The organism is Pseudomonas oryzagri, from assembly GCF_020831405.1.
In the GTDB taxonomy this organism is placed as follows: Bacteria; Pseudomonadota; Gammaproteobacteria; order Pseudomonadales; family Pseudomonadaceae; genus Geopseudomonas; species Geopseudomonas oryzagri.
Genome location: NZ_JAJHPU010000018.1, coordinates 108,739 through 164,867, shown reverse-complemented (window position 1 = coordinate 164,867; position 56,129 = coordinate 108,739). Strand labels below are relative to the sequence as shown.

51 protein-coding genes, 1 tRNA gene and 1 other RNA gene (2 of these 53 only partly in view) are annotated in these 56,129 nt (G+C 68.6%); 26 read left to right on the top strand and 27 right to left on the bottom strand.

What is annotated here, in order from left to right; genetic code table 11:
• From LMJ29_RS07715 to LMJ29_RS07665, 11 genes are all read left to right on the top strand, one after another.
• A protein-coding gene (locus tag LMJ29_RS07715) for an LPS-assembly protein LptD (protein ID WP_229604933.1) crosses the window boundary here: on the top strand, positions 1-603 show its 3' end. Its footprint begins 2,148 nt before the window's first position; the window shows 603 of its 2,751 coding nt (coding positions 2,149-2,751); the start codon falls outside the window, past its left edge; it ends in the stop codon at positions 601-603.
• Positions 581-1,876, top strand: coding sequence for a peptidylprolyl isomerase (locus LMJ29_RS07710; protein ID WP_229604932.1), 1,296 nt, complete (start codon positions 581-583; stop codon positions 1,874-1,876). Before LMJ29_RS07715 ends, LMJ29_RS07710 begins: the two co-directional genes overlap by 23 nt.
• On the top strand, positions 1,873-2,865 hold the full coding sequence (gene pdxA, locus LMJ29_RS07705; RefSeq protein WP_229604931.1) for a 4-hydroxythreonine-4-phosphate dehydrogenase PdxA: 993 nt from the start codon (positions 1,873-1,875) through the stop codon (positions 2,863-2,865). The genes LMJ29_RS07710 and pdxA overlap by 4 nt, the downstream gene beginning before the upstream one ends.
• A 153-nt stretch (positions 2,866-3,018) precedes the next feature.
• On the top strand, positions 3,019-3,825 hold the full coding sequence (gene rsmA, locus LMJ29_RS07700) for a 16S rRNA (adenine(1518)-N(6)/adenine(1519)-N(6))-dimethyltransferase RsmA (protein ID WP_229604930.1): 807 nt from the start codon (positions 3,019-3,021) through the stop codon (positions 3,823-3,825).
• A 40-nt stretch (positions 3,826-3,865) separates the two neighbouring features.
• Complete coding sequence (gene apaG / locus LMJ29_RS07695; RefSeq protein WP_229604929.1) at positions 3,866-4,252, top strand: Co2+/Mg2+ efflux protein ApaG; 387 nt, start codon at positions 3,866-3,868, stop codon at positions 4,250-4,252.
• On the top strand, positions 4,252-5,076 hold the full coding sequence (locus tag LMJ29_RS07690; protein WP_229604928.1) for a symmetrical bis(5'-nucleosyl)-tetraphosphatase: 825 nt from the start codon (positions 4,252-4,254) through the stop codon (positions 5,074-5,076). Before apaG ends, LMJ29_RS07690 begins: the two co-directional genes overlap by 1 nt.
• Positions 5,073-5,402, top strand: coding sequence for a thiosulfate sulfurtransferase GlpE (gene glpE / locus LMJ29_RS07685; RefSeq protein ID WP_229604927.1), 330 nt, complete (start codon positions 5,073-5,075; stop codon positions 5,400-5,402). Before LMJ29_RS07690 ends, glpE begins: the two co-directional genes overlap by 4 nt.
• A 237-nt stretch (positions 5,403-5,639) precedes the next feature.
• Complete coding sequence (locus LMJ29_RS07680; RefSeq protein ID WP_229604926.1) at positions 5,640-7,562, top strand: PrkA family serine protein kinase; 1,923 nt, start codon at positions 5,640-5,642, stop codon at positions 7,560-7,562.
• Positions 7,563-7,651: 89 nt separating this feature from the next.
• A complete protein-coding gene (locus LMJ29_RS07675; protein WP_229604925.1) occupies positions 7,652-8,926 on the top strand; it encodes a YeaH/YhbH family protein in 1,275 nt (424 codons plus the stop codon).
• On the top strand, positions 8,923-10,482 hold the full coding sequence (locus tag LMJ29_RS07670) for a SpoVR family protein (RefSeq protein WP_229604924.1): 1,560 nt from the start codon (positions 8,923-8,925) through the stop codon (positions 10,480-10,482). The genes LMJ29_RS07675 and LMJ29_RS07670 overlap by 4 nt, the downstream gene beginning before the upstream one ends.
• Before the next feature lie 95 nt (positions 10,483-10,577).
• Entirely contained in the window at positions 10,578-11,825 is a 1,248-nt protein-coding gene (locus LMJ29_RS07665; protein ID WP_229604923.1) for a multifunctional CCA addition/repair protein, read from the top strand.
• Positions 11,826-11,952: 127 nt separating this feature from the next.
• Here the strand turns inward: LMJ29_RS07665 and folK are convergent, their stop codons facing one another.
• Together folK and folB are read right to left on the bottom strand one after the other, a co-directional pair.
• Positions 11,953-12,498 carry a 2-amino-4-hydroxy-6-hydroxymethyldihydropteridine diphosphokinase gene (gene folK, locus LMJ29_RS07660; RefSeq protein ID WP_229604922.1) on the bottom strand — a complete coding sequence of 182 codons (546 nt, stop codon included), beginning with the start codon at positions 12,496-12,498 and terminating at the stop codon, positions 11,953-11,955.
• Complete coding sequence (folB, locus tag LMJ29_RS07655; RefSeq protein WP_229604921.1) at positions 12,489-12,845, bottom strand: dihydroneopterin aldolase; 357 nt, start codon at positions 12,843-12,845, stop codon at positions 12,489-12,491. Before folB ends, folK begins: the two co-directional genes overlap by 10 nt.
• Before the next feature lie 74 nt (positions 12,846-12,919).
• Here folB and plsY point away from each other — a divergent pair, with 74 nt between their 5' ends.
• Positions 12,920-13,489, top strand: a complete 570-nt coding sequence (gene plsY, locus LMJ29_RS07650; RefSeq protein WP_229604920.1) for a glycerol-3-phosphate 1-O-acyltransferase PlsY — start codon at positions 12,920-12,922, stop codon at positions 13,487-13,489.
• A 42-nt stretch (positions 13,490-13,531) separates the two neighbouring features.
• Here the strand turns inward: plsY and tsaD are convergent, their stop codons facing one another.
• Complete coding sequence (gene tsaD / locus LMJ29_RS07645) at positions 13,532-14,569, bottom strand: tRNA (adenosine(37)-N6)-threonylcarbamoyltransferase complex transferase subunit TsaD (RefSeq protein WP_229604919.1); 1,038 nt, start codon at positions 14,567-14,569, stop codon at positions 13,532-13,534.
• 240 nt (positions 14,570-14,809) lie between these two features.
• Here tsaD and rpsU point away from each other — a divergent pair, with 240 nt between their 5' ends.
• The 7 genes from rpsU to LMJ29_RS07610 all read left to right on the top strand — a co-directional run bounded on the left by rpsU (position 14,810) and on the right by LMJ29_RS07610 (position 23,330).
• The gene (gene rpsU / locus LMJ29_RS07640; RefSeq protein WP_003085057.1) at positions 14,810-15,025 is read left to right on the top strand and encodes a 30S ribosomal protein S21; all 216 of its coding nucleotides are present in this window, start codon (positions 14,810-14,812) and stop codon (positions 15,023-15,025) included.
• A gap of 175 nt (positions 15,026-15,200) precedes the next feature.
• A complete protein-coding gene (gene dnaG, locus LMJ29_RS07635) occupies positions 15,201-17,135 on the top strand; it encodes a DNA primase (RefSeq protein ID WP_229604918.1) in 1,935 nt (644 codons plus the stop codon).
• A 68-nt stretch (positions 17,136-17,203) separates the two neighbouring features.
• Complete coding sequence (gene rpoD / locus LMJ29_RS07630) at positions 17,204-19,057, top strand: RNA polymerase sigma factor RpoD (protein WP_229604917.1); 1,854 nt, start codon at positions 17,204-17,206, stop codon at positions 19,055-19,057.
• Between the two features lie 113 nt (positions 19,058-19,170).
• Positions 19,171-22,188, top strand: coding sequence for a bifunctional diguanylate cyclase/phosphodiesterase (locus LMJ29_RS07625; protein WP_229604916.1), 3,018 nt, complete (start codon positions 19,171-19,173; stop codon positions 22,186-22,188).
• Between the two features lie 127 nt (positions 22,189-22,315).
• A tRNA-Ile gene (locus LMJ29_RS07620) sits at positions 22,316-22,392 on the top strand.
• 53 nt (positions 22,393-22,445) lie between these two features.
• A complete protein-coding gene (locus LMJ29_RS07615) occupies positions 22,446-22,892 on the top strand; it encodes an NfeD family protein (RefSeq protein WP_229604915.1) in 447 nt (148 codons plus the stop codon).
• Between the two features lie 99 nt (positions 22,893-22,991).
• On the top strand, positions 22,992-23,330 hold the full coding sequence (locus LMJ29_RS07610) for a DUF2388 domain-containing protein (RefSeq protein ID WP_229604914.1): 339 nt from the start codon (positions 22,992-22,994) through the stop codon (positions 23,328-23,330).
• Positions 23,331-23,400: 70 nt separating this feature from the next.
• Here LMJ29_RS07610 and gcvP read toward each other — a convergent pair whose 3' ends face one another.
• The 9 genes from gcvP to LMJ29_RS07565 all read right to left on the bottom strand — a co-directional run bounded on the left by gcvP (position 23,401) and on the right by LMJ29_RS07565 (position 35,280).
• A complete protein-coding gene (gcvP, locus tag LMJ29_RS07605) occupies positions 23,401-26,271 on the bottom strand; it encodes an aminomethyl-transferring glycine dehydrogenase (protein ID WP_229604913.1) in 2,871 nt (956 codons plus the stop codon).
• Between the two features lie 106 nt (positions 26,272-26,377).
• On the bottom strand, positions 26,378-26,761 hold the full coding sequence (gene gcvH, locus LMJ29_RS07600; protein WP_229604912.1) for a glycine cleavage system protein GcvH: 384 nt from the start codon (positions 26,759-26,761) through the stop codon (positions 26,378-26,380).
• Positions 26,762-26,836: 75 nt separating this feature from the next.
• Positions 26,837-27,922: a glycine cleavage system aminomethyltransferase GcvT gene (gene gcvT / locus LMJ29_RS07595; RefSeq protein WP_229604911.1), complete on the bottom strand. Its 1,086-nt coding sequence runs from the start codon at positions 27,920-27,922 to the stop codon at positions 26,837-26,839.
• Between the two features lie 91 nt (positions 27,923-28,013).
• A complete protein-coding gene (locus LMJ29_RS07590) occupies positions 28,014-29,630 on the bottom strand; it encodes an ABC transporter permease (RefSeq protein ID WP_229604910.1) in 1,617 nt (538 codons plus the stop codon).
• A 127-nt stretch (positions 29,631-29,757) separates the two neighbouring features.
• Positions 29,758-30,759, bottom strand: coding sequence for an extracellular solute-binding protein (locus LMJ29_RS07585; protein WP_229604909.1), 1,002 nt, complete (start codon positions 30,757-30,759; stop codon positions 29,758-29,760).
• A gap of 73 nt (positions 30,760-30,832) precedes the next feature.
• Positions 30,833-32,083, bottom strand: coding sequence for a 2-octaprenyl-3-methyl-6-methoxy-1,4-benzoquinol hydroxylase (locus tag LMJ29_RS07580; protein ID WP_229604908.1), 1,251 nt, complete (start codon positions 32,081-32,083; stop codon positions 30,833-30,835).
• A 63-nt stretch (positions 32,084-32,146) separates the two neighbouring features.
• Positions 32,147-33,346, bottom strand: coding sequence for a 2-octaprenyl-6-methoxyphenyl hydroxylase (gene ubiH / locus LMJ29_RS07575; RefSeq protein ID WP_229604907.1), 1,200 nt, complete (start codon positions 33,344-33,346; stop codon positions 32,147-32,149).
• Between the two features lie 3 nt (positions 33,347-33,349).
• Positions 33,350-34,684: a Xaa-Pro aminopeptidase gene (gene pepP / locus LMJ29_RS07570; protein WP_229604906.1), complete on the bottom strand. Its 1,335-nt coding sequence runs from the start codon at positions 34,682-34,684 to the stop codon at positions 33,350-33,352.
• A 32-nt stretch (positions 34,685-34,716) separates the two neighbouring features.
• Positions 34,717-35,280: a UPF0149 family protein gene (locus tag LMJ29_RS07565; protein ID WP_229604905.1), complete on the bottom strand. Its 564-nt coding sequence runs from the start codon at positions 35,278-35,280 to the stop codon at positions 34,717-34,719.
• Between the two features lie 154 nt (positions 35,281-35,434).
• Between LMJ29_RS07565 and LMJ29_RS07560 the strand changes: the two genes are divergently transcribed.
• From LMJ29_RS07560 to LMJ29_RS07545, 4 genes are all read left to right on the top strand, one after another.
• Entirely contained in the window at positions 35,435-35,623 is a 189-nt protein-coding gene (locus LMJ29_RS07560) for a TIGR02449 family protein (RefSeq protein WP_229604971.1), read from the top strand.
• Positions 35,620-35,937: a cell division protein ZapA gene (locus tag LMJ29_RS07555; protein ID WP_229604904.1), complete on the top strand. Its 318-nt coding sequence runs from the start codon at positions 35,620-35,622 to the stop codon at positions 35,935-35,937. The genes LMJ29_RS07560 and LMJ29_RS07555 overlap by 4 nt, the downstream gene beginning before the upstream one ends.
• Before the next feature lie 31 nt (positions 35,938-35,968).
• Positions 35,969-36,146: non-coding RNA, 6S RNA (ssrS, locus tag LMJ29_RS07550), on the top strand.
• A 118-nt stretch (positions 36,147-36,264) separates the two neighbouring features.
• A complete protein-coding gene (locus LMJ29_RS07545; protein ID WP_229604903.1) occupies positions 36,265-36,924 on the top strand; it encodes a 5-formyltetrahydrofolate cyclo-ligase in 660 nt (219 codons plus the stop codon).
• Positions 36,925-36,974: 50 nt separating this feature from the next.
• On the opposite strand, the gene LMJ29_RS20940 is transcribed toward LMJ29_RS07545, so the two are convergent.
• From LMJ29_RS20940 to trxA, 5 genes are all read right to left on the bottom strand, one after another.
• On the bottom strand, positions 36,975-37,109 hold the full coding sequence (locus tag LMJ29_RS20940; RefSeq protein WP_264758799.1) for a hypothetical protein: 135 nt from the start codon (positions 37,107-37,109) through the stop codon (positions 36,975-36,977).
• A 208-nt stretch (positions 37,110-37,317) separates the two neighbouring features.
• On the bottom strand, positions 37,318-38,298 hold the full coding sequence (locus tag LMJ29_RS07540) for a CDP-6-deoxy-delta-3,4-glucoseen reductase (RefSeq protein WP_229604902.1): 981 nt from the start codon (positions 38,296-38,298) through the stop codon (positions 37,318-37,320).
• 129 nt (positions 38,299-38,427) lie between these two features.
• Positions 38,428-39,894: a 4-hydroxy-3-polyprenylbenzoate decarboxylase gene (gene ubiD, locus LMJ29_RS07535; RefSeq protein WP_229604901.1), complete on the bottom strand. Its 1,467-nt coding sequence runs from the start codon at positions 39,892-39,894 to the stop codon at positions 38,428-38,430.
• 111 nt (positions 39,895-40,005) lie between these two features.
• Entirely contained in the window at positions 40,006-41,265 is a 1,260-nt protein-coding gene (rho, locus tag LMJ29_RS07530; RefSeq protein ID WP_229604900.1) for a transcription termination factor Rho, read from the bottom strand.
• 229 nt (positions 41,266-41,494) lie between these two features.
• Complete coding sequence (gene trxA, locus LMJ29_RS07525) at positions 41,495-41,821, bottom strand: thioredoxin TrxA (RefSeq protein WP_229604899.1); 327 nt, start codon at positions 41,819-41,821, stop codon at positions 41,495-41,497.
• 211 nt (positions 41,822-42,032) lie between these two features.
• Here trxA and ppx point away from each other — a divergent pair, with 211 nt between their 5' ends.
• Positions 42,033-43,535 carry an exopolyphosphatase gene (gene ppx, locus LMJ29_RS07520; RefSeq protein ID WP_229604898.1) on the top strand — a complete coding sequence of 501 codons (1,503 nt, stop codon included), beginning with the start codon at positions 42,033-42,035 and terminating at the stop codon, positions 43,533-43,535.
• 64 nt (positions 43,536-43,599) lie between these two features.
• Here ppx and ppk1 read toward each other — a convergent pair whose 3' ends face one another.
• Together ppk1 and hemB are read right to left on the bottom strand one after the other, a co-directional pair.
• Complete coding sequence (gene ppk1 / locus LMJ29_RS07515) at positions 43,600-45,825, bottom strand: polyphosphate kinase 1 (RefSeq protein WP_229604897.1); 2,226 nt, start codon at positions 45,823-45,825, stop codon at positions 43,600-43,602.
• A gap of 30 nt (positions 45,826-45,855) precedes the next feature.
• Positions 45,856-46,869, bottom strand: coding sequence for a porphobilinogen synthase (gene hemB, locus LMJ29_RS07510; protein WP_229604896.1), 1,014 nt, complete (start codon positions 46,867-46,869; stop codon positions 45,856-45,858).
• Between the two features lie 251 nt (positions 46,870-47,120).
• Here hemB and elbB point away from each other — a divergent pair, with 251 nt between their 5' ends.
• The gene (gene elbB / locus LMJ29_RS07505) at positions 47,121-47,774 is read left to right on the top strand and encodes an isoprenoid biosynthesis glyoxalase ElbB (protein WP_229604895.1); all 654 of its coding nucleotides are present in this window, start codon (positions 47,121-47,123) and stop codon (positions 47,772-47,774) included.
• A gap of 58 nt (positions 47,775-47,832) precedes the next feature.
• On the opposite strand, the gene LMJ29_RS07500 is transcribed toward elbB, so the two are convergent.
• The 6 genes from LMJ29_RS07500 to LMJ29_RS07475 all read right to left on the bottom strand — a co-directional run bounded on the left by LMJ29_RS07500 (position 47,833) and on the right by LMJ29_RS07475 (position 54,501).
• Positions 47,833-48,285, bottom strand: a complete 453-nt coding sequence (locus tag LMJ29_RS07500; RefSeq protein WP_229604894.1) for a YaiI/YqxD family protein — start codon at positions 48,283-48,285, stop codon at positions 47,833-47,835.
• 61 nt (positions 48,286-48,346) lie between these two features.
• Positions 48,347-50,236: a cytochrome c/FTR1 family iron permease gene (locus tag LMJ29_RS07495; RefSeq protein WP_229604893.1), complete on the bottom strand. Its 1,890-nt coding sequence runs from the start codon at positions 50,234-50,236 to the stop codon at positions 48,347-48,349.
• Between the two features lie 277 nt (positions 50,237-50,513).
• Positions 50,514-51,146: a LysE family transporter gene (locus LMJ29_RS07490; protein ID WP_229604892.1), complete on the bottom strand. Its 633-nt coding sequence runs from the start codon at positions 51,144-51,146 to the stop codon at positions 50,514-50,516.
• A 99-nt stretch (positions 51,147-51,245) separates the two neighbouring features.
• Positions 51,246-52,004, bottom strand: a complete 759-nt coding sequence (locus LMJ29_RS07485) for a TerC family protein (RefSeq protein ID WP_229604891.1) — start codon at positions 52,002-52,004, stop codon at positions 51,246-51,248.
• A gap of 32 nt (positions 52,005-52,036) precedes the next feature.
• Entirely contained in the window at positions 52,037-52,594 is a 558-nt protein-coding gene (locus LMJ29_RS07480; protein ID WP_229604890.1) for a mechanosensitive ion channel domain-containing protein, read from the bottom strand.
• Positions 52,591-54,501, bottom strand: coding sequence for an ATP-binding cassette domain-containing protein (locus LMJ29_RS07475; protein WP_229604889.1), 1,911 nt, complete (start codon positions 54,499-54,501; stop codon positions 52,591-52,593). Before LMJ29_RS07475 ends, LMJ29_RS07480 begins: the two co-directional genes overlap by 4 nt.
• Positions 54,502-54,567: 66 nt before the next feature.
• Here LMJ29_RS07475 and LMJ29_RS07470 point away from each other — a divergent pair, with 66 nt between their 5' ends.
• A complete protein-coding gene (locus LMJ29_RS07470; RefSeq protein ID WP_229604888.1) occupies positions 54,568-55,053 on the top strand; it encodes a TIGR02444 family protein in 486 nt (161 codons plus the stop codon).
• Here LMJ29_RS07470 and LMJ29_RS07465 read toward each other — a convergent pair.
• Positions 55,044-55,943 carry an AlgP family protein gene (locus LMJ29_RS07465; protein ID WP_229604887.1) on the bottom strand — a complete coding sequence of 300 codons (900 nt, stop codon included), beginning with the start codon at positions 55,941-55,943 and terminating at the stop codon, positions 55,044-55,046. The two genes, LMJ29_RS07470 and LMJ29_RS07465, sit on opposite strands and share 10 nt — an antisense overlap.
• A gap of 88 nt (positions 55,944-56,031) precedes the next feature.
• Positions 56,032-56,129: the 3' portion of a sigma D regulator gene (gene rsd, locus LMJ29_RS07460; protein ID WP_229604886.1), read on the bottom strand. 367 nt of this gene lie beyond the right edge of the window; only the last 98 of its 465 coding nucleotides appear in the window; its start codon lies off the right edge, out of view; its stop codon occupies positions 56,032-56,034.

Here is a 56,129-nt window from a genome sequence, read left to right as displayed (position 1 = left end):
TCGCCCTACGCGCTCGAATATCTCTATCGCTTCAACCGCGACTGGCACCTGACTTCCGACTTCAACTGGGATCCGGACAGCCACCACACCCGCTCCGGCAGCGCCATGTTCCACTACCAGCCGGAGGCCAACCCGAACAAGGTGGTCAACCTCGGCTACCGCTACCGCAACGACTCGGTGCGCTACGACCAGTCCACCGGCACCTGGAACTTCAACAACGACTTCGGCACGCCGGGCAGCGCCAACTTCATCAAGGACTACTACAAGATCAGCCAGCACGACATTTCGACCATCTGGCCGATCGCCCAGCAGTGGAGCGTGATCGCCCGCTGGCAGCACGACTACAGCCGCAACCGCACCCTCGAGGCCTTCGGCGGCTTCGAGTACGACAGCTGCTGCTGGAAGCTGCGTCTGATCAACCGCTACTGGGTCGACTACAACGAGACCGACCTCAACCCGGACGCCAACGACGAGGGCGACCGCGGCATCTTCCTGCAGATCGTCCTCAAGGGCCTCGGCGGAGTGGTTGGCAACCGCGTGGAGTCCTTCCTCGACCAAGGCATTCAAGGCTACCGTGAACGTGAAGACCAAGCTTATCAATAACCTGCGCCCGCTGGCCGCCGGTCTCCTGCTGCTCTGCGGCGCCGCCCACGCCGAGGTGAAACCGCTCGACCGGGTGGTCGCCATCGTCGACAACGACGTGATCATGCAGAGCCAGCTCGACCGTCGCCTCCAGGAGGTGCAGCAGAACCTGGCCAAGCGCGGCGGCGAGCAACCGCCGCGCGAAGCGCTGGCGCCGCAGGTGCTGGAACGCCTGATCGTCGAGAACCTGCAACTGCAGATCGGCGAGCGCTCCGGCATCCGCATCGGCGACGAGGAGCTCAACCAGGCGATGGCCACCATCGCCCAGCGCAACAAGCTGACCCTCGAGCAGTTCCGTGCCGCCCTGGCCCGCGACGGCCTGTCCTACGACGAGGCCCGCGAGCAGGTGCGCCGCGAGATGATCATCAGCCGCGTGCGCCAGCGCCGGGTCGCCGAGCGCATCCAGGTCAGCGACCAGGAGGTGGAGAACTTCCTCGCCTCCGATCTCGGCAAGCTGCAGCTGTCGGAGGAGTTCCACCTGGCCAACATCCTCGTCCCACTCAGCGAGGGCGCCTCGGCGCAGGAGATCCAGGAAGCCGGCCGCAAGGCGGTGGAGATCTACAACCAGCTGGGCCGTGGCGCCGACTTCGCCCGTCTGGCCGCCGCCCACTCGGCCGGCGAGAACGCCCTGGAAGGCGGCGAGATCGGCTGGCGCAAGGCCGCCCAGCTGCCGCCGCCGTTCGACGCGATGATCGGCGCGCTGAGCCCCGGCCAGGTCACCGAACCGGTGCGCACCCCGGCCGGCTTCATTCTGATCAAGCTGATCGACAAGCGCGGCGGCGACAGCGGCCTGCTGCGCGAGGAGTTCCACGTCCGCCACATCCTGCTCAAGCCCAGCGAGATCCGCAGCGACGAGCAGACCCGCGTGCTCGCCGAACGCCTGTACGAACGCCTGCAGGCCGGCGAAGACTTCGCCGCGCTGGCCAAGAGCTTCTCCGAAGACCCGGGCTCGGCGCTCAACGGCGGCGACCTCAACTGGGTCGACCCGGGCGCCCTGGTGGCGGAGTTCCGTGAAGTGATGAGCGAGACGCCGCCGGGCCAGCTGTCGCAGCCGTTCCGCAGCCCGTTCGGCTGGCACGTGCTGCAGGTGCTGGAGCGCCGCACCAGCGACGCCAGCGGCAAGGCCCGCGAGCAGCAGGCGCTGAATCTGCTGCGCAACCGCAAGTACGACGAGGAACTGCAGAACTGGCTGCGCCAGATCCGCAGCGAAGCCTACGTGGAAACCCGTCTGTGACCGCCGCCCGGCGCTTCGCGCTGACCCCCGGCGAGCCGGCCGGCATCGGCCCCGACCTGTGCCTGCTGCTCGCCCGCGAAGCGCAGCCGCACGCGCTGATCGCGGTGGCCAGCCGCGACCTGCTGGCCGCGCGCGCCGCGCAGCTGGGCCTGGACATCGCCCTGCTCGCGGTCGGCCCCGGTGCCTGGCCGAGCGCCCCGGCGCCGGCCGGCAGCCTGTACGTGTGGGACACCCCGCTGGCCGCCCCGGCGCTCGCCGGCCAACTCGATGCGCGCAACGCGTCCTACGTGCTGGAAACCCTGCTGCGCGCCGGCAACGGCTGCCTCGACGGCAGCTTCGCCGGGATGATCACCGCACCGGTGCACAAGGGCGTGATCAACGAGGCCGGCATTCCCTTCTCCGGGCACACCGAATTCCTCGCCGAACTGACCCATACCGAGCAGGTGGTGATGATGCTCGCCACCCGCGGCCTGCGCGTCGCCCTGGTGACCACCCACCTGCCCTTGCGCGCGGTGGCCGACGCCATCACCACCGAACGCCTGGCCCGCGTCGCGCGCATTCTCGACGCCGACCTGCGCGACAAGTTTGGCATCGCCAAACCGCGCATCCTGGTCTGCGGCCTCAACCCGCATGCCGGCGAGGGCGGCCACCTGGGCCGCGAGGAACTCGAGATCATCGAACCGACGCTGACGCAGCTGCGCGCCGAGGGCCTCGACCTGGTCGGCCCGCTGCCGGCCGATACCCTGTTCACCCCCAAGCACCTCGAGCACTGCGACGCGGTGCTGGCCATGTACCACGACCAGGGCCTGCCGGTGCTCAAGTACAAGGGCTTCGGCGCGGCGGTCAACGTCACCCTGGGCCTGCCGATCGTGCGCACCTCGGTCGACCACGGCACCGCCCTGGACCTCGCCGGCAGCGGCAAGGTCGACACCGGCAGCCTGCAGGTGGCCCTGGAAACCGCCTACCAGATGAGCGCCGGTCAAGCATAGGCCGGCAGCGGCCGGCGCCCTCGCGCGGCCCATCCTCTGCGCGCCAGCCCGCGCCGACCATCCCGGCGTGAGGCTGGCGCCCCCTTTCACTGCTAGACTGCGGCTCTTTTGCATTCGCTTCGAGCCCGCGGCCCGGAGCCTGGAGCTGCCCTCATGTCCGAGCTGTACCAACATCGCGCCCGCAAGCGCTTCGGCCAGAACTTCCTGCACGATGCCGGAGTGATTCACCGCATCCTGCGCGCCATCCACGCGCGCCCGGGCGAGCACCTGCTGGAGATCGGCCCCGGCCAGGGCGCGCTCACCGAGGGTCTGCTCGGCAGCGGCGCGCGGCTCGACGTGATCGAGCTGGACCAGGATCTGGTGCCGCTGCTCAAGATGCGCTTCGGCCTCGATCCGAACTTCAACCTGCACCAGGGCGACGCGCTGAAGTTCGACTTCTCCAGCCTGGCCGGCGGCGAAGACAAGCTGCGGGTGGTCGGCAACCTGCCGTACAACATCTCCACGCCGCTGATCTTCCACCTGCTGGAGCACGCCGGGGTGATCGCCGACATGCACTTCATGCTGCAGAAGGAAGTGGTCGAGCGCCTGGCCGCGGAGCCGGGGGGCGGCGATTGGGGACGGCTGTCGATCATGGTCCAGTACCACTGCCGGGTCGAGCACCTGTTCAATGTCGGTCCGGGCGCCTTCAACCCGCCGCCCAAGGTCGACTCGGCGATCGTCCGTCTGGTGCCGCACGCGGTGCTGCCGCACCCGGCCAAGGACCATCGCCTGCTCGAGCGGGTGGTGCGCGAGGCGTTCAACCAGCGCCGCAAGACCCTGCGCAACACCCTCAAGCAGCTGCTGCCGGCCGCCGCCATCGAGGCCGCCGGTGTCGACGGCGGGCTGCGCCCCGAGCAGCTCGATCTCGCCGCCTTCGTGCGCCTGGCCGACCAGCTGGCGTTGCAGACAAGCCCCGAGTGAATCGCTAAGCTTTTATGTCAGGCCAGTCGAAAACCTTGCCATGAGCACCTCCGATCCGCGCTATCTGATCGACGTCAGTGTCATCACCCGCCACCTGCCCGAACAATCGGTTCCCGAGCAGGAGCGCTACGCCTTCGTCTACACGGTGACCATCCGCAACCAGGGCCTGCTGCCCGCCAAATTGCTGACCCGCCACTGGATCATCACCGACGGCAACGCCAAGGTGCAGGAAGTCCGCGGCGCCGGCGTGGTCGGCGAGCAGCCGCTGCTCGCCCCCGGGCAGAGCCACACCTACACCAGCGGCTGCGTGCTGGCCACGCCGGTGGGCAGCATGTACGGCAGCTTCGGCATGCAGGCCGGCGACGGCCACGACTTCGCCGCGCCGATCCGCCCGTTCAGCCTCGCCGTCCCGGGGGTGCTGCACTGATGGCGCTGTACGCGGTCGGTGACGTGCAGGGCTGCCTGACGCCGCTGCAATGTCTGCTCAGGCAGGTCGCCTTCGATCCCAGCCGCGATCATCTGTGGCTGGTCGGTGACCTGGTCAATCGCGGCCCGCAATCGCTGGAAACCCTGCGCTTCCTGTATGCCATGCGCAACTCGGTGACCACCGTGCTCGGCAACCACGACCTGCACCTGCTGGCCGTGGCGCACAACGTCGAGCGTCTGAAGAAGGGCGATACCCTGCGCGAGATCCTCGACGCGCCGGACCGCGACGATCTGCTCGAGTGGCTGCGTCGCCAGCCGCTGCTGCATCACGACGAGCAGCGGCAGGTCACCCTGGTGCACGCCGGCATCCCGCCGCAGTGGTCGCTGAAGAAGGCGCGCAAGCGCGCCGCCGAGGTCGAGGAGGCGCTGCGCGACGATGCCCGCCTGCCCCTGTTCCTCGATGGAATGTACGGCAACGAGCCGGACAAGTGGAACGGCAAGCTGCGCGGCATCGTCCGTCTGCGCACCATCACCAACTACCTCACCCGCATGCGTTTCTGCACCGCCGAAGGCCGCCTCGACCTGAAGAGCAAGGAGGGCCTGGGCAGCGCGCCGAACGGCTACGCGCCCTGGTTCAGCCACCCCAATCGCAAGACCCGCGGCGAGAAGATCATCTTCGGCCACTGGGCCGCCCTGCAGGGACGCTGCAGCGAGCCCGGCGTCGAGGCGCTGGACTCCGGCTGCGTGTGGGGCGCCGAACTGACCCTGCTCAACGTCGACAGCGGCGAGCGCCACACCTGCAACTGCCACAAGGAGCAACCATGAGCGAATTCAAGCGCATCGATCCCGCCAGCGCCCACCAGCTGCGCCTAGACGGCGCGGTGGTAGTCGACATCCGCGACCCGCAAAGCTTCAGCAACGGCCACATCCGCGGCGCCCGTCACCTGGACAATCACTCGCTGGCCGACTTCATCGCCGGCGCCGATTTCGCCGCGCCGCTGCTGGTGGTCTGCTACCACGGCAACTCCAGCCAGAGCGCCGCCGCCTACCTGGCCCACCAGGGTTTCGAGGAGGTCTACAGCCTCGACGGGGGCTTCGAACTGTGGCACGCCCGCTATCCCGAGGAGGTCGCCCGCGGCGGCGAAGAGTGATTCCCGCACATTTGTAAAAGCTCACCGTCAGTCGATTTTTCCTGCTGCGCTCGGCAACGAGCAGGTCTATGCTAGGGCCGAGGGCTCCCAAAAAAAGGAAAGCCGGCGCACCGGCTTCCAGAGAGGCAGTACGACCATTAGGGGTCGACAGTGGGGGCAGCAGGTTGGCGCCGGAGGCGCTACCGGTGCAGCCCGCCGAGGCCCGCTTCCGCTTCAGGCATCGAGCGAGGTGACGTGATGAGCATCTTCAGCCATTTCCAGCAACGCTACGAAATCACCCGCCAGGAAGAATACTCCCTGCAGGAGTACCTCGACCTGTGCAAGCAGGATCCCATGGCCTACGCCACCGCCTCCGAGCGCATGCTCAAGGCCATCGGCGAGCCGCAGCTGCTCGACACTTCCACCGACCCGCGGCTGTCGAGGATCTTCTCCAACAAGGTGATCCGCCGCTATCCGGCCTTTGCCGACTTCCACGGCATGGAAGACTGCATCGACCAGATCGTTTCCTACTTCCGTCACGCCGCCCAAGGCCTGGAAGAGAAGAAGCAGATCCTCTATCTGCTCGGCCCGGTCGGCGGCGGCAAGTCGTCGCTGGCGGAGAAGCTCAAGCACCTGATGGAGCACATCCCCTTCTACGCCATCAAGGGTTCGCCGGTGTTCGAGTCGCCGCTCGGCCTGTTCAACCCGGACGAGGACGGCGCCATCCTCGAGGAGGACTACGGCATCCCGCGCCGTTTCCTCACCTCGATCATGTCGCCCTGGGCGACCAAGCGCCTCAACGAGTTCGGCGGCGACATCAGCCAGTTCCGCGTGGTCAAGCTGTACCCGTCGATCCTCAACCAGATCGCCATCGCCAAGACCGAACCGGGCGACGAGAACAACCAGGACATCTCCGCGCTGGTGGGCAAGGTCGACATCCGCAAGCTGGAGGAATTCCCGCAGAACGACCCTGACGCCTACAGCTACTCCGGCGCCCTGTGCCGTGCCAACCAGGGCATCATGGAGTTCGTCGAGATGTTCAAGGCGCCGATCAAGGTGCTGCACCCGCTGCTGACCGCCACCCAGGAAGGCAACTACAACAGCACCGAGGGCCTGGGCGCGATTCCCTACAGCGGCATCCTGCTGGCCCACTCCAACGAGGCTGAGTGGCACAGCTTCCGCAACAACAAGAACAACGAGGCGTTCATCGACCGCATCTACATCGTCAAGGTGCCCTACTGCCTGCGCGTCGCCGACGAGATCCGCATCTACGACAAACTGCTGGTCAACAGCTCGCTGTCCCAGGCGCACTGCGCGCCGGACACCCTGAAGATGCTGGCGCAGTTCTCGGTGCTGAGCCGCCTGAAGGAGCCGGACAACTCCAACATCTACTCGAAGATGCGCGTCTACGACGGCGAGAACCTCAAGGACACCGATCCCAAGGCCAAGTCGATCCAGGAGTACCGCGACAATGCCGGCGTGGACGAGGGCATGACCGGTCTGTCCACCCGCTTCGCCTTCAAGATCCTCTCCAAGGTGTTCAACTTCGACCCGCACGAGGTGGCGGCCAACCCGGTGCACCTGCTCTACGTGCTGGAGCAGCAGATCGAGCAGGAACAATTCCCGGCGGAGACCCGCGAGCGCTATCTGCGCTACATCAAGGAGTACCTGGCGCCGCGCTACGTGGAGTTCATCGGCAAGGAGATCCAGACCGCCTATCTGGAGTCCTACAGCGAGTACGGCCAGAACATCTTCGACCGCTACGTGCTGTACGCCGACTTCTGGATCCAGGATCAGGAGTACCGCGACCCGGAAACCGGCGAGATCCTCAACCGTGGCGCCCTCAACGAGGAGCTGGAGAAGATCGAGAAGCCGGCGGGCATCAGCAACCCGAAGGACTTCCGCAACGAGATCGTCAACTTCGTACTGCGCGCCCGGGCCAACAACAACGGCAAGAACCCGTCGTGGCTGTCCTACGAGAAACTGCGCGCGGTGATCGAGAAGAAGATGTTCTCCAACACCGAGGACCTGTTGCCGGTCATCAGCTTCAATGCCAAGGGCAGCAAGGACGAGCAGCAGAAGCACAACGACTTCGTACGGCGCATGGTCGAGCGCGGCTACACCGAGAAACAGGTGCGCCTGCTCGCCGAATGGTATCTGCGCGTTCGCAAGTCGCAGTAGTAAGCTAGAGCAAGCCCTGGTCCGCAGCGGCGCCTTCGGGCGCCGCTGCGGTCTGCGCCAAGGCCTCCAGCCCCGCATGGGAGCACGCCATGAGTTACGTCATTGACCGGCGACTGAATGGAAAGAACAAGAGCACGGTAAACCGCCAGCGCTTCCTGCGGCGTTACCGCGACCACATCAAGAAGGCGGTGGAGGAAGCCGTCAGCCGGCGCTCCATCACCGACATGGAACACGGCGAGCAGATCAGCATCCCCTCGCGCGACATCGACGAACCGGTACTGCACCACGGCCGCGGCGGCCGGCAGACCATCATCCACCCGGGCAACAGGGAGTTCACCGCGGGCGAGCGCATTCCGCGCCCCTCCGGCGGCGGCGGTGGCGGCGCGGGCAGCGGCAAGGCCAGCAACTCCGGCGAAGGCATGGACGACTTCGTGTTCCAGATCACCCAGGAGGAGTTCCTCGACTTCATGTTCGAGGATCTGGCCCTGCCCAACCTGGTGAAGAAGCATCTCACCGGACTGGACAGCTTCAAGACGGTGCGCGCCGGCATCAGCAGCGAAGGCACCCCGGCCCGCCTGAACATCGTGCGCACCCTGCGCTCGGCGCACGCCCGGCGCATCGCCCTGTCCGGCTCCAGCCGCAGTCACCTGCGCGAGCTGAAGCTCGAGCTGGAACGCCTCAAGCGCGAGGAGCCGGACAACATCGGCGACATCCGCGCCGTGGAGGAAGAGATCGCCAAGGTGCGCGCGCGCATCGAGCGTCTACCATTCCTCGACACCTTCGACCTCAAGTACAACCTGCTGGTCAAGCAGCCCAACCCGACCTCCAAGGCGGTGATGTTCTGCCTGATGGACGTGTCCGGCTCGATGACCCAGGCCACCAAGGACATCGCCAAGCGGTTTTTCATCCTCCTCTACCTGTTCCTCAAGCGCAGCTACGAGAAGATCGAGGTGGTATTCATCCGCCACCATACCAGCGCCAAGGAGGTCGACGAGCAGGAGTTCTTCTACTCGCGGGAGACCGGCGGCACCATCGTCTCCAGCGCCCTGAAGATGATGCAGGAAGTGATGGCCGCGCGTTATCCGGCCCACGAATGGAACATCTACGCCGCCCAGGCCTCCGACGGCGACAACTGGAACGACGATTCGCCGGTGTGCCGCGACATCCTGATCCGCCAGATCATGCCGTTCGTGCAGTACTTCAGCTACGTGGAGATCACCCCGCGCGAGCACCAGGCGCTGTGGCACGAGTACGAGCAGGTCAGTGAAGCCTTCCCGGAAAGCTTCGCCCAACAGCAGATCGTTTCCGCCGCGGACATCTACCCGGTGTTCCGCGCCCTGTTCCAGAGGAGGATAGCCGCATGACTCCTCGCGCCAAGAAAGGTCAACCGCTGTCCACCACCTCGGAATGGAGTTTCGAGCTGATCCGCACCTACGACCGCGAGATCGCCCGCCTCGCCGAGCGCTACGCGCTGGACACCTATCCCAACCAGATCGAGGTGATCACCGCCGAGCAGATGATGGACGCCTATGCCTCGGTCGGCATGCCCATCGGCTATCACCACTGGTCCTACGGCAAGCACTTCCTCAGCACCGAGAAAGGCTACAAGCGCGGCCAGATGGGCCTGGCCTACGAGATCGTGATCAACTCCGATCCCTGCATCGCCTATCTCATGGAAGAGAACACCATGTGCATGCAGGCGCTGGTGGTGGCGCACGCCTGCTACGGGCACAACAGCTTCTTCAAGGGCAACTACCTGTTCCGCAGCTGGACCGACGCCAGCTCGATCGTCGACTACCTGGTGTTCGCCCGCCAGTACATCGACAAATGCGAGGAGCGCTACGGCATCGACGCGGTGGAGGACCTGCTCGACTCCTGCCACGCGCTGATGAACTACGGGGTCGACCGCTACAAGCGTCCCTACCCGATCTCCGCGGAAGAGGAGCGCCGCCGCCAGAAGGACCGCGAGGAGCAGCTGCAACGCCAGGTCAACGACCTGTGGCGGACCATCCCCAAGGGCGCAGGCAAGGAGCGCGCCGACGACGGCAAGCGCTTCCCGGCCGAGCCGCAGGAGAACATCCTCTACTTCATCGAGAAGCACGCGCCGCTGCTGGAGCCCTGGCAGCGCGAGGTGGTGCGCATCGTGCGCAAGATCGCCCAGTACTTCTATCCGCAGCGGCAGACCCAGGTGATGAACGAGGGCTGGGCCACCTTCTGGCACTACACCCTGCTCAACGACCTGTACGACGAAGGGCTGGTTACCGAGGGCTTCATGATGGAGTTCCTCCAGTACCACACCAGCGTGGTCTACCAGCCGCCGTTCGACAGCCCCTATTACAGCGGTATCAACCCCTACGCGCTGGGGTTTGCCATGTACCGCGACATCCGCCGTATCTGCGAGGAGCCGACCGATGAGGATCGCCGCTGGTTCCCAGACATCGCCGGCAGCGACTGGCTGGCCACCCTCAAGTTCGCCATGCAGAACTTCAAGGACGAGAGCTTCATCCAGCAATTCCTGTCGCCGCGGCTGATCCGCGAATTCCGCCTGTTCAGCATCCTCGACGACGACCAGCAGGACGAGCTGCTGGTCGACGCCATCCACGACGACAGCGGCTATCGCACCATCCGCGACCACCTGGCGGCGCAGTACAACCTCGGCAACCGCGAACCCAACGTGCAGATCTGGAATGTCGACCGCCGCGGCGACCGCTCGCTGACCCTGCGCCACTACCAGCATGAGCGCAAGCCACTGGGCAGCTCCACCGAGGACGTGCTGCGCCACCTGCACCGCCTGTGGGGCTTCGACGTGCATCTCGACAGCATGCAGGGCGAGCAACGGGTGGCCGCCCAGCACATGCCGCCACGCCGCGAGCGCGAAAGCGAGGGCAGCCACTTCGAGCTGATCGTCCGCCCGGTCTGAGACCGGGCGCGCACCGCGACGTGCCGCCGCCATCGCCCCGCACGTGGCGGCGCGCTATGCTCTGCGCCACCCGAGTTGCTGGCAGGACATCTCCCATGCAGATCTACAAGGTGGGCGGCGCCGTGCGCGACCGCCTGCTCGGCCGTACCGTCACGGAAACCGACTGGGTGGTGGTCGGCGCCCACCCCGAGGAACTGCTCGCCCAGGGCTTCCGGCCGGTCGGCGCCGACTTCCCGGTGTTCCTCCACCCCGAGAGCGGCGAGGAATACGCCCTGGCGCGCACCGAGCGCAAGAGCGGACGCGGCTATGGCGGCTTCACCTGCTACGCCAGCCCGGAGGTCACCCTCGAGGAGGACCTGATCCGCCGCGATCTGACCATCAATGCCATGGCCGAGGACGCCGACGGCCGGGTCATCGACCCCTACGGAGGCCAGGACGACCTCGCCCTGCGCCTGCTGCGCCACGTCTCGCCAGCCTTCGCCGAGGATCCGCTGCGCGTCCTGCGGGTCGCCCGCTTCGCCGCCCGCTACGCACCGCTGGGCTTCCGGGTCGCCGAGGAAACCCTGGCGCTGATGGCCGAGATCGCCGCTTCCGGCGAACTCGCCGCACTCACCGCCGAGCGGGTCTGGAAGGAAGTCGCCCGTGCACTGATGGAGCCGCGCCCGGAGGCGTTCGTGCAGGTGCTGCGCGACTGCGGGGCGCTGCGTCAGTTGCTGCCGGAGGTCGACGCGCTGTTCGGCGTGCCGCAGCCGGCCGTCCACCACCCGGAGATCGATACCGGCGAGCACGTGCTGCTGGTCCTGCGCCAGTGTGCCGAGCACGACCAGCCGCTCGCCGTACGCTGGGCCTGCCTGCTGCACGATCTGGGCAAGGGCGCCACCGCGCCCGAGGAGTGGCCACGGCATATCGCCCACGAGCATCGCGGCCTGCGCCTGATCGAGGCGGTCAACGCGCGCTGCAAGGCGCCGCGCGATTGCGCCGAACTCGCCCTGCTGGTCGGCGAATACCATACCCACTGCCACCGCGCTCGCGAGCTGCGCGCGCAGACGCTCGCCGAACTGTTCCAGCATTTCGACCTGTATCGCCGCCCGGAACGCTTCGAGCTTTTCCTCGCCGCCTGCGAGATGGACGCGCGCGGCCGCCTCGGCCTCGACCGCCAGCCCTATCCGCAGGGCGACTACCTCCGCGCCGCCGCCGCGGTGGCCCGCGCCGTGACGGTGCAGCCGCTGCTGGAGCAGGGCATCAAGGGGGCTGAGCTGGGTGAGGCGCTCAAGCGCGAGCGGCTGAACGCGCTCAAGGCCTTTCGCACCGAGCAGCGCGCCGACGCCGAGCAGCCTGAGTAGGCTGGCTGGCCCCCGCGGGCCCCTGCGTCGGTCATCTCGGGAGGAAACGACTGCCCCCCGGAGCGCAGCGCACGGAGCGGCAAAATCGCGGCGCGCAGTGCCTCGGCGGTGGTCGTCCCCTACCGCCTCAAGAAGACGGGGGCGGCGGGAAGGCGGCACGCAGCTCCGCCGGGGTCAGCTCCGCGCCGCGCCAGACGAAGGACACCGGCCACAGCTTCTGGCCGATGTTCGCCGCCTGCCAGAGGGCGGCGAAACTGCGTCCCTCGGCGGGATGGCGCAGCTCCGGGGCGAGCAGCGCCAGCGGCCAGAGCACGAAGGCGTTGCGCAGGATTTCCGCGCGCGGCAGCTGCAGGCCGTCGAACTCGCCGACCAGGTCGTCGTAGAGCAGCACGTCGATGTCCAGCGGCAGCCCCTTGCGGTCGGGGGCGTAACGGCCGTTGTCGGCTTCGATGGCCTTGAGGCGGCGATCCAGCTCGGCCAGCGGCAGGTCGGTCCGCGCCATCACCGTGAGGTTGTAGAACGGCCCGCTGCGGATACCCACCGGCTCGCTCTCGAACACCGGCGAACAGTGCAGTTCGCCGAGGAACTGCGCCAGCGCGTCGAGGCCGGCGGTCAGGTGCTGATGGCGGCGGACATTGCTGCCCAGGCCGAGAAACACGGTGGTCAGCGGCATCCGCGCTCGATCTCCACGCCGACGCCGCCGCGCGCCGCCGGCACCGCGCCGGGCTTGGTCAGGCGCAGGCGCAGCCAGGCAATGCCGAACTCGGCCATCAGCAGGGCGGCCAGGCGTTCGGCGAAGGTTTCCACCAGTTGGAAGGCGCTGGCGGCGGCGAAGGCCTGTACCCGCGCGCTGACCGCAGCGTAGTCGAGCGCCGCGCCCAGATCGTCGCCGGCCGCCGCGGCACGAATATCCCAGCCCAACTGCAGGTCCAGGGTCAGGCACTGGCGAATGCCGCGCTCCCAGTCGTACACACCGATCACGGTGTCGACCTCCAGGCCGTCGATGAAGACTATGTCCACGCTATCCTCTTTCGCGTCACGACAAGGTCGCGCCGCCTCGTTAGAATCGGGGCTTTCACGCCCCGGAATCGATCATGCCCTGGCTGCTGGCAATTCTTGCCTACCTGCTCGGCTCGCTGTCGTTCGCCGTGCTGCTCGGTCGCTGCTTCGGCACCGGCGACCCGCGTCTGGCCGGCTCGGGCAACCCCGGTGCCACCAACATGCTGCGCCTGGCCGGGCGCCGGGCCGCGGCCCTGACCCTGCTCGGCGACCTGCTCAAGGGCCTGCTGCCGGTACTGCTGGCCCGCCACCTCGAGCTGCCGCCGCAGCAGCAGGCCTGGGTCGGCCTGGCGGCCGTGATCGGCCACCTCTATCCGTTGTACTTCCGCTTCCGGGGCGGCAAGGGCGTGGCCACCGCCGCCGGACTGCTGCTCGGCCTGTACTGGCCGGCCGCCCTGCTCGCCCTGGGCGCCTGGCTGCTGACCTTCGCCCTGACCCGTATAAGCTCGCTCGCCGCGCTGATCGCCACCCCGCTGGTCCTGCCGCTGCTGGCCTGGCAGCAACCGGCCATCCTGCTGCCGATCACCCTACTCACCATCCTCATCGTCTGGCGCCATCGCCGCAACCTGCGCGATCTGTACGCCGGCCGCGAGCGGCAATTCTAATCCGTCCGGCCGCCAGCCAGGGCGCCGAAAGCGGCATCCGACCTACGCCATCCGACCCAGCGCCGGCAGGCTTTCCATCGACCAGCGCGGCTGCACGCCGATCGCCGGACCGTCGTGCTGGCCGGCCAGCAGGCGCTGGCAGCCGGCATAGGCGATCATCGCGCCGTTGTCGGTGCAGAAACGCGGCCGGGCATAGAACACCTGCCCCTTGAGCTCGCCGAGCATCTTCTCCAGCGCCGCGCGCAGGGCCTGGTTGGCGCTCACCCCGCCGGCGATCACCAGGCGCTTGAGGCCGGTCTGCTTGAGGGCGCGGCGGCACTTGATGGTCAGCGTCTCGACCACTGCCTGCTGGAAGGCCAGGGCGATGTCGGCACGCGCCTGCGCAAGATCGCCGCCCTCGCGCTCGCACTGCTTCCAGGTGTTGAGGGCGAAGGTCTTCAGACCGCTGAAGCTGAACTCCAGGCCCGGCCGGTCGGTCATCGGCCGCGGGAAGACGAAGTGCCCCGGCGTGCCGTGTTCGGCCAGGCGGGCGATTTCCGGACCGCCCGGATAGCCCAGGCCGATCAGCTTGGCGGTCTTGTCGAAGGCCTCGCCGGCGGCGTCGTCCAGCGACTCGCCGAGCAGCTGGTACTGGCCGATGCCGTCGACGCGCACCAGCTGGGTATGCCCGCCGGACACCAGGAGAGCGACGAACGGGAACTGCGGCGGCGTCTCCTCGAGCATCGGCGCCAGCAGGTGGCCTTCCATGTGGTGCACGCCGACCGCCGGCACATCCCAGGCCAGGGCCAGCGCCTGGGCGCAGGAGGCTCCGACCAGCAGGGCGCCGACCAGGCCGGGACCGGCGGTATAGGCGACGGCGTCGATATCGGCGAAACTGCACCCCGCCTCGTCCAGTACCTGGCGGATCAGCGGCAGCATGCGTTTCACGTGGTCACGCGAGGCCAGTTCCGGCACCACGCCGCCATAGACCCGGTGCAGGTCGATCTGGCTGAACAGTGCATCGCCCAGCAGGCCGCGATCGCTGTCGTACAGCGCCACGCCGGTTTCGTCGCAGGATGTTTCCAGGCCCAGCACTCGCATTGGGAAGTCGCCCCGTCTTGCCGTGTCATTCGATAAACCGCGCATGATAAGCGGCCGCAGGGCCGGACACCAAGCCTTGGCCGTCCGCGACAGACTGCCGGCGGGCAGCTTTTGCCGCCCGGGGGCTTGGCATCCCGCCTGTCAAGAGTTAATATCCGCAACCCTTGAAAACCGGTGCCTCCCGAGCCTTTTGCAGGATTGCACCATTCATACTCGGTAATCAGTGAAGGTACGACCTGGATGCCCGCCGTCAAAGTTAAAGAGAACGAACCCTTCGACGTAGCCCTGCGTCGTTTCAAGCGCTCCTGCGAAAAAGCCGGTGTTCTGGCTGAAGTGCGTAGCCGCGAGTTCTACGAAAAGCCCACCGCCGAGCGCAAGCGCAAGGCCGCGGCTGCCGTGAAGCGCCACGCCAAGAAAGTGCAGCGCGAACAGCGTCGCCGCGAGCGCCTGTACTGAGTTAACCCTCAGACAGTAGCGTCTTGCATGAACACCCGGCTCCGGCCGGGTGTTTGCTTTGCAGCACCCCACTCCGCCTTGCCCGCGCAAGCGCCGGAGTTTTTGCATTTTCCGTCGCCGCCTGGCGCTTCGCGCACACGGTGGCCATGCTGAACAGCATGCACGCGAGCAGCCCATGGCCGGCCTGATTCCCCAGCGCTTCATCGACGACCTGCTGAACCGCACCGACATCGTCGAGGTGGTCGGTGCGCGCGTGCAGCTGAAGAAGACCGGCAAGAACTACAGCGCCTGCTGCCCGTTCCACCAGGAAAAGACCCCCTCGTTCACCGTCAGCCCGGACAAGCAGTTCTACTACTGCTTCGGCTGCGGCGCCGGCGGCAATGCGCTCGGCTTCGTCATGGACCACGACCACCTGGACTTCCCCCAGGCGGTCGAGGAGCTGGCCAAGCGCGCCGGCCTCGAGGTACCGCGCGAGGACAGCCGCCCCGGCCAGCGCCCGCGCCAGCCGGTGGACTCACCGCTCTACCCGCTGCTCACCGCCGCCGCCGACTACTACCGGCAGGCGCTGAAAGGCCACCCGGCGCGCCAGGCCGCGGTCGACTACCTCAAGGGACGCGGCCTGTCCGGAGTGATCGCCCGCGACTTCGGCCTCGGCTTCGCCCCGCCCGGCTGGGACAACCTGATGAAGCACCTGGGCGGCGACAGCCTGCAGCAGAAGGCGCTGATCGACGCAGGGCTCCTGATCGAGAACGCCGAGACCGGCAAGCGCTACGACCGCTTCCGCGACCGGGTGATGTTCCCGATCCGCGACAGCCGCGGCCGGGTGATCGCCTTCGGCGGCCGGGTACTCGGCGACGACAAGCCCAAGTACCTCAACTCGCCGGAAACCCCGGTATTCCACAAGGGCCAGGAGCTCTATGGCCTCTACGAGGCCCGGCAGAACAACCGCGACCTCGACGAGGTCATGGTGGTCGAGGGCTACATGGACGTCATCGCCCTCGCCCAGCAGGGTCTGCGCAACGCCGTGGCCACCCTCGGCACGGCGACCAGCGAGGAGCACATCAAGCGCCTGTTCCGCCTGGTGCCGAACATCCTGTTCTGCTTCGACGGTGATCAGGCCGGCCGCAATGCCGCCTGGCGGGCGCTGGAGTCCTGCCTGCCGAGCCTGCAGGATGGCCGTCGCGTGCGCTTCCTGTTCCTTCCCGAAGGCGAGGACCCGGACAGCCTGGTGCGCCGGGAGGGCGCCGATGCCTTCCGCGCACGCCTCGCCCAGCAGGCCGAGCCGCTGGCCGAGTACTTCTTCCGTCACCTGATGGAGGAGGCCGACCCGAGCACCCTGGAGGGCAAGGCGCACCTGGCCACCCTGGCCGCGCCGCTGCTGGACAAGGTGCCCGGCGCCAACCTGCGCGCACTGATGCGCCAGCGCCTGGGCGAGATCACCGGCCTGAGCGGCGAGGCCCTCAGCCAGCCGTCGGCCGGCCCCGCCGGCGACGTGCCGCCGGCAGACTTCGCAGCGTCTTATTCGGACAGTCTCGACTATGCGCCGCCGGGCGGCTACGACGAGCGCCCGGCCGGCAAGAGCCGCAAACCCTGGCAGGACGGCGAGTCCTGGAAAGGCCGCAAGAGCGGCCAGCGCCGCGAGCTGCCGGCCGTCATGCCACCGCGTGGAGGCGCCGGCGTCGAGTCGCCGACCCTCAGCGCCCTGCGTGCCCTGCTGCACCATCCGCAGCTGGCGCAGAAGGTCGAGGACGCCGGCCATTTCGCCGCCGAGGACGACACCTGGACCCAGCTGCTGGTGGCACTGCTGGAATCGCTGCAGAAGCAGCCGCAGCAGAACTCGCTGCAACTGATCGCCCGCTGGCATGGCACGGAACAAGGACGCCTCCTCCGCGGTCTAGCGGAGAAGGAATGGTTGATCAGTCAGGACAACCTTGAACAACAGTTTTTCGACACTATAACTACCTTGGCAGACCGCCAGCGTGAGCGCAGCCTCGAAGGCCTGCTGCGCAAAGCGCGGCACAGCGAACTCAGCGCGGAGGAAAAGCTCCGCCTGCGAGAGCTCCTGAGCCGGAACGAAGCCAGCGCTTCCCCCGGCCCATCTGGTGCGTGAAGCACCGGCTCGGCTATAATGGCCAGCTTCTCTTCAGCCCGCCAAGACCTTCAGTGGATAGGGTGAACATGTCCGTCAAAGCGCAACAGCAGTCCCGTCTCAAAGAGTTGATCGCCCGTGGCCGTGAGCAGGGTTACCTGACTTACGCGGAGGTCAACGACCACCTGCCGGAGGATATTTCCGATCCGGAACAGGTGGAAGACATCATCCGCATGATCAACGACATGGGGATCAACGTATTCGAGACAGCCCCGGATGCGGACGCCCTGCTGCTCGCCGAAGCGGACACCGACGAAGCCGCCGCCGAAGAGGCCGCCGCTGCCCTGGCCGCGGTGGAAAGCGACATCGGCCGCACCACCGACCCGGTGCGCATGTACATGCGCGAGATGGGCACCGTGGAGCTGCTCACCCGCGAAGGCGAGATCGAGATCGCCAAGCGCATCGAGGAAGGCATCCGCGAGGTGATGGGCGCCATCTCCCTGTTCCCGGGCTCGGTGGACAGCATCCTCGGCGAATACCAGCGCGTGGTCAGCGAAGGCGGCCGCCTGTCCGACATCCTCAGCGGCTACATCGACCCCGACGACGGCACCCTGCCGGCGGAAAGCGACGTCGAACTGCCGACCGCCAGCGCCAAGGCGGCCCCCGCCGACGACGACGAGGAAGAGGACGAGGAAGGCAAGTCCGACAGCAGCGACGAGGAAGGCGACGGCGGTCCGGATCCGGAAGAAGCCGCCCGCCGCTTCGGCGCCGTGGCCGAGCAGCTGGAAAAGACCAAGCAGGCTCTGCAACAGTTCGGCCGCGACAGCGCACAGGCCAATGCCGCGCTGGACACCCTGGCCGAGCTGTTCATGCCGATCAAGCTGGTGCCCAAGCAGTTCGACGCCCTGGTCGGCATGGTCCGCGACTCCCTCGACCGCGTGCGCGGCCAGGAACGCGCCATCATGCAGCTGTGCGTGCGCGATGCGCGCATGCCGCGCGCCGACTTCCTCAAGCTATTCCCCGGCAGCGAGATCGACCTCGCCTGGGCCGAGGCCCTGGCCGCCGGCAAGGCCAAGTACGCCGAAGCCATCGCCCGCCTGCAGGACGACATCAAGCGCAACCAGCAGGTGCTGATCGACCTGGAGCAGGCAGTCGGCCTGAACATCGCCGAGATCAAGGAGATCAACCGGCGCATGTCGATCGGCGAGGCCAAGGCCCGCCGCGCCAAGAAGGAGATGGTCGAGGCCAACCTGCGCCTGGTGATCTCCATCGCCAAGAAGTACACCAACCGCGGCCTGCAGTTCCTCGACCTGATCCAGGAAGGCAACATCGGCCTGATGAAGGCGGTGGACAAGTTCGAATACCGCCGCGGCTACAAGTTCTCGACCTACGCCACCTGGTGGATCCGCCAGGCGATCACCCGCTCGATCGCCGACCAGGCGCGCACCATCCGCATCCCGGTGCACATGATCGAGACCATCAACAAGCTCAACCGCATCTCCCGGCAGATGCTCCAGGAGATGGGCCGCGAGCCGACTCCGGAAGAGCTGGGCGAGCGCATGGAGATGCCCGAGGACAAGATCCGCAAGGTGCTGAAGATCGCCAAGGAGCCGATCTCCATGGAGACGCCGATCGGCGACGACGAGGATTCGCACCTGGGCGACTTCATCGAGGACTCCACCATGCAGTCGCCGATCGAGGTGGCCACCGTGGAAAGCCTCAAGGAAGCCACCCGCGAAGTGCTCGCCGGACTCACCGCGCGCGAGGCCAAGGTGCTGCGCATGCGCTTCGGCATCGACATGAACACCGACCACACCCTCGAAGAGGTCGGCAAGCAGTTCGACGTGACCCGCGAGCGTATCCGCCAGATCGAGGCCAAGGCGCTGCGCAAGCTGCGCCACCCGACCCGCAGCGAGCATCTGCGCTCCTTCCTCGACGAATAAGCGCCGCACAAGACCCGAAACCCCGGCACCGCAAGGTCCCGGGGTTTTTTCTTGGGCGCCGCGGCGGACCTGCTTCTACACTGCAGGAACGACCGCGCACTCGAGGGACCGTCATGTCGCGCCTGCCGGCAATGCCCGCGCTCCATCTGGCATTGCTCCCCCTCTCCAGCCACGCCGCCCTTCCGGGATGGGACGGGCAGAGTTGGCCAGTCCTGGCATTCCAGGGCCTGCTGCTCCTGGCCAGCCTGCTGTTGCTCGGCCTGCTGGTACACGGCAATCTGCGCCGGGGCCGCCAGCGCCAACAGATCGCCGGCCTGGAGCAACAGCTCGATCACTATCGCAGCCAGCTGGATAACTACCCGCTGGTCGCCTGGGAAATGCATACGGGCGACTTGCGCCTGACCCACGTCTCCTCGCGCGCCCGCACCCTGCTCGGCTATCCCACCGCCGCCTGGCTGGAAGCCGACTTCCTCAGCCGTACGCTCTACCCCGAGGATGCCGCCGCCGCCCTCGCCTTCTTCCGCGCCCAGGCCGAGGGCGCCCCCAGCCGCCACGAATTCCGCCTGATCGCCGCCGACGGCCGGCCGCTGTGGGTGCTCGCCATCCTGCAGCGCCAGGCGAGCGGCGCCGACGCCCTGTGCCACGGCTTGTTCCTCGACATCGGCCGCACCCACCACGCCGAGCAGGCCCTGCGCCTGTCCGAGCAGAAGTTCGGCACCGTGTTCCAGCACAGTCCGGACGTCATGCTGCTGCTCGCCCGCGACAGCGGACGCATCCTCACCGTCAACCGCACCTTCGAGCAGACCACCGGCCTCGCCGCCGAGGCAGTCTGCGAACATACCCCCGACGAACTCGGCCTTTGGCGCAATCCGCAGCAGGGCCAGCAGCTGCTGCGCGAACTGCGCGAGCGCGACCTGCACAACGTCGAGACCTGCCTGCGCCGCCACGATGGCGGCGAGCTCACCGCCCTGCTCTCGGCGCGGCGCATCGAGCTCGACGACCAGCCGGCTGCCATCCTGGTGCTGCGCGATCTCTCCGCGCTGCGCCAGACCCAGCGCCAGCTGCACGTCAGCGAGGAGAAGTTCGCCAAAGTGTTCTACGCCTCGCCCGATGCCCTGGCGATCACCCGCCTGCGCGACGACCGGCTGCTGGAGGTCAACCCGGGCTTCACCCAGCTCACCGGCTACAGCGCCCACGAAGCGATCAACAACAGCAGCCTCGAGCGCACCCTGTGGGTCGACCCCGCCGACCGCCAGCGCCTGTTGCGCACCCTGGAGCGCGAGGGCAGCGTGCAGCACCTGCCGGTCCCCCTGCGCACCTGCCACGGCCAGCAGCGCCTCTGCGAGATCAGCGCCCAGCTGCTGCAGATCGAGGGCGAGGACTGCCTGCTGACCATCGCCCGCGACGTCACCGAGCGCATGCAGATGCAGGAGCGCCTGCAACAGGCCGCCACGGTGTTCGAAAACACCGCCGAGGGCGTGATGATCACCGACCTCGAGCAACGCATCGTCGCCATCAACCGCGCCTTCAGCGCGATCACCGGCTACAGCGAGGGCGAGGCCATCGGCCATACCCCGCAGCTGCTCGCCTCCGAGGAACAGGGCAGCGACCTGGCCGCCGATATCCGTACCAGTCTGGAGCGCGACGGCCACTGGCAGGGCGAGATGTGGAGCCAGCGCAAGAACGGCGAAACCTATCCCGCCTGGATGACCATCAGCGCGGTGCGCAACGGCGGCAACCGCATCTCCCACCACGTGGCGGTGTTCGCCGACATTTCCACCCTCAAGCACGTGCAGGCACGCCTCGACTATCAGGCCCACCACGACCCGCTGACCGGCCTGCCCAACCGCCTGCTGTTCGAGAGCCGCCTGCAACAGGCCCTCGAGCAGGCTGCGGCGGAGCAGCGTCAGGGCGCCGTGCTGTTCCTCGACCTCGACCGCTTCAAGCACATCAACGACAGCCTCGGCCATCCGGTCGGCGACCTGCTCCTGCAGGGCATCGCCAAGCGCCTGCGCGAGCAGTTGCGCGAGGCCGACACGGTGGCGCGCCTGGGCGGCGACGAGTTCATCGTGCTGATGCCCAGCGTGGCGCAGATCTGCGACGTCGAGCGGGTCGCCGACAAGCTGATGGGCGCTTTCGGCCCGCCGTTCAATGCCGGCGGCCACGAGTTCTTCATGAGTTCGAGCATCGGCATCAGCCTGTTCCCCGAGCACGGCGACGACGTCGCCACCCTGGTCAAGAACGCCGACGCCGCCATGTACCGGGCCAAGGCGCGCGGGCGCAACCGCATCGAGTTCTACACCCCCGATCTCAGCTCGCAGGCCAGCGAGCGCATCACCCTGGGCAACGACCTGCGCCGCGCCATCGAGCGCGGCGAGCTGCGCGCCTACTACCAGCCCAAGCTGAGCCTCGCGGACGGTCGCCTGGTCGGTGCCGAGGCGCTGCTGCGCTGGCATCACCCGCAGCTGGGCGCGGTATCGCCGGAGCGCTTCATCACCATCGCCGAGGAGAACGGCAGCATCCTCGAACTGGGCGACTGGATCCTCCAGGAAGCCTGCCGGCAGATGCACCAATGGCAGAAGCGCTACCCGCCGTTCGGTCCGCTGGCGGTCAACCTGGCCGGCGCGCAGCTGCGCCAGCCGCAACTGGTCGGGCGGATCAGCGAACTGCTGGCCGATGCGGGCCTGGCACCCGCCAGCCTGCAGCTGGAAATCACCGAAACCTTCGTGATGAGTCAGAAGGAAGAGGCCCTGCCGATCCTCCAGGCGCTCAAGGAGCTCGGGCTGCAGCTGGCGATCGACGACTTCGGCACCGGTTACTCGTCGCTGAGCTACCTCAAGCGCCTGCCCATCGACATCCTGAAGATCGACCAGTCGTTCGTCGCCGGCCTGCCGGACGACCCCAACGACGCCGCCATCACCCGCGCGATCATCGCCCTCGGCCACAGCATGCAGCTGACGGTGATCGCCGAGGGCGTGGAGACGACAGCGCAGCAGCGCTTCCTCGCCCACGAGGGGTGCCAGCAGTTCCAGGGCTTCCTGGTCGGCCAGCCGATGCCCGCGGCGCAGTTCGCCGCGCGCTTCCTGGAGACCGCCCCGGCCCTTGGCGCCAGCGCATCGGCATCGCTATAATCGCCGCGCCTCGTCGCCGCGCCTGCGCGCGCAGCACGGGTATTCTGGAGAGGACGCCAGCCGGCCTCGCCGAATGCACTGGCCGGAGACATTCCCGCGGGCTTCCCGCACCCTCCAGCCGGCACGCGGGCCTATAGCTCAGTTGGTCAGAGCAGGCGACTCATAATCGCTTGGTCGCAGGTTCAAGTCCTGCTGGGCCCACCACTTCCCTTCTTCGCCGCTCTGGCGGGTTGCGCACAGCGGCCGCGAGGCATGCGATGCCCGATTTTCTCCTCCATCTCTCCTACTGGGACTGGCTGGCCTTCGGCACCCTGCTGCTGATTCTCGAGGTCTTCGGCGCCGGCGGTTACCTGCTGTGGACCGGGGTGGCCGCGGCCTGCGTCGGAATTCTCGCTTTCCTCATTCCCGGCCTGCCCTGGACCCTGCAGTACCTGCTGTTCGGCGTGCTGTCTATCCTCACTGCAGTGCTCTGGTGGCGCCGCCAGCGCGCCGCCGGCAAGCCCGGCGACCAGCCGGGCCTCAACCGGCGCGGCAGCGAGCTGCTCGGCCGCCAGTTCGTCCTCCACGAGGCGATCGTCGAAGGCCGCGGCAAGATCCGCGTCGGCGACAGCGTCTGGCTGGTCAGCGGGCCGGCGCTGCCGGCCGGCAGCCAGGTACGGGTGGTCGGCCAGGCGGGCGTGGTGCTGCAGGTCGAGTCGGCCTGAGCATTCGCACCCTACTCCGTCCCCGCTGACGACGGGAACTCCGGCACGACGGGAACAGTCTGAACCGCTCAGCCATCCCTGTTCGCTCCGGAGTTGATCATGCGTTGTACCCTGCTGTTTGCATCCCTTGTCGTCCTGCCCGTCGCCAGTGCCATGGCCGACCATCGCGGACACTCCGACGAGCATGTCGACTGGGGGCAAATCGCCACTTCCGCGGGAATCTCCGCCTCGCTGTACTCGACCTTCAAGGACGACAAGATCGTGGTCGCCGCCCAGGACGATGCGTCCAGCTTCATCGCCAGCGGCGGCGCCATCCGCGGCGCCTACCTGGAGGCCGCCCTGCAGCAGATCCGCCAGCAGCGCCCCGACCTGCAGGCCAGCGACGAGCAACTGGCCGGGGCCATCCTCGCCGACAACGCGGACGCCGCGGTGCGCTGAAACTCCGCCACCCGCCCACGAAAAAGCCGCCCGCAGGCGGCTTTTTCGTGTCTGCGTCAGACGCACCGGCTTACTCGGCGTAGGCCTCCACCGGCACGCAGGAGCAGAACAGGTGGCGGTCGCCGTAGACGTTGTCGACCCGATTGACCGCCGGCCAGTACTTGAACGCCCGGGTGTGCGCGCTGGGGGTCACCGCCTCGGCGATGCTGTACGGGCGGCGCCACTCGCCGGTGACGTCGGCCAGGGTATGCGGCGCATGCTTGAGCGGGTTGTCCTCCGCCGGCCACTCCCCGGACTCGACGCGGGCGATCTCGGCGCGGATGCCGAGCATGGCCTCGACGAAACGGTCCAGCTCGGCCTTCGACTCGCTCTCGGTTGGCTCGATCATCAGCGTGCCGGGCACCGGGAAGGACATGGTCGGCGCATGGAAGCCGTAGTCCATCAGACGCTTGGCGACGTCCTCCTCGCCGATCCCGGTAGCCGCCTTGAGCGGGCGCAGATCGATGATGCACTCGTGGGCCACCCGGCCGTTGCGTCCGCTGTAGAGCACCGGGTAGGCCTCGCCCAGGCGCGCCGCCAGGTAGTTGGCGTTGAGGATCGCCACCTCGGTGGCCTCCTGCAGCTGCGGGCCCATCAGGGCGATGTACATCCAGCTGATCGGCAGGATGCTGGCGCTGCCCCAGGGCGCGGCGCTGACCGCGCCGTTGCCGGGCAGAGGGCCGTCCAGCTCGACCACCGGGTGGTTGGCCAGGAAGGGCGCCAGATGCGCCTTGACGCCGATCGGCCCCATGCCGGGTCCGCCACCGCCGTGCGGGATGCAGAAGGTCTTGTGCAGGTTCATGTGCGAGACGTCGGCGCCGATGTCGGCCGGCCGGCTCAGGCCGACCTGGGCGTTGAGGTTGGCGCCGTCCATGTACACCTGGCCGCCCTGGGCATGCACCAGCTCGCAGATCTCGCGGATGCCCTCCTCGAATACGCCGTGGGTCGAGGGGTAGGTGATCATCAGGCAGGACAAGCGGTCGCCAGCCGCCGCGGCTTTGGCCTTGAGGTCGTCGAGGTCGACGTTGCCGCTCTTGTCGCAGGCCACCAGCACCACCTGCAGGCCGGCCATGCTGGCGGTGGCCGGGTTGGTGCCGTGCGCCGAGACCGGGATCAGGCAGAGGTCGCGCTGCGTCTCGCCGCGGCTCTTGTGGTACTGCTGGATCGCCAGCAGGCCGGCGTACTCGCCCTGGGCGCCGGAGTTGGGCTGCATGCTGATGGCGTCGAAGCCGGTGATGGCGCACAGCCAGCGCTCCAGCTCGCTGATCATCAGGCCGTAGCCGCGCGCCTGCTCGCGCGGCACGAAGGGGTGCAGGCTGGCGAACTCGGGCCAGCTGACCGGCTGCATCTCGCTGGTGGCGTTGAGCTTCATGGTGCAGGAGCCGAGCGGGATCATCGCCTGATTGAGCGCCAGGTCCTTGCCCTCCAGCTGGCGCAGGTAGCGCAGCATCTCGGTCTCGCTGTGGTGGCTGTTGAACACCGGATGGGCGAGGAATGCCGAGCTGCGCGCCAGCGCGGCGGGAATCCCGCCGGGCAGGCCGGCGTCGTCGGCCAGCGCGGCCAGGTCGATGCCGTGGTCGGCGCCGAGGAAGATGTGCAGCAGCTGGGCGACGGTGTCCAGGGTGCTGGTCTCGTCGAGGCTGAGGCCGACCTGGCCGTGGCCGAGGATGCGCAGGTTGACCTGCGCGGCGTGGGCGCTCTCCAGGATCGCCTGCTGGGTGCCGCCGACCTCGAGGGTCAGGGTGTCGAAGAACTGGCGGTTGAGGCGCACGATGCCCTTCTGCTCGAGCACCTGGGCGAGCATCGCGGTGAGCCGCTGCACCCGCCCGGCGATGCGCTTAAGGCCCGCCGGGCCGTGGTAGACGGCGTAGAAGCCGGCCATGTTGGCCAGCAGCGCCTGCGCGGTGCAGATGTTGGAGTTGGCCTTCTCGCGGCGGATGTGCTGCTCGCGGGTCTGCAGGGCCATGCGCAGGGCGACGTTGCCGCGCGCGTCCTTCGACACGCCGATGATCCGCCCGGGCATGGCGCGCTTGAACTCGTCGCGGCAGGCGAAGAAGGCGGCGTGCGGGCCGCCGTAGCCCATCGGCACGCCGAAGCGCTGGGCGCTGCCCAGGGCGATGTCGGCGCCCAGCTCGCCGGGCGGGGTGAGCAGCACCAGGGCGAGCAGGTCGCAGGCCACGCAGGCCAGCGCCTGCTGGGCATGCAGCTGCTCGATCAGCGGCCGCAGGTCGCGGATCTCGCCGTGGGTGTCGGGGTACTGCAGCAGCGCGCCGAACACTTGGTGCTGACCCAGGTTGTCCGGGCTGTCGATCACCAGCTCGAAACCGAAGCCGCTCGCGCGGGTCTGCAGCACGGAGATGGTCTGCGGATGGCAGCCGGCGTCGACGAAGAAGCGGTTGCTGGCGCTCTTCGCCACCCGGCGGGCCATGGCCATCGCCTCGGCGGCGGCGGTGGCCTCGTCGAGCAGCGAAGCGCCGGCCAGTTCCAGGCCGGTGAGGTCGCTGGTCAGCTGCTGGAAGTTGAGCAGCGCTTCCAGGCGGCCCTGGGAGATTTCCGGCTGGTAGGGGGTGTAGGCGGTGTACCAGCCGGGGTTCTCCAGCACGTTGCGCTGGATCACCGGCGGGGTGTGGGTGCCGTAGTAGCCCATGCCGATCAGGCTGGTCCAGCACTGGTTCTGCTCGGCATAGCCGCGCAGGCGGGCCAGCGCGGCCTGCTCGTCGAGCGCCGGCGGCAGCGCCAGCGGGCCGGCCAGGCGGATCGCCGGCGGCACGGTCTGGGCGATCAGTTCGGCGCGCTCGGCAACGCCGAGGGCGGCGAGCATGGCGCGCTGCTCGGCGGCGTCGGGACCGATGTGGCGATGAAGGAAGGCTTCTGGCTGCAGCAGGTCGCTGGGACGGGACATGACACGAACTCCGGTACGGGGGTCCGGCCACCGCGGCAGCCGGAGCGGGGAAAGCGCGGAGCTGGCGACCCGCCGGCAGCGGTCCGGGCCACCAGCGACAGGAGGATCAGGCGTCGCAGCTGGCCTGGTAGGCGGCGGCGTCGAGCAGCTGGTCGAGATCGGCGGCGCTGGCCGGCTTGAGCTTGAAGAACCAGGCACCGTACGGATCGCTGTTGACGCTCTCCGGCGCATCGGCCAGCGCCTCGTTGACCGCGATCACCTCGCCGGCCAGCGGCGCGTAGATGTCCGAGGCGGCCTTCACCGACTCCACCACACCGGCCGCCTCACTGGCACCCAGCGACTTGCCGACTTCCGGCAGCTCGACGAAGACCACGTCGCCCAGAGCTTCCTGGGCATGGTCGGTGATGCCCACGGTGACGCTGCCGTCGGCTTCGAGACGAGCCCATTCGTGGCTGGAGGCGTAACGCAGTTCGGCGGGTACATTGCTCATGATTGTAATCCTTGGAAGAAGTGAGGCGCGGCGCGCCGGCAATGTTGCAGCTCTATCGGGACCAGCGGCCGCCGCTCAGATGAGCGGCTTGCCGTGGCGGACGAAATTCGGTTTCACCACGCGGACCGGGTACCACTTGCCGCGGATCTCCACCTCGGCGCGCTCGCCGGTGCCGGCCGGCACCCGGGCGAGGGCGATGGACTTGCCGAGGGTCGGCGAGAAGCTGCCGCTGGTGATCTCGCCGTCGCCGATGCCGGCCACGCGCACCACCTGGTGGGCGCGCAGTACGCCACGCTCCTCCAGCACCAGGCCGACCAGCTTGGTTTCCGCGCCGCCGGCGGCGCGCTGCGCCTCGAGGGCGTTGCGGCCGATGAAGTCGCGGTCGGCCGGCTCCCAGGCCACCGTCCAGGCGAGGTTGGCGGCCTGCGGCGTCACCCCCTCGTCCATGTCCTGGCCGTAGAGATTGAGCCCGGCTTCCAGGCGCAGGGTGTCGCGGGCACCGAGACCGGCCGGGGCGATGCCCGCGCCGACCAGCTCGTTGAACAGGCCCGGCGCCTCGCCGGCCGGCAGGATGATCTCCAGACCGTCCTCGCCAGTGTAGCCAGTGCGGGCGATGAACCACTCGCCCAGCGCCAGGCCGTGGAACGGCTTGAGTTCGCGCACCACGGCGGCGCGCTCCGGGCTGAGCAGCTCGGTGCAGCGCTCGAGGGCGTGCGGGCCCTGCACGGCGAGCATGGCCAGTTCGGGGCGCTCGCGCAGCTCGACGCTGAAGCCTTCGGCCTGCGCCTGCAGCCAGGCGAGGTCCTTGGCGCGGGTGGCGGCGTTGACCACCAGGCGGTAACCCTCGACGCAGCGGTAGACGATCAGATCGTCGACGACGCCGCCCACGGGGTTGAGCATGACGCTGTACAGTGCCTTGCCGACCCTGTCGAGACGCATCACGTCGTTGGCCAGCAGACGGCGCAGATACTCCCCGGCCTGCACGCCGACGACGTCGACCACGGTCATGTGCGAGACATCGAAAACCCCGCAGTCGTTGCGCACCTGATGGTGCTCCTCGACTTGCGAACCGTAGTGCAGCGGCATATCCCAGCCGCCGAAATCGACCATCTTGGCGCCAAGCGCCACGTGCAGATCATAGAGGGGCGTACGCTGTCCCATGGGATCTCCTTGCGGGCGTCGAATGGCGCGCATTGTAGCCCCCTGGGGGGAAACTGACACGTTCACACGTCAGACGTAATGTTGCCGCCACTCAGCCGTAACGACGCGCCGAGCGGCGGATCAGGCCGATCACCGGCAGCAGGCCGACCAGCACCAGGGTCAGCGCCGGCAAGGCCGCACGCGCCCACTCGCCCTCGCTGGTCATCTCGAACACCCGCACCGACAGGGTGTCCCAGCCGAACGGGCGCATCAGCAGGGTCGCCGGCATCTCCTTGAGCACGTCGACGAATACCAGCAGCGCCGCGCTCAGGGTGCCCGGCACCAGGAGCGGCAGGTAGACCCGGCGGAACAGCGTCACGCCGCCGACGCCGAGGCTGCGCGAGGCCTCCGGCAGCGACGGACGGATGCGCGCCAGGCTGCTTTCCAGCGGCCCGTGGGCCACCGCCATGAAGCGGATCAGGTAGGCCAGCAGCAGCGCGCCCAGGCTGCCCAAGAGCAGCGGCTTGCCGGCGCCGCCCAGGCTGGCGGACAGCGGAATCACCAGATGATTGTCCAGGTAGCTGAAGGCCAGCATGATCGACACCGCCAGCACCGAGCCGGGCAGCGCGTAGCCGAGGTTGGCCAGGCCGACCAGCGCCTGCATGCGCCGGGTCGGCGCCAGGCGGCGGGCGAAGGCCAGCAGCATGGCCAGCGCCACGGTGATCAGCGCCGCCAGCGCGCCCAGGTAGAGGGTGTGCAGGATCAGGCCGACGTAACGCTCGTCGAGGTCGAAGCGGCCGCGCTGCCAGAACCAGGCCAGCAGCTGCAGCACGGGGACGACGAAGGCGCAGAGGAACACCAGGCCGCACCAGGCGCAGGCCGCCAGTGCCCGGCCGCCCCGCAGCTGATACAGGGCGGCGGTGCGCGCCCGCTCGTTACCGGGACGGCTGGCGCCGCGGGCGCGGCGCTCGCCGTAGAGCAGCAGCATCACCGCCAGCAGCAGCAGGCTGGCCAGCTGGGTGGCGCCGGACAGGCTGTAGAAGCCGTACCAGGTCTTGTAGATGGCGGTGGTGAAGGTGTCGAAGTTGAACACCGCCACCGCGCCGAAATCGGCGAGGGTTTCCATCAGCGCCAGCGCCACGCCGGCGCCGATGGCCGGCCGCGCGACCGGCAGGGCCACCTTCCAGAACGCCTGCCAGGGCGACAGGCCGAGCACCCGCGCCGCCTCCATCAGCCCCCGTCCCTGGGCGAGGAAGGCCGTGCGCGCCAGCAGGTAGACGTAGGGATAGAAGACCAGCACCAGCACCAGGATCACCCCGCCGGTGGAGCGCACCCGCGGCAGGCGCAGGCCGCTGCCGAACCACTCGCGCAGCAGGCTCTGCACCGGCCCGGAGAAGTCCAGCAGGCCGACGAAGACGAACGCCAGCACGTAGGCGGGAATGGCGAACGGCAGCATCAGCGCCCAGTCCAGCCACTTGCGGCCGGGGAACTCGCACAGCGCGGTGAGCCAGGCCAGGCTGACGCCGAGCAGGCTCACGCCGACGCCGACGCCGAGCACCAGGGTCAGGGTGTTGCCGAGCAGGCGCGACATCTGGGTGTCCCACAGGTGACGCCAGATCTCGCCGTCAACCTCGCTCCAGCTGAGCAGCAGGACGCTCAGCGGCAACAGGACCAGGGCAGCGATGGTGGCGGCGAGGGGATACCAGCGGCGTTGGGCGGAATGGGCCACGCAGACTCCTTGGCTGACAAAACACGGGTACGCCAGCCAATGCAAATCTCATGCACACGCGTCCCGGCCAAACGAAAACGCCCCGGCTGGGCACCGGGGCGTCGAGTTTACCAAAGGCGGACGGCTATCAGTTCCAGCCGGCGCGATCCATCAGGCGGATCGCCTCCGCCTGGCGCTTGCCGGCCACTTCCACCGGAATGGTGTCGGCCTTGAAGCTGCCCCAGGCGGCGACTTCCTTGGACGGCGCCACCTGCGGATTGGCCGGATATTCCTGGTTGATCTCGGCGAACAGGCCCTGGGCCTCCGGCGTGGTCATCCACTCCACCAGCTTCTTGGCCGCCTCCGCGTGCGGGGCGTGCTTGGTCAGGCCGACGCCGGACAGGTTGACGTGCACGCCGCGGTCGGCCTGGTTCGGCCAGAACAGCTTGGCCCTGAGCCCCGGGTTCTCCTGGTGCAGGCGACCGTAGTAGTAGGTGTTGACGATGCCGACGTCGCACTGCCCGGCATCCACCGCGAGGATCACCGCGTTGTCGTCGGCGAACGGATCGGTGGCCAGGTTGTTGACCCAGCCCTTGACGATCGCCTCGGTCTTCTCGGCGCCGTGGGCCTCGAGCAGGGTGGCGGTCAGCGACTGGTTGTAGACCTTCTTGCTGCTGCGCAGGCACAGGCGGGCTTCCCAGTTCGGCTCGGCCAGCGCCTCGTAGGTGGACAGCTCTTCCGGCTTGACCCGGTCGGTCGAGTAGACGATGGTCCGCGCGCGCAGCGACAGACCGGTCCAGGCGTGGCTGCTGGAACGGTACTGCGGCGGGATGTTGGCGTCGATCACCTTCGACTCGATGGGCTGCAGGATACCCATCTGCTCGGCCTGCCAGAGGTTGCCGGCGTCCACGGTGATCAGCAGGTCGGCCACGCCGTTCTCGCCCTCGGCCTTGATGCGCTGCATCAGCGGCGCTTCCTTGTCGGTGATGAACTTGACCTGGACCCCGGTCTTGGCGGTATAGCGGTCGAACACCGGCTTGATCAGCTCGTCGATGCGCGACGAGTAGACCACGACCTCGTCGGCGGCCTGCACGGTACCGGCCAGGGTAGTCAGCGCCAGCGCTGCCAGAATCTTCTTGTCTGCCTGCATGGAACACGCCTCGTAGTGGGTTGCCCGGCAAATGATAGTTACTCCCATTTGCCTTAACAACCGGGAAGCCGTCTCAGCCGGGCATTTCTTGTCCCACGTCAAGCGCGTCGAGGCGCGCCAGCGCCGGCAAATCGCCGGACAGCCCGAGCGCCTGGCGCACGAACAGCCCCTTGGCTTCGTGATGGCCATCCATCAGGCGCAGGCCGGCGTTGCGCAGCCAGCGCAGCGGCAGCGCGTCGGCCTGGAACAGCCGCTCGAAGCCTTCCATCGCCGCCATCATCGCCAGGTTGTGCGGCATGCGCCGGCGCTCGAAACGACCCAGCACGCGCACGTCGGCCAGGTTCTCGCCGCGCGCGTGGGCGTGCAGCAGCTCCTCGGCGAGGGTGGCGGCGTCGAGGAAGCCGAGGTTGACCCCCTGGCCGGCCAGCGGATGGATCACGTGGGCGGCGTCGCCGATCAGCGCCAGGCCCGGCTCGACGTAGCGCTTGGCATGCCGCTGGCGCAGCGGCAGGCACAGGCGCGGATCGACCTCCAGCACCGCGCCCAGGCGCTGCTCGAAGGCGCGTCCCAGCGCGCTGGCGAAGGCCGCATCGTCCAGCGCCATCAGCCGCTCGGCCTCGCCCGGGGTGCACGACCAGACGATCGAACACCAGTGGCGGTCGCCGTTGCGGTCGAGCGGCAGGAAGGCCAGCGGGCCGTCGTCGGTGAAACGCTGCCAGGCGGTCGCCTGGTGGGGTTTCTCGCACCGCACGCTGGTGACGATCGCCTGGTGCAGGTAATCCCACTCGCGGGTGGCGCAGCCGGTCAGGCGGCGCACCGCCGAGTTGGCGCCGTCGGCGGCGACCAGCAGCGGCGTACGCAGCTCGCGGCCGTCGGCCAGCTGCAGCAGCCAGCCGCTGCCCGAGCGGCGCAGCTGTTCGAGGCGTGCGTGGGCCAGCAGCTCGACGCCGCTGCCCTGCAGCCGCTCGAGCAGGGCGTCCTGCACCACGCGGTTCTCGACGATGTGGCCGAGCACCGCGGCGTGCACGCTGGCCGCGGAGAAGTGGATCTGCCCGGTGCCGGAGCCGTCCCACACCTGCATCGCCGTATAGGGGGTGGCGCGACGGGCGAGCACGCCGTCCCAGGCGCCGAGGCGGTTCAAGATACGCCGGCTGGCTTCGGACAGCGCGCTGACCCGCGCCTCGAAGGGCGCGGCGGGATCGAATGGCGTCGGGACGAGCGCGCCGCCGTCCACCAGCAGGATGCGCAGGCCGCTGCCTGCAAGGGCCAGCGCCAGGCTGCTGCCGACCATGCCGGCGCCGACGATGATCAGGTCTGCGTGCATCTTTGCTCCTCGCGCCCCGCGCGGAAACGGCGGAGCCCGTTCAGAAGGTGAAGGCGACCGGCCTCAGGGCCGGGTGCCGAGGCCCATGGCCTGGCGGGCGAACCAGCGCTTGCCGGCCGGCCACAGCTCCAGCCCCAGCAGGCCGAGGCTGCGTGCCTGCGCCAGCGGCGCGCGGGCATTGGAGAACAGCCGGGTGACCTTGTCGGAGAAACCGACGGTCAGCAGCTGATCGAGGCGCTGGCCGGCCAGGTAATCCTGCAGCTGGCGCAGATCGCCCAGCCGCGCGCCATCCTGCAGCAGGCATTCCGCCAGCGCCATGACGTCGCGCAACGACAGGTTGTATCCCTGCCCGGCGATCGGGTGCAGGCCGTGGGCGGCGTTGCCGAGCACCACAAGGTGGCTGCGCACCTGCTCCTCGGCCTCGAGCAGCGCCAGCGGATAGCTGTGCCGAGCACCGACCTTGACGAAGGCGCCCAGGCGATAGCCGAAGGCCTGCTGCAGCTCGGCGAGGAAGGCGCGCTCGTCGAGCGCCGCCAGGCGCGCGGCGTCGGCGTCCGGGCGGGTCCAGACCAGCGCGCAGCGGTTGTCCGGCAGCGGCAGCAGGGCCATCGGCCCGTCCGCGGTGAAGCGCTCGAAGGCCTCGCCGCCATGCCCCTGGCTGGGGGTGACGTTGGCGATCAGCGCGGTCTGCCCGTAGGGCGTGCGGCGCACCTGGATACCCAGCTGCTGGCGCAGGTCGGAGCGGCCGCCGTCGGCCAGCACCAGCAGCTCGCAGTCCAGCGGACTGCCGTCGTCGAGGGTCAGTCGGTAGCCACCGGGCTGCGCCCGGGCCGCGGTGACCCGCGCCGGGCAGCGCCAGTCGACGGCGTCGCGATGCAGCGCCTGCCACAGGCAATGGCCCAGCCAGGCGTTCTCGACCACGTAGCCCAGCGCCGCCACGCCCTCCTCGGCGGCGGACAGCCGCGCGGCGGCGAAGCGGCCGCGTTCGGAAACGTGGATACGGCTGATCGGCTCGGCGCGTTCGGCGATCGCCGGCCACAGGCCGAGGCGCTCGTAGATCTGCCGGGTGCCGTAGGACAGCGCCGAGCAGCGCGCGTCGTAGCTGGGCTGGAAACCGTCGCCGGGGGCGTAAGGCTCGATCAGACTGATCTGCCATCCGCGCGCGCCGGCGCCGCCCTGCTGCAGGGCCAGCGCCAGGCTGGCACCGACCAGACCGCCACCGACGATGGCGATGCGCCCGCTGCCCTGTTCGCTGCCGGCCATGGCTCAGACCGCCGGGCTGCGCGCGGCAGCCATCAGCGCTTCGATCTCGGCCACGGCCTTGGGCACGCCGCCGGTGAGGATGCGACAGCCGTCGGCGGTGACCACCACGTCGTCCTCGATGCGCACGCCGATGCCGCGCCAGCGGGGCTCGACCGCCTCGTTGTCGTGGGCGATATAGATGCCCGGCTCGACGGTCATGCACATGCCCGGCTCCAGCTCGCGCCAGACGCCGCCGATCTTGTAGTCGCCGACATCGTGCACGTCCATGCCCAGCCAGTGGCCGGCGCGGTGCATGTAGAAGGGCTTGTAGGCCTCGCGCTCGATCAGCTCCTCGACCGTGCCGGTGAGCAGACCGAGTTCGACCAGCCCGGCGGTGATCACCCGCACGGTGGCCTCGTGGGCTTCGTTCCAGTGCCGCCCCGGGGCGATGTAGGCGAAGGCCTCCAGGTTGGCCTTGAGCACCAGTTCGTAGATGGCCTTCTGCTCGGGCGAGAAGCGGCCGTTGACCGGGAAGGTGCGGGTGATGTCGCTGGCGTAGCAGTCGATCTCGCAGCCGGCGTCGATCAGCACCAGATCGCCGTCGTTGAGCGGCGCGTCGTTCTCACGGTAGTGCAGGATGCAGGCGTTGCGGCCGCCGGCGACGATCGAGCCGTAGGCCGGCATCTTCGCCCCGCCCTTGCGGAACTCGTAGTCCAGCTCGGCCTCCAGATGGTACTCGTGCAACCCCGGCCGGCTGGCCTGCATGGCGCGCACGTGGGCGCGCGCGGAGATGTCGGCGGCGGCCTGCATCGCCTCGATCTCGGCCGCGCTCTTGAACAGGCGCATCTCGTGCAGCAGATGGTCGAGGGCGACGAACTCGCTGGGCGGCGTGGCGCCCTGGCGCGCCCGGCTGCGGATGGTGTTGATCCAGCCGACCAGCTGGCGGTCGAACTCGGGGTTGGCGCCCATCGCGTAGTAGACGCGCGTGCGACCCTCGATCAGGCCGGGGAGCACCTCGTCGATGCTGTCGATGGCGAAGGCGTTGTCGGCGCCGTAGTGGCGCATGGCGCCGTCCTGGCCGGCGCGCAGGCCGTCCCACAGCTCGCGCTCGGGATTGCGCTCGCGACAGAACAGCACGTACTCGCCATGCTCACGACCGGGGATCAGCGCCAGCACCGCCTCGGGCTCGGGAAAGCCGGTCAGATACTGGAAGTCGCTATCCTGGCGGTAGGTATGCTCGACGTCGCGGTTGCGGATCTGCATCGCCGCGGCGGGCAGGAGAGCGATGCTGCCCGGCGCCATCTGCTGAATCAGCGCCTGACGGCGGCGGGCGTACTCGGACTGGGCGATACGGATCATGGAGGCGCCTCTCGACGGCTATGCGGTTCGGTTCAGTGCAGCGACGGTTTGGCGTCGCCGGCCGGCTTGACCGGCAGGCCGCCGCACTCGCTGAGCAGCAGCAGGGGGGCGACGCGCATGTACTCCATCACCTCCATATAGTCGCTCTCGCCGTCTTCCGACTCCTCCAGCGACTCCTCGATACGCGCGATCGCGGCCAGGTCCTCGAGCACCTCGTTGGCCTCCGCGGACAGCTTGCCCTGGCGAGCGGTCAGGCCGAAGCCGGCGAGAAAGCCCTGGCACCACTGGCCGAGGGCCGCGGCGCGTTCGGCCAGCGGCGCCTCGTCGGCGGGCAGCAACAGCACCAGCGACAGCTCGCCGCCTTCCAGGTCGCTCCTGACCATTTCCTGCAGGCCGACCAGCGCCTGGCGCAGGCGCTCGTCCGGGGCGGCATCCAGTACCTCAGCGGCGGCCGCCAACCACAGGTCGGCGTCGAAACCGGCACCGGCACAGGTGCGGCCGAGCAGCAGGCCGTGCAGCTCGGCGGGCGACACGCTCTGGCCGGCGGCGCTGAGCATGGCGGAAAAGGCGGAATAGGCGGAGGCGGGAAGACTCATGGCGGGGCTTAGCTACCGGAACAAAGAGGGGGATATCGAGGGCCATCCTAGCACCGGCACGCCCGCCAAGACCATCTGCGAACTGGATCCGGGCGCCGGGGGAGGCATTCTGCTATATAGTTTTGCGGATCAATCCGCCCCCGAGCGCAAGCCCATGGAAGACGCCGACCTCGATCGCCTGACGGCGAAGATCGACCAGCTGATTCGTCTCAACGAACGGTTGCGCGCGGAGAATCGCCAGCTGCGCGAGGAACGCGCCCGGCTGGTGGAACAGAACGAATTGGCCCGGCATACGGTCGAATCGATGATATCGCGCCTCAAGGCCCTGGAGCAGGACTCATGACCCAGTCGCAGACCGTCACCGTGCAGATTCTCGACAAGGAATACCCCATCGCCTGCCCGCCGCAGCAGCGCGCCAACCTGGAAAGCGCCGCCCGCTACGTGGACGGCAAGATGCGCGAGATCCGCAACAGCGGCAAGGTCATCGGTGCCGACCGCATCGCCGTGCTCGCCGCGCTGAACATCGCCCACGAACTGCTGCAGCGCCAGGGCGTCGCCAGCCCGGACGCCGGGCAGACCCGCGAGCGGGTCCGCGACCTGCTCGACAAGGTCGATCGCGCCCTGCTGGACGATGCGACGGACCAACGGCAGGGATGACAAGCGCAGAGATTGCGGTAAACTCTGCCCAAGCTCCCTGGTGTGTTGGCCAGTCGGTTACGTCCCTGAGCCGATTCACTTACCCCGGGGGCTGCACTCTGAAGCCGGTGCGCATGTCCGCCTGACGGAAAGCCTTAACGCTTCTTGCAGCCTCCACCTTGAACTTTCGGGTTCAAGGGCTACTCCGACAGCGGCACTTCGGGGAGTCATCATCCTTTCGGGCCCGGCCAGCCGCCGGCCCCACGGCAGCCCTGCTGCCCTCCCCCGCCGCCCGCATCGCCCGCGGCGCCCTGGGCCGGCGACCCAGACCGGAGCGTCAACCCCGCCATGATCCACGCCGACCAGCTCTCCCGTCCCGCGCTGCGCCGCACGCTGCGCGCATGCCGACGCGCCCTCTCGCCCCGGCAGCAACGCCAGGCCGCCCGCGATCTGTACCGCCAGCTGGCCCAGCACCCGCTGTTCCGCCGCGCCCGCCACGTCGCCCTGTACCTGCCCAACGACGGCGAGATCGATCCGCTGCTGCTGCGCCAGGCCGCGCAGCGGCGCGGCAAGCAGGTCTACCTGCCGCTGCTGGCGCACTGGCCGCGCACCCACATGGTGTTCCAGCGCCTGGAAGCCGGCGAGCGCCTGGGCCGCAACCGCTTCCGCATCCCCGAGCCGAAACCCTGCGCGGCCCGCCAGCGCCGGCCATGGGCACTCGATCTGCTGCTGCTGCCGCTGGTCGGCTTCGACGACAGTGGCGGCCGCCTGGGCATGGGCGGCGGCTTCTACGACCGCGCGCTGGCCTACCGCCTGCGCCATCGCAACTGGCAGAAACCGGTGTTGCTCGGCCTGGCGCACGCCTGCCAGCAGGTCGACCGCCTACCGCTGGAAAGTTGGGATGTGCCGCTGCACGCGACCGTGACCGACCGCGGCTGGCATGCCGGCTGTCGACGCGAGGAGCTGGAGGAGGCGCGCGCCAGTAGGGAGCGGGCGCAGCTGCGCTAGCGTGCCGGCCGCCAGGGGGCGCGACTGGCCGCAGGGAGGGAGGCGGGAACTCAGCGCTGCTGGCTGAGCGGCGCCGCGGGGAAGTCGGACTTCGGCCACAGGCTCTGCGCGTAGCTGGTGGTGACCACGCCCAGGCCGAACAGGAAAACCAGAACCCACAGCATGTCGGGCTTCTTGCGATACATCGATTGCCTCCCCCAGGCAAGGCAAACTGATAGGCGAACCGCCGGCACTTCTACGGGGTGCCTGGCGTACCGAGATTGTCGAGCGCGCGCATTCTCCGGCAACGCCGCGCGCCGCGCAATTCACTTTCCATGCCGGTGGTCGCCAAATCTCGACGCTGCCAGCCGGCGCACACAGACGGCGTGATCGCGCCCACGCCGAAGCGGCCGCTCACTTCGAACGCGGCGCGTAGGCGAACACGTCGGCGCGCATCTGGTGGGCATCCATGCCGGCTGCGACCAGCGCATCGAGGGTGGCGTAGACCATCGCCGGCGAACCGCTGGCGTAGACGTGCAGGCCGCGCAAATCGGCGAAATCCTCAGCCACTGCCTGGTGCAGCAGGCCACAGCGCCCGCTCCAGCCCTCGTCGGGCTGCGGGTCGCTGACCACCTGGTGAAGGAACAGGTTGGGCAGATGCTGCCACTCCGCCCAGGCCGGCAGACGGTAGAAATCCTGCGGTCGACGCACGCCCCAGTAGAGGTGCAGCGGATGGGCGAAGCCGGCAGCGCGGCAGTGCTCGATCAGGCTGTGCATCTGCGCCAGACCGGTGCCGGCGGCGAGCAGCAGCAGGGGGCCGGCCGGCAGCTCGGCCAGGTGGCAGTCGCCGAACGGCAGCTGCACCCGCGCCACGCCCCGGCGACGGATGAAGTCGAGCAGGCCGCGGGTGGCCTCGTCGCGGGCGAGGATGTGCAGCTCCAGCTCGCGCCCGGCGTGCGGCGCCGAAGCAATGGAGAACGCCGCCTGGCGACCGTCCTCGCGCTCGAGCAGCAGGTACTGGCCGGCATGGTAGCGCGGCGGCCGGCCCGCCGGCGCACGCAGGCGCAGGCGGAACACTTCGCCGCCCACCTCCACGCACTCGATCAGCTGGCAAGCCAGCCGGCGCACGGGCAGCTCGCCCGGAGCGAGCACGCCGTCCCAGTGCAGCACGCAATCCTCGAGGGGCTCGGCGATGCAGGTGAACAGCTCGCCGTGATCGAGCACGGCACCCTGCTGGCGCACCCGCCCCTCCACCAGCAGCGCGGCGCAGACGTGGCAGTTGCCGTTGCGACAGCTCTGCGGACAGTCGAAGCCCAGACGCCGCGCGCCGTCGAGGATGCGCTCGCCGGGCAGCAGCTCGAGGCTGAGACCCGAGGGTTGCAGGGTAATACGCATGAAGGCTCCCCCTTGTGCCGTCGTGAATGTGCCGTGATGCAGGGCGGCCGAGGCAGCAGCGGCCTGGCGACCGGGAGGGTCTGGGCGGCCCGTTTGCACCGCCCCAGCCCGGGACTGTCGAGAACCGCCTCAGTCGATGCCGAGCTGGCCCCACAGCGCATCGATGCGCGCCACGGTGGCGGGGTCGCGCTCGATCGCCCGGCCCCACTCGCGGTCGGTCTCGCCCGGCCACTTGTGGGTGGCGTCCAGGCCCATCTTCGAGCCGAGGCCCGACACCGGCGAGGCGAAGTCGAGGTAGTCGATCGGCGTATTGTCGATCAGCACCGTGTCGCGCGAAGGGTCCATGCGCGTGGTGATCGCCCAGATCACGTCGTTCCAGTCGCGGGCATCGATGTCGTCGTCGGTGACGATGACGAACTTGGTGTACATGAACTGGCGCAGGAACGACCACACGCCGAGCATGACGCGCTTGGCGTGGCCGGGATACTGCTTCTTCATGGTCACCACCGCCATGCGGTAGGAGCAGCCTTCCGGCGGCAGGTAGAAGTCGGTGATCTCCGGGAACTGCTTCTGCAGGATCGGCACGAACACCTCGTTGAGCGCCACACCGAGGATCGCCGGCTCGTCCGGCGGGCGGCCGGTGTAGGTGCTGTGGTAGATGGGGTCGCGCCGGCGGGTGATGCGCTCGACGGTGAATACCGGGAAGGTGTCGACCTCGTTGTAGTAGCCGGTATGGTCGCCATACGGGCCTTCCGGCGCGGTTTCGCCCGGATGGATGTGACCCTCGAGGACGATCTCGGCGCCGGCCGGCACCTGCAGGTCGGAGCCGACGGCCTTGACCAGCTCGGTGCGATGACCGCGCAAAAGCCCTGCGAAGGCGTACTCGGAAAGGGTGTCCGGCACCGGGGTGACGGCGCCGAGAATGGTCGCCGGGTCCGCGCCCAGGGCCACGCAGACCGGATAGGGCCGGTCCGGGTGCTTCTGGCACCACTCGCGATAGTCCAGCGCGCCGCCGCGGTGGCTGAGCCAGCGCATGATCACCTTGTTGCGGCCGATCACCTGCTGGCGATAGATGCCGAGGTTCTGCCGCTCCTTGTTGGGGCCCCGGGTGATGGTCAGGCCCCAGGTGATCAGCGGCGCCACGTCGCCCGGCCAACAGTGCTGGATCGGCAGTTTGCCGAGGTCGACGTCGTCGCCTTCCTCGATCACTTCATGGCACGGCGCGTCCTTGAGCACCTTGGGCGCCATGCTGATGACCTTCTTGAAGATCGGCAGCTTGCTCCAGGCATCCTTGAGGCCCTTGGGCGGCTCCGGCTCCTTGAGGAAGGCCAAGAGCTTGCCGATCTCGCGCAGCTCGGAGACCTCCTCGGCGCCCATGCCCAGCGCCACCCGCTTGGGCGTGCCGAACAGGTTGCCGAGCACCGGCATGGCGTAGCTGCTCGGCCGCTCGAACAGCAGCGCCGGACCGCCGCGGCGCAAGGTGCGGTCGCAGATTTCGGTCATTTCCAGCACAGGCGAGACGGGCACCGAAATGCGCTTGAGTTCGCCGCGGCTTTCCAGGGCGCGGATGAACTCGCGCAGGTCGCGATACTGCATGCTTGAGCCTCGGAAGGAGTCGAAGGGTGGCAAGTCTAGCGCCGAACGGCACCGGACAGAAACGACAACGGCCGGGATGGCCGGCCGTTGTCTGCGGTTCCAGGAGAAGCCTTACTTGCGCTTCATCGACTGGAAGAATTCCTCGTTGGTCTTGGTGTCCTTGAGACGGTCGAGGAGGAACTCGATGGCGGCGATCTCGTCCATCGGGTGGAGGATCTTGCGCAGGATCCAGATGCGCTGCAGCTCCTCGTCGCCGGTCAACAGCTCCTCGCGGCGGGTGCCCGAGCGGTTGATGTTGATGGCCGGGAACACGCGCTTCTCGGCGATCTTGCGATCCAGCTGCAGCTCCAGGTTGCCGGTGCCCTTGAATTCCTCGTAGATCACCTCGTCCATCTTCGAGCCGGTTTCCACCAGCGCGGTGGCGAGGATGGTCAGGCTGCCGCCTTCCTCGATGTTGCGCGCGGCGCCGAAGAAGCGCTTGGGCTTCTCCAGGGCGTGGGCGTCGACACCACCGGTGAGCACCTTGCCGGAGCTGGGGATCACGGTGTTGTAGGCGCGCGCCAGACGGGTGATGGAGTCGAGCAGGATGACCACGTCCTTCTTGTGCTCGACCAGGCGCTTGGCCTTCTCGATCACCATCTCGGCGACCTGCACGTGGCGCGCCGGCGGCTCGTCGAAGGTGGAGGCGACCACTTCGCCGCGCACGGTGCGCTGCATCTCGGTCACTTCCTCCGGGCGCTCGTCGATCAACAGGACGATCAGGTAGCACTCGGGGTTGTTGCGGGTGATGTTGGCCGCGATGTTCTGCAGCATGATGGTCTTGCCCGCCTTCGGCGGGGCGACGATCAGGCCGCGCTGGCCCTTGCCGATCGGCGCGCAGAGGTCGATCACTCGGCCGGTGAGGTCTTCCTTGGAGCCGTTGCCGGCTTCCATCTTCAGACGCTGGTTGGCGAACAGCGGGGTGAGGTTCTCGAACAGGACCTTGTTCTTGGCGTTTTCCGGGCGGTCGAAGTTGATGGTGTCGACCTTGAGCAGCGCGAAGTAGCGCTCGCCTTCCTTCGGCGGGCGGATCTTGCCCACGATGGTGTCGCCGGTACGCAGGTTGAAGCGGCGGATCTGGCTGGGCGACACATAGATGTCGTCGGGACCGGCCAGATAGGAGGAGTCCGCGCTGCGCAGGAACCCGAAGCCGTCCTGCAGGATCTCCAGCACGCCATCCCCGGAGATCTCCTCGCCGCTTTTCGCATGCTTTTTCAGCAGGGCGAAGATGATGTCCTGCTTGCGCGACCGGGCCATGTTCTCCAGGCCCATCTGGTCGGCCATTTCCAGCAGTTCGGGAATCGGCTTTTGCTTGAGTTCGGTCAGGTTCATAGGATGAGGTGCAGGTTGGCGAGGGAAGGAAAGCGTTGCGCTTGGAGAGCCAGGCCACGGGGGGCGGCAGCTTCACGGCGAGAATTCGGGGTGAGATGGCAGCGGCAACGGCATGCAGGAGGCAGTCTGATCACGACTGCTGGCCGAATTTATCACTGCATTTGTCGCAGAGTCTAGCACGCGGGCAGAAAAAACCCCGTCCGGGGACGGGGTTTTGCGCACATTCGGATCAGATGTTGCTGTCGAGGAAGGCAGCCAGCTGCGACTTGGACAAGGCACCGACCTTGGTGGCCTCGACGTTGCCGTTCTTGAACAGCATCAGGGTCGGGATGCCGCGCACGCCGAACTTGGCGGGGGTGTCCTGGTTCTCGTCGATGTTCAGCTTGCAGACCTTGAGCTTGCCCTGGTAGTCCTTGGCGATCTCGTCCAGCACCGGGGCGATCATCTTGCACGGACCGCACCACTCGGCCCAGTAGTCGACCAGAACCGGGCCCTCGGCCTTGAGCACGTCCTGCTCGAAGCTGGCGTCGGTCACGTTGGTGATGAATTCGCTCATGGGGGATCTCCGTGCTGCGGAAGCGGAAAAAAGATGGGCCATGATAGCCCCACTCGCCCGCGACCGGAAGGCGCCGGCGATTGCCATTGGCTATGGCGCGCCATGGCGCCGTCTATGAGCCGGCGCCAGGAGGCGCTGACGACCGTCAACTGCGCCGGTCGCTCTTGCTCTATCATGGCAGGATTACGCCGTTGAACCGCGAGAGCGCCCCATGCCGCACACCCCCGCCCAAGCCTTTCCCCTGATCGCCGCCATCGACATTGGCTCCAACAGTATCCACATGGTGGTGGCCCGCGTCGACCAGGGGGAAATCCGCTTGCTCGAGCGGCTCGGCGAGAAGGTGCAACTGGCCGCCGGCCTCGACGAACAGCGCAACCTCGACGAAGCGGCGATGACCCGCGGCCTCGACTGCCTGCGCCGCTTCGCCCAGCTGATCAGCGGCCTGCCGCAGGGCGCGGTGCGCATCGTCGCCACCAACGCCCTGCGCGAGGCGCGCAACCGCGCGGTGTTCATCCGCCGCGCCGAGGAACTGCTCGGCCATCAGGTCGAGGTGATCTCCGGCCGCGAGGAAGCGCGCCTGATCCATCTCGGCGTATCGCACAGCCTGCCGGTGGCCGACGGCAAGCGCCTGGTGGTCGACATCGGCGGCGGCAGTACCGAGTTCATCATCGGCGAGCGCTTCGAGTCGCTGCTGCGCGAAAGCCAGCAGATGGGCTGCGTCAGCTTCAGCAAGCGCTTCTTCGCCGACGGCAAGCTCAGCCCGGCGCGCTACGCCCAGGCCTACACCGCGGCGCGCCTGGAGCTGATGGGCTTCGAGCAGGCGCTGCGCCGGCTGGGCTGGAACGAGGCGGTCGGCTCTTCCGGCAGCGTCCGCGCGGTCAGCCAGGCGCTGCTGGCCGGCGGCCAGGGCAACGGCGAGATCACTCCGGCGGGCCTGGCCTGGCTCAAGCGCAAGATCCTCAAGTGCGACAACCTGGCCGATCTGGCCATCGAAGGCGTCAAGACCGACCGCCAGCCGATCCTGCCGGCGGGCCTGGCGATCCTCGAGGCGATCTTCGACGCCCTCGAGATTCAGTCGATGATCCACGCCGAGGGCGCCCTGCGCGAGGGCGTGCTGTACGACATGATCGGCCGGCAGAGCCACGAGGACGTGCGCGAGCGCACCCTGTCGGCGCTGATGGAGCGCTGCCATGTCGACCTCGACCAGGCGGCGCGGGTGGAGGCCAAGGCGCAGGCGATCCTCGACCAGGTCGCCGAGCCCTGGGGGCTCAACGACGACTGGCATCGCGAGCTGCTGAGCTGGGGCGCCAAGGTGCACGAGATCGGCCTGGACATCGCCCACTACCACTACCACAAGCACGGCGCCTACATCCTCGAGCACGCCGACCTCGCCGGCTTCGCGCGCATCGATCAGGAGATGCTGGCCCTGCTGGTGCGCGGTCACCGCCGCAACATCCCGGTGGAGCGCTTCGCCGAATTCGGCGAGGAAGGCGAGCGCCTGGTGCGCCTGTGCATCGTGCTGCGCTTCGCCATCCTGTTCCACCACATCCGCGGCACCCAGGAAATGCCCGAGGTGGTCTTCCATGCCGGCCCGCGCAGCCTGGAAGCGGTGTTCCCCGCCGGCTGGCTGGCCGCCAACCCGCTGACCCAGGCCGACATCGAATCCGAGGCGCAGTGGCTGGCGCGGGTCGGCTACCGCCTCAGCGGCCGCTGAGCGCGCCCTCAAGCAAAAGGGGCAGCCCCGCGAGGAGCTGCCCCTTTTCGTTTGCCCGGCCGGCTCAGCGCGTCGCCAGGCCCGGCGTGCTGAGCTTCTCGACCATCAGCGCCTGGGCGTTGCGCGAGTTCTGGTTGCCGGTCGGCTGCAGGCGCTGGTAGCGGCCGTCGCTCTGCAGTATCCAGGCCTGGGTGTTGTCGGCCAGGTAGGCGTCCAGCTCGCGCCTGACCCGGCTGATCAGCTTCTTGCCCTCCACCGGGAAGCAGGTCTCCACGCGCTTGTCGAGGTTGCGCTCCATCCAGTCGGCGCTGGACAGGTAGAGCTTCTCGTCGCCGTCGTTGAGGAAGTAGTAGGCGCGGCTGTGCTCGAGGAAGCGGCCGATGATCGAGCGCACGTAGATGTTGTGCGACACCCCGGGAATGCCGGGGCGCAGGCAGCACATGCCGCGCACGATCAGGTCGACGCGCACGCCGGCCTGGCTGGCCTTGTACAGCGCCTTGATGATCTTCGGATCGGTCAGCGCGTTCATCTTGGCGATGATGTGCGCCGCCTTGCCCTCGCTGGCGTGCTGGGTCTCCCGCGCGATCATGTCGAGCAGGGTCTTCTTCAGGGTGAAGGGCGCGTGCAGCAGCTTCTTCATGCGCAGGCTCTTGCCCATGCCGATCAGCTGGTTGAACAGCTTGGAAACGTCCTCGCACAGCGCGTCGTCGGAGGTCAGCAGGCTGTAGTCGGTGTACAGGCGGGCGTTGCCGGCGTGGTAGTTGCCGGTGCCGAGGTGGGCGTAGCGCACCAGCTCGCCGTTCTCGCGGCGCAGGATGAGCATCATCTTGGCGTGGGTCTTGAAGCCGACCACGCCGTAGATCACCACCGCGCCGGCCTGCTGCAGGCGGCTGGCCAGCGCCAGGTTGGACTCCTCGTCGAAGCGCGCGCGCAGCTCGATCACCGCGGTGACCTCCTTGCCGTTGCGCGCCGCGTCGACCAGCGCGTCGACGATCTCCGAGTTGGCCCCGGTGCGGTAAAGGGTCTGCTTGATCGCCAGCACGTTGGGGTCCTTGGCCGCCTGGCGCAGCAGGTCGACCACCGGGGTGAACGACTCGAACGGGTGGTAGAGCAGGATGTCCTGCTTGCCGACCACGTTGAACAGCTTCTCGCTGCTCTGCAGCAGCTTGGGGATCACCGGGGTCAGCGGCGGATACTGCAGGTGGCGGTGGCTGTCCAGGCCGGTGATGGCGAACAGCCGGGTCAGGTTGACCGGGCCGTTGACCCGGTACAACTCGGCCTCGGTGAGCCCGGCCTGCTTGAGCAGGTAGTCGACCAGATTCTGCGGGCAGGTATCGACCACCTCGAGGCGCACCGCGTCGCCGAAGCGCCGCGAATACAGCTCGCCGCGCAGGGCGCGGGCGAGGTCCTCGACGTCCTCGGCGTCCACCGCCAGGTCGGCGTTGCGGGTCAGGCGGAACTGATAGCAGCCCTTGACGCTCATGCCGTTGAACAGCTCGTCGGCGTGGGCGTGGATCATCGAGGAGAGGAACACGTAGTTGGCGCCGGGGCCGCCGACCTCCTCGGGGATGCGGATCACCCGCGGCAGCAGGCGCGGCGCCGGCAGGATGGCCAGGCCCGAGTCGCGGCCGAAGGCGTCGACGCCCTCCAGCTCGACGATGAAGTTGAGGCTCTTGTTGACCAGCAGCGGGAAGGGGTGGGTCGGATCGATGCCGATCGGCGTCATGATCGGCGCGATTTCCTCGCGGAAGTAGCGACGCACCCAGGTCTTGACCTTGGTGGTCCAGTGGCGGCGCCGGATGAAGCGGATCTGGTGCTCCTCCAGCGCCGGCAGCAGGACGTCGTTGAGGATCGCGTACTGGCGTTCGACCTGCTCGTGCACCAGCTCGCTGATCCGCGCCAGCACCTGCTGCGGCTGCAGGCCGTCGGCGCCGGCCAGCTCGCGGGCGAAGGCGACCTGCTTCTTCAGTCCGGCGACGCGGATCTCGAAGAACTCGTCGAGGTTGCTGGAGAAGATCAGCAGGAACTTCAGCCGCTCGAGCAGAGGCGTCGCCTCGTCGAGCGACTGCTCGAGGACGCGGATGTTGAACTTCAGCTGCGAGAGCTCGCGGTGGATATACAGGCTGCTGTCGTCGAGGCCGGGCACCGGCAGCGCCGGCTCGACGACCACCGTCTCCGGCACACTCGGCGGCTCGACGGCCGGCTCGGCCTCCGCCAGCGGCTCGACCAGCACGCTGGCGGCCTCCGACAGCTCGGGCAGTTGATTCTCGGGAAGTCCGGGGTTGTTCATCGCATCCGTCCTGCGGGGTCTCGGGCCCCGTTAGCTCTGGCTTTTCAATTGTTGCGCGGCGCGCTTGGCGAAGTAGGTGAGGATGCCATCGGCCCCGGCGCGCTTGAACGCGACCAAAGACTCGAGGATCACCGCCTCGTCCAGCCAGCCGTTCTGGATCGCCGCCATGTGCATGGCGTACTCGCCGCTGACCTGGTAGACGAAGGTCGGCGCGCGGAACTCGTCCTTCACCCGGCGCACGATGTCGAGGTAGGGCATGCCCGGCTTGACCATCACCATGTCGGCGCCCTCGGCGAGGTCGAGGGCCACCTCGTGCAGCGCCTCGTCGCTGTTGGCCGGGTCCATCTGGTAGGTGGCCTTGTTGCCCTTGCCCAGGTTGCCGGCCGAGCCCACCGCGTCGCGGAACGGGCCGTAGTAGGCGCTGGCGTACTTGGCCGAGTAGGCCATGATGCGCACGTTGCCGTGGCCGGCGACTTCCAGCGCCTCGCGGATCGCCTGGATGCGGCCGTCCATCATGTCCGAGGGCGCCACCACCTGGGCGCCGGCCTCGGCATGGGACAGCGCCTGCTTGACCAGCGCGTCGATGGTCACGTCGTTCTGCACGTAGCCGTGCTCGTCGAGGATGCCGTCCTGACCGTGGGTGGTGAACGGGTCGAGGGCGACGTCGGTGATGATGCCGAGCTCGGGGAAGCGCGCGCGCAGGGCGCGGGTGGCGCGCTGGGCGATGCCGTCCGGGTTCCACGCCTCCTCGGCGAGCAGCGACTTCTTGTCCGTCGGCGTCACCGGGAACAGCGCCAGCGCCGGAATGCCCAGCGCCACCAGCTCCGCAGCTTCCTCGAGCAGCAGGTCGATCGACAGGCGCTCCACCCCCGGCATCGACGGCACGGCCTCGCGGCGGTTCTCGCCGTCGAGCACGAACACCGGCAGGATCAGGTCGTTGCTGGTCAGCACGTTCTCGCGCACCAGACGGCGGGAGAACTCGTCGCGACGGTTGCGGCGCAGGCGGGTGGCGGGGAACAGGCGGTTGGCGGGGGTAAAGCTCACGGCGCACTCCAGAGCCCGGCGACGGGCGCGGCTAGACAGTCTATGAAGCAATTATGACGAAAATGCGACGACGCCCGTGGGCTTCGGGCCACGGGCCGCGCATCTCGGCCCCCTACCATAGCCCGCCGGCGCCCTCCTCGGCCACTGACGCATGGCCGCGGCGCGGCGCTTGCGGCTAGGATGGAGACATGCGCCCGCCGGCGCGCCAGACGTGCCGGCCATCCGATAACAAAACCGAGGAGTGTTACCCCATGAGCAAGAAGGTTGCCGTGATCCTGTCCGGCTGCGGCGTCTACGACGGCGCGGAAATCCACGAGAGCGTGATCACCCTGCTGCGCCTGAGCCAGCGCGGCGCCCAGGTGGAGTGCTTCGCCCCGAACATCCCCCAGCACCACGTGATCAACCACCTGACCGGCGAGGAAATGGCCGAGAGCCGCAACGTGCTGGTCGAGTCGGCGCGCATCGCTCGCGGCCAGGTTCGCGACGTGCGCGAGCTGAAGGCCGCCGACTTCGACGCCCTGTTGGTCCCCGGTGGCTTCGGCGCGGCGAAGAACCTCTCCGACTTCGCCTTCAAGGGCGCCACCTGCACGGTGCAGCCGGACGTGCTGGCCGCGGCCCGCGACTTCGCCCATGCGCACAAGCCGGTCGGCCTGATCTGCATCGCTCCGGCGATGGCCGCGCGCATCTATGGCGCCGGCGTGCAGTGCACCATCGGCCACGACGCGGACACCGCGGCCAAGCTGGCCGACATGGGCGCCGAGCACGTCGACTGCACAGTGGAAGACGTGGTGGTCGATGCCCAGCGCAAGCTGGTCACCACCCCGGCCTACATGCTGGCCAGGTCGCCGGCCGAAGCGGCCAGCGGGATCAACAAGCTGGTCGATCGGGTACTGGAACTGGCCTGATCACCTACGGAGGCGAACTCATTCGCCCTGGCGCGGTGGGCGACGCAGGAGTGCGCCCCTAGCGCCGTGCCAGCACGTTGAGCAGGCGGTCGAGGCCGTTGGCGAAGGCCTGGCGATCCTTGTCCGAGTAGGCCGCCTGGCCGCCGCCGACCTGGCCCTGCTCGCGCAGGTCGGTGAACAGGTTGCGCACCGCCAGGCGCTCGCCCATGTTGCGCTCGTCGAACTCGCGGCCGCGTGGATCGAGGGCGGCGACGCCCTTCTTGACCAGGCGGTCGGCCAGCGGCACGTCCGAGCAGATCACCAACTCGCCGGGCACCGCGTGCTCGACCAAATAATCGTCGGCGGCGTCCGGCCCGCTCGGCACCACGATCAGACGCACGCAGGCGAACGCCGGCTTGACCTGCGCCTGGCCGGCGACCAGCACCACCTCGAACTTGCGTTTGAGGGCGAATTTCACCACCAGATCCCGCGCCGCCCGCGGGCAGGCGTCGGCATCGATCCACACGCGCATCGTCGATCATTCTCCAGCATGGGCGAAACCCGGCATGCTACCGGGTTTCGCCGCCGCCGGCTCAGGCCGGCTGACCGGCGCGGCGCGCGCCCAGCCAGCTGCGGGTGTAGAACACGCCGATCGCGGTCAGCGCCAGCGCCTGGGCGCCGAGGCTGAGGGCGTCGGGGTGCACGCCCAGCCAGTCGATCTCGACGAAGCGCAGCGGATGCAGGCTGAGCACGCCGGCTTCCTGCAGGGCGGCGACGCCCTGGCCGGCGAACACCACCGACAATACGCAGAGCAACACGGCGTTGGCGCCGAAGAAGGTGGCCAGCGGCAGCCGGCGCGAACCGCGCAGGATCACCCAGGCGAGGCCGACCAGCAGCGCCAGGGCGGCGCCGGCACCGGCGAGCACCATGCCGTGGCCGGCCGGACCGGCCTGCAGCCAGAGGGTCTCGTAGAACAGGATGACCTCGAACAGCTCGCGGTACACCGAGAAGAACGCCAGCACGGCGAAGCCCAGACGCCCGCTGCTGCCGACCAGGCTGCTGTTGATGTAATCCTGCCAGGCCACGGCGTGCCGGCGGTCGTGCATCCACACGCCGACCCACAGCACCACCACGCTGGCGAACAGCGCGGTGAAGCCTTCGAGCAATTCGCGCTGGGCACCGCTGACCTCCAGCACGTAGGAAGCCAGCGCCCAGGTGGCCACCCCGGCCAGCAGGGCCAGTCCCCAGCCGAGGTGCACGCTGCGCGTCGCCGCCTCCTGGCCGGTGTTGCGCAGGTAGGCGAGGATCGCCGCCAGCACCAGGATCGCCTCGACACCCTCGCGCAGCAGGATCAGCAGGCTGGAGAAGAAGCTCAGCGAGCCCGACAGCCCGTCGCCGCCGAGCAGCTTGGCGCAGCGCGCCAGCTCGCTCTTGGCGGCTTCCAGGCGCTGCGCCTGCTGGACGACCGGCAGGCCCTCCTGCAGGCCCTGGCGGTAGGCCATCAGCGCCCGCTCGGTGGCCTTGCGCTGCTCGGCGGCGATGTTGTCCAGCGCACTCTCGACCAACTCGAAGCCTTCCAGGTAGGCGGCGACCGCCAGGTCGTAGGCCTGGTCGCGCTGGCCGTCGCGGTAGGCGGCCAGGCTCTGCTCGAGGGTGTCGCGGGCGAAGTCGATCAGCTGCTGCGGGTCGCGCTGCGGCTGCGGCGGCGCCGCACGCTGGGCGCGGAAGGCGGCCAGCGCCACCGCCCCCTGCGGCGCTACCTGCTGTGGCGCCTGGCCGGCCAGTTGCTCGAGGCTGAAGCTCGGCCCGCCGGCCACGGCGGGGGCGGCGCTGAAACCGGCGATGTGGCTGGCCAGGTCCCAGCGCGCCCGCTCGTCCAGCTCGCTGGCGAAGGCCGGCATGTCGGTGCCTTCGACGCCCAGGCCGATGCTGTTGTACAGGTCGTAGAGGCTCAGGCGATCCATGCGCGCGGCGTCGCGCATGTTCGCCGGCGGCGGCTCGAGGCCGACCCCGGCCGGGCCGTCGCCGAGCCCGCTGGCGCCGTGGCAGACGCTGCAATGCTGGGCGAACAGCGCAGCGCCGCGGGCCGGGTCGGGCGTTATGCGCGGGGTCAGGCTGATCTCATAGGCCGCCACCAGGTCGGCGGCCAGGCGGCGCGCCGCACCGGCCACCTCGGCCCCGTCGCGGCGCTGGCGGATGCTGTCGCCGAGGCCGGCGACGCCCTGCACCAGACGGTCCTTGCCGGCATTGGCCGGTAGCGCGGCGACCAGGCCGGCCAGCACGCCGTGGAACTCCAACTGCTCCTGGTATTCGCCGCTGTCGACCACCACGCCGTTGGCCACCGTGGCCGGATAGTCGGCGCCCAGATAGCTGAGCAGATGCAGGGCCTGGGCGGCGCCCTCGGGCTCGGCCTGCGCCATCACGCTGAACAACGCCAGCACGGGCCATAGCAGGGCGAGCAGGAATCGCTTGCGGGTAATCATGAGTGAATCCCAAATGAGAACAAATTCCATTAGGCTTTTACGCCTCATCGCGGCCTCACTCAAGGGTCGCCCCGGTCAGCGGCCGCGACAATTCGCCGCATGCGGTCACGAAATCCGCTCGCGATCGCGCGAACTAGAGCCATCGCGGCCTCATGCCCTCAGCCGAGAGCCGGGCATCCACGCGGCGCACAGGCGCCTTACGCGCTGCACTCGCCCTGCGGCTGTGACTGCACGGCAAGGCGGCGTGGCCACCGGGCCGCAGGGCACGGATTGACACTCAGGCCGGGGCGCGGCGCACCAGCGACAACAGCCCGGCGGCGGCGACGAACAGTCCGGCGAAGGTGCGGTTGAGCAGGCGCTGCTGACGCGGCGTGGCCAGCAGGCGCAGCACGCGGGCGGCCAGGCCGGTGTAGCCGGCCATCACCACCAGGTCGACGGCGACCATGGTCGCCGTCATCGCCAGGTACTGGGCGAGCAGCGGCCGCGCCGGGTCGAGGAACTGCGGCAGCACGGCGAGAATGAAGACGATCGCCTTCGGGTTGCTGGCGTTGACCACGAAGCCGCGCAGCACCAGGGTCAGCGGTCGGCCCAGCGGGCGTACGGCGTTCCCGGCGGTCAGCGCGCCGACCGGGGCGAACCACTGCTTCCAGCCCAGGTAGGCCAGGTAGGCGACGCCGAACCACTTGATCGCGGCGAAGGCCGGTTCGGAGGTGGCGAGGATCGCGCCGACGCCGGCGGCGACGACGGCGATCTGCAGAACCAGCGCCAGCTGCAGACCGATGGCGTTCCAGTAGCCGCGGCGGAAGCCGTAGTTGAGGCCGCTGGACATCGAGGCGATGGCGCCGGCGCCGGGCGACAGGCTGATCACCCAGCAGGCGGCGAAGAAGGCAAGCCAGGTGTCCAGGCTCATGGGGCATTCTCCGAAGGCAGATGGCAGAAACGACGCCGGCCCATGACGGGCCGGCGCGGGTACAGCATGGCAGAGCGGCGGGCCTCAGCCCGGCGTCACTCAGTCCGGCAGATCCTTGTGCAGCTTGACCGGCTCGTTGAGCTTGCGCTTCATCGCGGTGCGCATGCGGATGTTGAGCGCTTCCACCGCCAGCGAGAAGGCCATGGCGAAGTACACGTAGCCCTTGGGCACATGCTGGCCGAACGCCTCGGCGACCAGCAGGGTGCCGACCACGATCAGGAACGACAGGGCGAGGATCTTCAGCGACGGGTGGCGCTCGATGAAGTCGCTGATGGTACCGGCGGCCATCATCATCACCAGCACGGCGATGATGATCGCGGCGACCATCACCGGCACGTTCTGCACCAGGCCGACGGCGGTGATCACCGAGTCCAGCGAGAAGATGATGTCGATCACCGCGATCTGCAGGATCACGCCGATGAAGTTGGCCTTCTTCGAAGAGCTCTGCTGGGCCTCGTCCACCTCGCCCTCGAGGCTGCCCCAGATCTCCATGGTGCTCTTGAACAGCAGGAACAGGCCGCCGAAGAACAGGATCAGGTCACGCCCGGACACCGGGTGCTCGAGCACGCTGAACAGCGGCTCGGTGAGGCGCATCACCCAGGTGATCGACAGCAGCAGCAGGATGCGCGTGCCCATCGCCAGCGCCAGGCCGAAGAAGCGGGTCTTGGCCTGCAGCTCCTTGGGCATGCGACCGACCAGGATCGAGATGAAGATGATGTTGTCGATGCCCAGTACGATCTCCAGGGCGGTCAGGGTAAGGAAAGCAACCCAGATTTCCGGGTTCGTCAGCCATTCCATGATGGTTCAGGTCTCATTGTGGGAAGGGATGGTTAATGTTCGGTCCCGCGCCAACGACGCACGACCTTCTGGAAAAATAGACTGTTGGGAATCTGCACCAGGGCGCCGGTACCGGCCTCGGCGTCTTCCTCCAGCGTGGTGTAGAGCAGGTTGATGGCGATCACCCGGCCCTTGGCGCCGGGCTTGTCGGCGGCCTCGATGACTTCCACCCGGTCGCCCAGACGGAACGGACCGACGGTGAAGATCAGCACCGCGCAGAACAGGTTGGATAGCACGCTCCAGATGGCGAAGAATGCCACCGCGGCGACCGCGACGAATCCGGAAAACGCCGCCCACAGCACCCCCGCCGACACGCCCAGGTGCTCCAGCGCCAGCAGCAGCGCGCTGCCCATGACCAGCCAGCGCAGGGCGCCGCGCAGCGGCATCAGCAATTCGGCCGGCAGCTGCTGATAGCGCCGGCCCACCCGGCTCAGCGCACGCGCAACCAGACGCTGCAGCACATAGCCGGCGAGCAGGATCAGCAACACCTGCACGCCGAGCAGCAGGGTGCCGCTCCAGGCGCCCAACCACTGCGCCAGCCAGGCCGTCACGCCGCGCCCCCCAATTCGGCTTCCAACGCCTCGAGCTCCTCGAGAGCCTGCAGCCAGGCCTCCTCCAGCTCGGCCTCACGACTCTTGAGCGTGGCCTGCTCGGCCAGCAGGGTACGCAGCTCGTCCTTGCGCGCCGCCTCGTAGAGGGCGCTGTCGCCCAGACGGGTTTCCAGCGCGGCCAGTTTCTCGTGCACGCCGCCGAGTTCCTTTTCCAGCTTCTCGGCGGCCTTCTTGCGCGGCGCCAGCTGCTGGCGCAGGGCGGCGGCGGCCTGGCGCTGGGCGCGCTTGTCGGTCTTGTCGGCGCCCGGAGCGGCCTCTGCCACCGGCTGCTGGCGGGCGCGATAGTCGACCAGCCAGCGGCTGTAGTCGTCGAGATCGCCGTCGAAGGCCTGCACGCGGCCGTCGGCGACCAGCAGGAACTCGTCGGTGGTGCTCTTGAGCAGGTGGCGATCGTGGGAGACCACCAGCACCGCGCCGTGGAAGTCCTGCAGGGCCAGGGTCAGCGCCAGACGCATCTCCAGATCGAGGTGGTTGGTCGGCTCGTCGAGCAGCAGCAGGTTGGGCTTCTGCCAGGCGATCAGCGCCAGCGCCAGGCGTGCCTTCTCGCCGCCGGAGAAGTTGGTCACCACCTCGTCGCAGCGCGGACCGCGGAAGTCGAAGCCGCCGAGGAAGTCGCGCAGGATCTGCTCGCGCTCGCTCGGGGCGATGCGCTGCAGGTGCAGCAGCGGGCTGGCCTGGGGATCCAGCGAGTCCAGCTGGTGCTGGGCGAAGTAGCCGACGGCGAGGTTCTCGCCGCGGGTCAGGCGGCCGGCCAGCGGCTCGAGCTCGCCGGCCAGGGTCTTGATCAGGGTCGACTTGCCGGCGCCATTGGGGCCGAGCAGGCCGATGCGCGCACCGGGCACCAGTTGCAGCTTGACCTTGTCGAGCACGGCCTTGGCGCCGTAGCCGAGGCGGCCCTCAGTGACGTCGAGCAGGGGGCTGGAGACCTTGTCGGCCTCGCGGAAACCGAAGCTGAACGGCGAGTCGATGTGCGCCGGCGCCAGCTCCTCGAGGCGCTCCAGGGCCTTGATGCGGCTCTGCGCCTGGCGCGCCTTGGAAGCCTTCGCCTTGAAGCGGCGGATGAAGTCCTCCATATGCGCGCGCTGCGCCTGCTGCTTCTCGAAGGCCTGCTGCTGCTGGGCCAGACGCTCGGCGCGGGTGCGCTCGAAGGCCGAATAGCCGCCGCGATAGAGGGTCAGTTTCTGCTGTTCCAGGTGCACCACGTGGTCGACCACCGCGTCGAGGAAGTCGCGGTCATGGGAGATCAGCAGCAGGGTGCCGGGATAGCCTTTCAGCCAGCTTTCCAGCCAGAGGATGGCGTCGAGGTCGAGGTGGTTGGTCGGCTCGTCGAGCAGCAGCAGCTCGGACGGGCACATCAGCGCCTGGGCCAGGTTGAGGCGCATCCGCCAGCCGCCGGAGAAGTCGCCGACCGCGCGCTCCATCTGCTCGGCGGTGAAGCCGAGGCCGGCCAGCAGTTTGCGCGCGCGCGCGTCGGCGTCGTAGCCGGAGGCCACGTCCAGGTCGTGGTGCAGCTGGGCGATGGCCGCGCCGTCGTGGCGCGCCTCGGCCGCGACCAGTTCGCGCTGGATGCGGCGCAGGTTGCCGTCGCCGTCCAGCACGTAGTCCACCGCGCGGCGCTCGAGGGTGTCGACCTCCTGGCGCATGTGGGCGATGCGCCAGTCCGCCGGCAGCAGGCAGTCGCCGCCGTCGGCATGCAGCTCGCCGCGCAGCAGGGCGAACAGCGAGGACTTGCCGGCGCCGTTGGCGCCGATCAGGCCGACCTTCTGGCCGGGATGCAGGGTCAGGTCGGCGCCATCGAGCAGGCGCTGCGGCCCGCGCTGCAGGATAAGATTCTGGATTCGGATCATGATCGTGGGACTGGTTCGGCGGTGGCGAAGTTTATCAGCTTCGCCCGCCCCTCGCCCGGAGGCTGCATGACGCAATCGTTATGGGATTTTTCCGTGGCGCTCTACGCCCGTCCCAGGGTGGCCGGGCTGTGCCTGGCCCTGCAGGACGAGGCCGGCGCCGACGTCTGTCTGCTGCTCGCCGCGCTGTGGCTGGAACGGCGTGGAGTGGCCGCCAGCCCCGCGCGCGTCGCCCGGCTCGAGGAGCTGGCGCGTCCCTGGCAGGCTACGGTGACGACACCGTTGCGCGGGCTGCGCCGGGCCTGGAAGGACGCCGCGCAAGGCGACGCTGTGCTGGCCGAACTACGCGGCCAATTGGCGGCGCTGGAGCTGCAGGCCGAACGGCGGTTGCTGGAGCGCCTGCAGGGCCTGAGCGCCGACTGGGCGGTTGCATCCGAAGGGAGAGCCGGAAACTGGCTGGAGGCGCTGGCCGCCACCTGGCCATCGGTATCGGCCGAGCACCGCGCCGCGCTGCAGCAACTGCGCAGCGCGGCGACGGAGCTGACTCAACCCTGAGCGGCGGGCTCGCCGGCGGGCTGTTCCGCACCGCTGACACTGGATGCGGGCGGGTTCGCCGCCGGTTTGGCAGCGGCCGGCTTGCGCGGGGCGCGGGTGGTCGCCGGCTTGCCGGCCTTGGCCGCCGGAGTGACGGCTTTGTCGGCCGGCTTGGCGGCGCTCGCCGGAGCGCGTTTGGCCGCGGGTTTGCTCGCCGGCTTGGCAGCGGCCGGAGTTGTGGCCTTGGCCGCGACCGGAGCCGCAGACTTGGCCGCCGCCGGTTTGGCTGCGGCCGGAGTCGCAGTCCTGGCCGCCGGCTTGACCGTGGTCGAAGTGGCAGGCTTGGCCGCCGGTTTGGCTGCAGCGGAAGCGCTGGCCTTGTCCGATGTTGCCGAGGGCGCCGACTTGGTCGCGGACGTGCGCCGCGTGCGCGGCGCGGTGGCGGTCTTGGCCGTGGGCGGTGGTGTGCCGCGCGCCCGGCGCGGCGCCTTGGGAGCGACGCCACCGGCCTCGCGATGGGCCAGCAGCTGGCCGACGGTTTCCTTGACCTTGCCGATGCCTTGGGCCAGGTTCAGGCTTTCCTCGGCATCCGCCTTGAGACGCAGGATGTATTCGCGGGTTTCGCTCTGGCGCTGCTTGAGGGTGTCGAGGACTTCCTCCAGGTCGGCAATGCTGGTTCGCGCCTTGGCCTGGGCCTTCGCCTTGCCGGCAGCGGCGGCGGTCTCGAGACGGGCGCTGGCCTTGTGCAGCTTGTCCTGGGCCTTGCCGCGCTGCTTCTCCAGCTTGGCCAGCACTTTCTCGGCATCCACCAAGGCCTCGCTGCAGGCCTCCTCCAGATGCTCCAGCAAGCTGTGGGACAGTTGCTGCAACAGATGCAGCGGAGTGGTGACCGGCTTATTCCTGGTTGCCATGCATACGCCTCCCGGCTATGTGGTGTGAAACCATACTAGCCCCGCGGCAATGGCACCGCTAGAACGATGCGTGCCGCGGCGAGGGAGGTCAGCCGGATTCTGTCGCCTGCCCGGTGTGCACGTTGTGCAGCACTTCGATCAGGCAGTCCTCCAGCTCGAAGCGCTGGTGCAGCAGTTGGCCGAGGC

Bases quoted from the DNA above. Each gene is read 5' to 3' on its own strand.
- rsmA (WP_229604930.1), top strand. From the start codon at position 3,019: ATGTCCGAGCTGTACCAACATCGCGCCCGCAAGCGCTTCGGCCAGAAC.
- apaG (WP_229604929.1), top strand. From the start codon at position 3,866: ATGAGCACCTCCGATCCGCGCTATCTGATCGACGTCAGTGTCATCACC.
- LMJ29_RS07690 (WP_229604928.1), top strand. From the start codon at position 4,252: ATGGCGCTGTACGCGGTCGGTGACGTGCAGGGCTGCCTGACGCCGCTG.
- glpE (WP_229604927.1), top strand. From the start codon at position 5,073: ATGAGCGAATTCAAGCGCATCGATCCCGCCAGCGCCCACCAGCTGCGC.
- LMJ29_RS07680 (WP_229604926.1), top strand. From the start codon at position 5,640: ATGAGCATCTTCAGCCATTTCCAGCAACGCTACGAAATCACCCGCCAG.
- LMJ29_RS07675 (WP_229604925.1), top strand. From the start codon at position 7,652: ATGAGTTACGTCATTGACCGGCGACTGAATGGAAAGAACAAGAGCACG.
- LMJ29_RS07670 (WP_229604924.1), top strand. From the start codon at position 8,923: ATGACTCCTCGCGCCAAGAAAGGTCAACCGCTGTCCACCACCTCGGAA.
- LMJ29_RS07665 (WP_229604923.1), top strand. From the start codon at position 10,578: ATGCAGATCTACAAGGTGGGCGGCGCCGTGCGCGACCGCCTGCTCGGC.
- folK (WP_229604922.1), bottom strand. From the start codon at position 12,498: ATGCCGCTGACCACCGTGTTTCTCGGCCTGGGCAGCAATGTCCGCCGC.
- plsY (WP_229604920.1), top strand. From the start codon at position 12,920: ATGCCCTGGCTGCTGGCAATTCTTGCCTACCTGCTCGGCTCGCTGTCG.
- tsaD (WP_229604919.1), bottom strand. From the start codon at position 14,569: ATGCGAGTGCTGGGCCTGGAAACATCCTGCGACGAAACCGGCGTGGCG.
- rpsU (WP_003085057.1), top strand. From the start codon at position 14,810: ATGCCCGCCGTCAAAGTTAAAGAGAACGAACCCTTCGACGTAGCCCTG.
- dnaG (WP_229604918.1), top strand. From the start codon at position 15,201: ATGGCCGGCCTGATTCCCCAGCGCTTCATCGACGACCTGCTGAACCGC.
- rpoD (WP_229604917.1), top strand. From the start codon at position 17,204: ATGTCCGTCAAAGCGCAACAGCAGTCCCGTCTCAAAGAGTTGATCGCC.
- LMJ29_RS07625 (WP_229604916.1), top strand. From the start codon at position 19,171: ATGTCGCGCCTGCCGGCAATGCCCGCGCTCCATCTGGCATTGCTCCCC.
- LMJ29_RS07615 (WP_229604915.1), top strand. From the start codon at position 22,446: ATGCCCGATTTTCTCCTCCATCTCTCCTACTGGGACTGGCTGGCCTTC.
- LMJ29_RS07610 (WP_229604914.1), top strand. From the start codon at position 22,992: ATGCGTTGTACCCTGCTGTTTGCATCCCTTGTCGTCCTGCCCGTCGCC.
- gcvP (WP_229604913.1), bottom strand. From the start codon at position 26,271: ATGTCCCGTCCCAGCGACCTGCTGCAGCCAGAAGCCTTCCTTCATCGC.
- gcvH (WP_229604912.1), bottom strand. From the start codon at position 26,761: ATGAGCAATGTACCCGCCGAACTGCGTTACGCCTCCAGCCACGAATGG.
- gcvT (WP_229604911.1), bottom strand. From the start codon at position 27,922: ATGGGACAGCGTACGCCCCTCTATGATCTGCACGTGGCGCTTGGCGCC.
- LMJ29_RS07585 (WP_229604909.1), bottom strand. From the start codon at position 30,759: ATGCAGGCAGACAAGAAGATTCTGGCAGCGCTGGCGCTGACTACCCTG.
- LMJ29_RS07580 (WP_229604908.1), bottom strand. From the start codon at position 32,083: ATGCACGCAGACCTGATCATCGTCGGCGCCGGCATGGTCGGCAGCAGC.
- ubiH (WP_229604907.1), bottom strand. From the start codon at position 33,346: ATGGCCGGCAGCGAACAGGGCAGCGGGCGCATCGCCATCGTCGGTGGC.
- pepP (WP_229604906.1), bottom strand. From the start codon at position 34,684: ATGATCCGTATCGCCCAGTCCGAGTACGCCCGCCGCCGTCAGGCGCTG.
- LMJ29_RS07565 (WP_229604905.1), bottom strand. From the start codon at position 35,280: ATGAGTCTTCCCGCCTCCGCCTATTCCGCCTTTTCCGCCATGCTCAGC.
- LMJ29_RS07560 (WP_229604971.1), top strand. From the start codon at position 35,435: ATGGAAGACGCCGACCTCGATCGCCTGACGGCGAAGATCGACCAGCTG.
- LMJ29_RS07555 (WP_229604904.1), top strand. From the start codon at position 35,620: ATGACCCAGTCGCAGACCGTCACCGTGCAGATTCTCGACAAGGAATAC.
- LMJ29_RS07545 (WP_229604903.1), top strand. From the start codon at position 36,265: ATGATCCACGCCGACCAGCTCTCCCGTCCCGCGCTGCGCCGCACGCTG.
- LMJ29_RS20940 (WP_264758799.1), bottom strand. From the start codon at position 37,109: ATGTATCGCAAGAAGCCCGACATGCTGTGGGTTCTGGTTTTCCTGTTC.
- LMJ29_RS07540 (WP_229604902.1), bottom strand. From the start codon at position 38,298: ATGCGTATTACCCTGCAACCCTCGGGTCTCAGCCTCGAGCTGCTGCCC.
- ubiD (WP_229604901.1), bottom strand. From the start codon at position 39,894: ATGCAGTATCGCGACCTGCGCGAGTTCATCCGCGCCCTGGAAAGCCGC.
- rho (WP_229604900.1), bottom strand. From the start codon at position 41,265: ATGAACCTGACCGAACTCAAGCAAAAGCCGATTCCCGAACTGCTGGAA.
- trxA (WP_229604899.1), bottom strand. From the start codon at position 41,821: ATGAGCGAATTCATCACCAACGTGACCGACGCCAGCTTCGAGCAGGAC.
- ppx (WP_229604898.1), top strand. From the start codon at position 42,033: ATGCCGCACACCCCCGCCCAAGCCTTTCCCCTGATCGCCGCCATCGAC.
- ppk1 (WP_229604897.1), bottom strand. From the start codon at position 45,825: ATGAACAACCCCGGACTTCCCGAGAATCAACTGCCCGAGCTGTCGGAG.
- elbB (WP_229604895.1), top strand. From the start codon at position 47,121: ATGAGCAAGAAGGTTGCCGTGATCCTGTCCGGCTGCGGCGTCTACGAC.
- LMJ29_RS07500 (WP_229604894.1), bottom strand. From the start codon at position 48,285: ATGCGCGTGTGGATCGATGCCGACGCCTGCCCGCGGGCGGCGCGGGAT.
- LMJ29_RS07495 (WP_229604893.1), bottom strand. From the start codon at position 50,236: ATGATTACCCGCAAGCGATTCCTGCTCGCCCTGCTATGGCCCGTGCTG.
- LMJ29_RS07490 (WP_229604892.1), bottom strand. From the start codon at position 51,146: ATGAGCCTGGACACCTGGCTTGCCTTCTTCGCCGCCTGCTGGGTGATC.
- LMJ29_RS07485 (WP_229604891.1), bottom strand. From the start codon at position 52,004: ATGGAATGGCTGACGAACCCGGAAATCTGGGTTGCTTTCCTTACCCTG.
- LMJ29_RS07475 (WP_229604889.1), bottom strand. From the start codon at position 54,501: ATGATCCGAATCCAGAATCTTATCCTGCAGCGCGGGCCGCAGCGCCTG.
- LMJ29_RS07470 (WP_229604888.1), top strand. From the start codon at position 54,568: ATGACGCAATCGTTATGGGATTTTTCCGTGGCGCTCTACGCCCGTCCC.
- LMJ29_RS07465 (WP_229604887.1), bottom strand. From the start codon at position 55,943: ATGGCAACCAGGAATAAGCCGGTCACCACTCCGCTGCATCTGTTGCAG.